The organism is Streptomyces sp. NBC_00846, assembly GCF_045207325.1.
Taxonomy (GTDB): domain Bacteria; phylum Actinomycetota; class Actinomycetes; order Streptomycetales; family Streptomycetaceae; genus Streptomyces.
The window spans coordinates 458,723-515,505 of sequence record NZ_CP108846.1; the positions used below are offsets into that span (position 1 = coordinate 458,723).

The following is a 56,783-nucleotide window of genomic DNA, read 5'->3' on the forward strand; positions in this document are numbered from 1 at the left end:
CAGAGGAGCCGCAGCCCCACCTCTTCCAGCAGACTTCAACACGGCCTAACGTAATCGCACGTCTTGGCGTGCACATGACGTCATCCGATCACGGACGAGTGTGGAGGAACGTAACGATGCGTTATCTTCCAACCCGTACAACCCGAACCGACCGACGCGGACTCATCGGAGCGCTGCTGGCCGGACTGCTCTGCGCCGCGGGCGCCACCGGGCCCGCCGTCGCGGACACACCCGCTCCGGCCCCCGCTCCGGCGCCACGGGCCGGTATCGGTCTTGCGCTCACCCCTCCGATGGGGTTCAACAATTGGAACTCGACCCACTGCCGCGCCGAGTTCAACGAGTCGATGGTCAAGGGAATCGCCGACATCTTCGTCGAGAAGGGCCTCAAGGACGCCGGCTACGAGTACGTCAATCTCGAAGATTGCTGGGCGAAGCCGCAGCGCAATGCGGACGGAAAGCTGGAGGCCGATCCGCAGCGCTTCCCGAACGGCATCAAGGCCGTCGCCGACTACGTCCACTCCAAGGGCCTGAAAATCGGCATCTACACCAGCGCCGGCACCAAGACCTGCGACAGTGTGGGCCTTCCGGGGGCGCTCGGCCATGAGTACAGCGATGCGCGGCAGTTCGCGGACTGGGGAGTCGACTACCTCAAGTACGACAACTGCAACAACCAGGGCGTCGACGCGAAACAGCGCTACACGACGATGCGGGACGCGCTCGCGGCGACCGGCCGCCCCATCGTCTACAGCATCTGCGAATGGGGCCAGAACAAGCCCTGGGAATGGGCCGGCGAGCTCGGCAACCTCTGGCGCACGACGTATGACATCAGCGACAGCTGGGGCAGCATGCTGTCGATCATGAAGCAGAACCTGCCGCTCGCCGCCGCCGCGGGACCGGGGCACTGGAACGACCCCGACATGCTCGAAGTCGGCAACGGCGGAATGACGGACACCGAGTACCGCACCCACTTCTCCATGTGGTCCGTGATGGCGGCGCCGCTGCTCATCGGCTCCGATCTGCGCAAGGCGACTCCGGAGACCTTGAAGATCCTCTCGAACCACGAGGTCATCGCGGTCGATCAGGACCCGCTGGGAAAGCAGGGCGTCGTGGTCTCCTCCAATGGCGGGCGCTGGGTCGTCGCCAAGGAGATGAAGGACGGCAGCCGGGTCGTGGCGCTCTTCAACGAGACCGGGTACGCGCAGCGCATCTCGACGACCGCGAAGGAGGCGGGTCTGCCGGAGGCCGACGCGTACACGATGCGCGACCTGTGGCAGCACACGACGTACAACACGGCGGGCGGCATCTCCGCGACCGTCCCGGCGCACGGCACGGTACTGCTGCGCACAGCCGCCGACAGCAAGTGGGCCACCAACCCGCCGGCCGTGGAACTCGGTCTGAACGGCAGCCCGTTCGTGGAGGCCGGCCGCGACACGCGTCGCTGACGACGACGGTCACCGATCTGGGCCGTACGCCTGCCAAGAACGTCTCCACGGCGCTCACCGGCCCGTCGGGCTGGCAGATCAAGGCCCTGTCGCCGACCGGCACCGACGTCGTGCCCACCGGCCGTGCGCTGACCGCACGCTGGCAGGTGACGCCTCCCGCGGGCACAGCCACCGGTACGTACGATCTGAAGCTCAGCGCCGAGTACCAGTCTCCGACCGGGACGCGCGTGCAGACCTCGGTGCCGTTCCAGGCGCGTGTGGTGTGGCGCCCCCGGCGGGCAGCAGCTATCTGAGCGATCTGCCGCAGCTTTCCGCGTCCAACGGCTGGGGCCCGGTCGAACAGGACACCAGCAACGGTGAGAGCCAGGCGGGGGACGGCAATCCGATCACCATCGGCGGCACGGTCTTCGCCAAGGGACTCGGTGTGCATGCCGACAGCGCCGTCGAGTTCTACACCGGCGGGGCGTGCGGCGCCGTGACGGCCCAGGTCGGGGTCGACGACGAGATGGGGGCCAAGGGCACGGTCGCCTTCGAGGTCTGGGCCGACGATACGAAGGTGGCGTCGACCGGCGTACTGACCAATGCGATGCCCGCACAGCCGCTTTCCGCGGATGTGAGCGGCGCGCAGGTGGTCCGTCTGGTGGTCACCGACGGCGGGGACGGCATCGACTCCGACCACGCGGACTGGGCGGACCTGCGGATCTCCTGCTGACGGAAGCGTCGGGCCGGACGGCCGACGCGGCGTCGCGGTCATGGCCCCATCGCGTCTTCGGACGCCGGACGGGCCCCGGAACTCACGGAGCCCGGGGCCCGTCCGGCGCTTCTCACCGCGCCGTCGGCGGTCAGGCCAGAACGGCCGCGCCGCCCGGACCCACCCGCGCCGCCGCGGCCGCCGCGCCCACCAGCCCCGCGTCGGTGCCCATCACCGCCGGGGCCACCGTGAGGTGCTGGACGAAGGAGAGCGTGGCGTACCGGCGCAGGGCACGGCGCAGCGGAGCGAACAGGATGTCGCCCGCGCCGGCGACTCCCCCGCCGATCACCGCGATGTCGATCTCGACGAGCGTGGCCGTGGCGGCGATCCCGGCAGCCAGCGCCTGCGCGGCACGCTCGAACGAGGCGATGGCGATACGGTCCCCGGCCCGCGCGGCGGCGGCCACGGCAGCGGCCGAGGCGTCGCTGTCCGGTCCGGGCCGCCAGCCGGTCTCCAGCGCCCGGCGGGCGATGTTCGGTCCGCTGGCGATGCGTTCGACGCAGCCGCGCGAACCGCACGGGCACGGGTCGCCGTCCAGATCCACGCTGATGTGGCCGATGTGCCCGGCGTTGCCCGTGGGGCCGGGGTGCAGCTTTCCGCCGAGGACGAGTCCGCCGCCCACACCGGTCGACACGACCATGCACAGCGCGTTGTCGTAGCCGCGGGCCGCGCCCAGCCAGTGCTCGGCCGCCGTCATCGCGACGCCGTCGCCGACGAGTTCGACGGGCAGTCCGCCGACCGCCTTGCCGACGCGCTCCACCAGCGGGAAGTCGCGCCAGGCGGGGACGTTGACGGGGCTGACCGTGCCGGACGCGGCGTCCACCGGGCCCGCGCTGCCGATGCCGACAGCCGTCGCCCGTCCCCACAGCGGTGAGCCGGACAGCTCGGCCAGGACCTCCGTCACGGCCCCCATCACCGTCTCGGCGCTCTCCCGGGCGGGCGTCGGCCGCTGCGCCCGTACGAGAAGCGCGCCGCCGCCGTCCACCAGCGCGGCGGCGATCTTGGTTCCGCCGATGTCCAGCGCGGCGACGAGGTCGGTATGCATCGGTGTGGCTCCGTGATGAGTCGGGTACGGGACCTGCGGCTTCAGTAATCAGTCTGCCCAGTCTCCAGTCAGCTGACAACGTTGTCCAGGGCCTATGCTCGACGCCACAGCCTCCGGCCTCTCCGCAGCACCGTTCGCGGGCCCGCCGGACCACCCGCAGCCGACGACAGGACAGCGCACCGTGGCCGAGACCGCCCGTCACTCCGAGACCCGTTACGGCAACCGGCCGACCATGAAGGATGTGGCCGCTCGCGCCGGAGTGGGCCTCAAGACGGTCTCCCGTGTGGTCAACAGCGAGCCGGGGGTCACGCCGGACACCGAACGCCGGGTCCAGGAGGCCATCGAGGCGCTCGGCTTCCGCCGCAACGACAGCGCGCGCGTCCTGCGCAAGGGCCGCACCGCCTCCATCGGGCTCGTCCTGGAGGATCTCGCCGACCCGTTCTACGGGCCCCTGAGCCGCGCGGTGGAGGAGGTCGCCCGGGCGCACGGCGCCCTGCTCATCAACGGGTCGAGCGCCGAGGACCCGGAGCGTGAGCAGGAGCTGGTCCTGGCCCTGTGCGCGCGCCGGGTGGACGGTCTCATCGTGATCCCGGCCGGCGACGACCACCGCTATCTGGAGCCGGAGATAGAGGCGGGCGTCGCCACCGTCTTCGTGGACCGCCCGGCGGGCCGGATCGACGCCGACATGGTTCTCTCCGACAGCTTCGGCGGCGCCCGCGAGGGCGTCGCGCATCTGATCGCGCACGGCCACCGCCGGATCGGTTTCATCGGCGACCAGCCGCGCATCCACACCGCCACCGAGCGGCTGCGCGGCTACCACGCGGCCATGGCGGACGCCGGGACGGCGGTGAAGGACTCCTGGGTCTCCCTCGGCTCGACGGCCCCGGACCGGGTCCGGGCCGCGGCCGAGGAGATGCTGTCCGGCCCCGAGCCCGTCACCGCGCTGTTCGCGGGCAACAACCGGGTGACGGTGACGGCGGTACGCGTCCTCGCGGAGCAGGAACGACGGATCGCCCTGGTCGGCTTCGACGACATCGAGCTGGCCGACCTGCTCGGCATCACCGTCATCTCCCAGGACGCCGCGGCCGTGGGCCGGACGGCGGCCGAGCATCTCTTCCGCCGGCTGGACGGCGCGGACGACGCGCCGACGCGGGTGGAACTGCCGACGTCACTCATCGCCCGCGGCTCCGGCGAACTGCCGCCGGCCTGAGCCGGGGGTCGACGGACCGGACCCGTGCCCGCCGCGCCCGCGCACGGTCACGTCCAGGGCATCGGCGGCGGTCAGGATCGGTCCGGGGCGGGTGCCGACGAAACCGTGCGGCAGCAGGGCGGACGCGACATGGAGGGCGTATGCGGCCTCCGGCCTGGTGCCCGCGGCATCGAGCACACCTTCGTCGACCATGACCCGGGCCCCGGTGTCGCCTTCCTCGCCGGGCCGAACCACGCGGCGCAGCGCGACCAGTTCGGGCAGGAGCGCGGCGGCGGATCCACGGAGGTCGGCGGGGAAGCGAGTTGCACCGGTCATGACGTTTCCTCGCGAGTCGGCCCCCTGTCCTCACCGTTTTCGGCTCCCGTGCCACCCAGTCCCCACAAAGGCGACCGGCCTGGCCGCGGAGCTCTGCATAAACCGCTTGCCATCTCTGTCGTACGGTCATAACGATTACGTCGTGTCTGCTTTCACCGCTCCCGACGGAACCGAACTCGCCTATCACCTCGTGGGTGAAGGCGAGCCGCTGCTCGTTCTGCCCGGTGGCCCCATGCGCGCCTCCGCCTACCTCGGCGATCTGGGTGGGTTGTCGAGCCGACGTCAGCTGGTCATGCTCGACCTGCGGGGCACCGGCGACTCAGGCATCCCCGCCGACCCGGCCACCTACCGCGTCGACCGACAGGTGGCCGATGTGGAGGCCTTCCGCGAACACCTCGCTCTGGACCGCGTGGACGTGCTGGCGCACTCCGCGGGCGGCGATCTCGCGATCCTCCACGCGGCCCGGCATCCCCGGCGCATCCGGACTCTTACGCTGATCACCACCCGTGCGCGTGCCCTCGGTGTCGACTTCACCGAGGAGCATCGTCGCGAAGCCGCCGCCCTGCGCACGGCCGAGCCGTGGTTCAAGACCGCGCGGGACGCGTACGAGGCGGTCCGGGCAGGCTCCGCCACCGACGCCGACCGGGATGCCGTCGCCCCGTTCTTCTACGGGCGTTGGGACACGGCCGCCCAGGCCCACGCAGCAGCCGACGTCGAGCAGAGCAACTACGAGGCTGCGGACATCTACGCGTCCGACGGCGCCTTCGCCCCTGCCGCGGCCCGCGACGCCATAGCCGCGCTGGAGGCCCGGGTGCTGGTCCTTGCGGGCGAGCTGGACAGTGGTCCGCTTCCTCGCGTCGCGGCCACCGTCGCGGGATTGTTCCCCGAGGCCGAATTCGCCGTCCAGTCGGGCGCCGGCCACTTCCCATGGCTCGACGATCCCTTCCGCTTCAGCGGGACCGTCGAGACCTTCCTGCGGGGCTGACGGTACGGGCCGGAGCCCATGCCCTCCTGATGGCGGGTTACGGCACGGGCCGGACCCACACGCGCTACGGCCCCGTCACCGTCAGCCCCCCGCGTCGCGGCGACGCGAAGGCGTCCAGGTCCGCGCGCGTCAGCCCGGTCAGCCGGGCGACCTCCGCGGCGTCCAGGGCGCCGCAGTCGATGCCGCGCAGGAGATATCCGCTGAGCGCCTTGGCGGTGGCGGGTTCGTCCATGACGTCGCCGCCCGCCTTCGCGACGTACGCGGCGAGCCGCCCGGCGGCCTGCTCCAGGCCCTCGCGGTAGAAGGTGTACACCGCCGCGTAACGGGTCGGCAGGTGGCCCGGGTGCATGTCCCAGCCCTGGTAGTAGGCGCGGGCCAGCGCGCGCCGCGTGAGGCCGTAGTGGAGCCGCCAGGCGTCGTGGACCTGGTGGGTGGGGCCGACCGGAAGGACGTTGGTGGAGCCGTCGGAGACCCGTACACCGGTGCCCGCGGCGGCGACCTGCATGACGGCCTTGGCGTGGTCGGCGGCCGGGTGGTCGCTGGCCTGGTAGGCGGGACTGACGCCGACGCAGGCGCTGTAGTCGAAGGTGCCGTAGTGCAGACCGGTGGCGCGGCCCTGCGCGGCGTCGATCATGCGGGCGACGGCCGCGGTGCCGTCGGCGGCGAGGATGGACTGGCTGGTCTCGATCTGGATCTCGAAGCCGATCCGGCCGGCCGGCAGGCCGTGCGCCTGCTCGAACGCTTCGAGGAGCCGGACGAAGGCGGTGACCTGCTCGGGGTACGTCACCTTGGGGAGGGTGAGGACCAGTCCGTCGGGGAGGCCGCCCGCCTGCATCAGGCCGGTGAGGAAGACGTCCGTGGTGCGGATGCCGCGGTCGCGTACGGCGGCCTCCATGCACTTCATCCGGATGCCCATGTACGGGGCGGCCGTGCCGTTCTCGTACGCCTGTGAGACGAGCCGGGCGGCGCGGGCCGCGGCCTCGTCCTCCTCGGCGTCGGGGCGGGGCCCGTAGCCGTCCTCGAAGTCGATGCGCAGGTCTTCGACGGGCTCGCGCTCCAGCTTGGCGCGTACTCGCTCATGGACGGGGGCGGCGAGCTCGTCCGGGATGCCGAGTGCGGTGGCGAACGAGGTCGCGTCGGGGGCGTGTTCGTCGAGGGCCTTCAGCGCCTGGTCGCCCCAGGACCGGATGGTGCCGGAGGTGAACGCGTCGCCGGGGACGTAGACCGTGTGGACCGGCTGGCGCGTGCCCGGGTCTCCCGGGTAGCGGCGGGCGAGCTCGGCGTCGACCGCGGTGAGGGAAGCGCTGATCTCCTCGCTGACCGCACCGGCGAGACTCGTTGCCACCTTCTCCTGCTGTCCCATTTCCACACCCTCCACAGTCACGTTGTTTCCGCTTCCCGGAATCAATAGTCCGTATAGTGAAGTTATAAGGCCGTTGGGCCTGCGTCAATGCTGATCCAAAACGGTCCGGGGCCGTGCGGTGGGTGGACACCACGCGGCCCCGGACCGTCGGGACGCTGTTTCGAGGGGGGTGGGTCAGCCCTTGCGGGTCTTGACCTCTTCGGTGAGCTGGGGCACGACCTGGAAGAGGTCGCCGACGACTCCGTAGTCGACGAGGTCGAAGATCGGGGCCTCGGCGTCCTTGTTGATCGCGACGATCGTCTTGGACGTCTGCATGCCCGCCCGGTGCTGGATCGCCCCGGAGATACCGGACGCGATGTACAGCTGCGGCGAGACGGACTTGCCGGTCTGGCCGACCTGGTTGGAGTGCGGGTACCAGCCCGCGTCCACCGCAGCCCGCGACGCACCGACCGCCGCACCGAGCGAGTCCGCCAGCGCCTCGATGACCGCGAAGTTCTCGGCGCCGTTGACACCCCGCCCACCCGAGACGACGATCGCGGCCTCGGTCAGCTCCGGACGCCCCGTCGACTCACGCGCGGCACGGGAAACGACCCGGGTGCCGGTGGCCTGCCCGGAGAACGACACCACCAGCTCCTGGACCGCACCCGCGGCCGGAGCCGCCTCCACGGCGGCGGAGTTCGGCTTGACCGTGATCACCGGAACACCCTTCGACACCCGGGACCTGGTCGTGAACGACGCGGCGAACGCGGACTGCGTGGCGACCGGACCCTGCTCACCGGCCTCCAGATCCACCGCGTCCGTGATGATCCCCGAACCGATCCGGACCGCGAGACGCGCCGCGATCTCCTTGCCCTCCGCGGACGAGGGAACCAGCACCGCGACCGGCGAAACCGCCTCGACCGCCGCCTGCAGCGCATCGACCTTCGGCACCACCAGATACTCACCGAACTCCGGCGCGTCAGCCGTCAGGACCCGCACCGCACCATGCTCGGCCAGCACCCCGGCCGTGCCCGCGGCACCCGCACCCAACGCGAGCGCGACCGGCTCACCGACACGACGCGCCAGCGTCAGCAGCTCCAGCGTGGGCTTGCGGACAGCACCATCCACGTGATCGACAAAAACGAGAACTTCAGCCATGAGACTTCAATCTCCTGCGAGTTGCGAAGAAAAACGAGAACAGGAACACAGGGACGACACCAGCACCAACACCAACACCGGCACCGGGCCGCAGTCGGGACCGGGCCGCAGTCAGGACCGGGCCGCAGCCGAGACCGCAGTCGGGACCGGGCCCGGGGTCAGATGAACTTCTGGCCCGCCAGGAACTCGGCCAGCTGCTTGCCGCCCTCGCCCTCGTCCTTGACGATCGTGCCCGCCGTACGGGCCGGACGCGCCGCCGCCGCATCGACCACGGTCCACGCACCCGCCAGACCGACCTCGTCCGCCTCGATCCCCAGATCCTCCAGATCCCAGGACTCCACCGGCTTCTTCTTCGCCGCCATGATCCCCTTGAACGACGGATACCGCGCCTCACCCGACTGGTCCGTCACCGACACCACCGCCGGAAGCGAAGCCTCCAACCGCTCCGACGCCGTGTCACCGTCACGCCGGCCCCGCACGACCCCGTCCGCCACCGACACCTCCGACAGCAACGTCACCTGCGGAACACCCAGACGCTCCGCCAGCAGCGCCGGAACCACACCCATCGTCCCGTCCGTCGACGCCATACCAGCGATCACCAGGTCGAAACCGGCCTTCTCGACCGCCTTCGCCAGCACCAGCGACGTACCCATGACATCCGTGCCGTGCAGACCGTCGTCCTCGACATGAACAGCCTTGTCCGCACCCATCGACAACGCCTTGCGCAACGCGTCCTTGGCATCCTCCGGACCCACCGTCAACACAGTGATCTCCGCACCGTCCGCCGCATCCGCGATCTGCAGCGCCTGCTCCACCGCGTACTCGTCGAGCTCCGACAGCAGACCGTCGACATCCTCACGATCCAGCGTCAGGTCATCGGCGAAATGCCGGTCCCCCGTGGCGTCGGGCACGTACTTCACACAGACAACGATCCTCAAGCTCACGCCGGCTCTCCTACTGCATCGTCATTTCTGGGCTGCCTTGTTGCTCGCAGCATAGGCGCCTGATGGGGCGGTTTCCGGTCGGGGCGACCGACGCTCCGACCGGAAATATTACTAGCCAGTACACCCAGTGCTTTACCCATGAGCAAGCGCTTGGAACTGTGATCTGGCCTACGTGCGCCGCCCAGGTGCCCCTTGGGAGTTCTCAGTCCCGCAGGCCGGTGAAGCGGCCCTGGTGATAGAGCAGCGGTCGACCGCCACCGGCCGGGTCGCCGACCACGGCCTGCGCGATCACGATCCGGTGGTCGCCTGCCGGAACCCGGGCCACCACGCGGCAGACCAGCCAGGCCAGCGCTCCGTCGAGGACCGGCACACCTTCGGGCCCACTGCGCCAACAGGTGGACGGGCCGAACCGGTCGGCGCCGCTGCGGGCAAAAGTGGCGGCCAGATCCCGCTGGTGCTCGCCGAGTACGTGGACGCCTATGTGCTCGGCCTCGGCCACGACCGGCCAGCTGGAGGACGAGGTCCCCACACCGAACGAGATCAGTGGCGGCTCGGCGGCCACCGAGTTGAGCGAGGTGGCGGTGAAGCCGACCGGCCGGTCACCTGCGGCGGTGATCACCGCCACACCGGCGGCGTGCTGCCGGAAGACCGAGCGGAGGAGTTCGGGGGATGCCGTGCGGGAGGTACCGAGCTCGGGCGATGCCGTCATGGGAGAGGTCCTTCTACGGAGAATGGCGTACAGGGCCGTGGCTGTTCAGACACCCGGACAGCGCGCACTCACGTAGCGGGCGAGATCCACGTGGACCCGGCCGTGGAGAAGGAGTTCTGGCGGCATAGCGTCAGACTGACGATACGTGGCCGGTACAGTCAAGAGTGTTCCGCAATGTGGGAGATGCATCACGGTACGTCACATCGCCCGTCCCAGTGCGGCGACCACGTCGACGGTGCGTGGCTGCCCGACGGCCCGGCGGACGATCCGGCCGGTGGCGTCGAGGACGAGTACGGTCGGCGTCCGGCTGATCTCCAGCTCGCGCACGAGAGTGAGATGCGCCTCGGCGTCGATCTCCACGTGCGCGACGCCATCCACCATGCGCGCCACCTCGACGAGGGTGCGCCGGGTGGCCCGGCAGGGCTGGCAGAACGCGCTGGAGAACTGCACCAGGGTTGCCCGCTCCCCCAATTCCGCGCCGAGTTGGGCCGCGCCCAGCGTTCCCCGGTGTGTCCGTCCGTCCACCTTCGGCCTCCTGCCAGAGCTCTTCGTAAGGGGTCAGCACCACCGGACGGAGAGACATTCCCGTCGGTTCCACGTGACGAGAATCTCGCGCCCCGCGCCCTCCGAGACTGGCCACCGCGTCGCGCATGGGGCACGATCGGCCCAATGCCGCAAACCTACGGCTGCGTAACTTCCGCCGGGAGAATCCTCCCCAGGCGCAGAAGAAGGGTCTTCCCGAGATGGCAGAACTCGTCTATCGACCGGTCGTCGGCGCCGCTCGTACGTTTTTCAAGGCGCTGGACCTGAAGATCGACACTCAGGGTTCCGAGCACATCCCGAAGACCGGTGGCGCGGTCCTGGTGAGCAACCACATCAGTTATCTGGACTTCATCTTCACCGGGCTCGCGGCGCTGCCGCAGAAGCGGCTCGTCCGGTTCATGGCGAAGGAATCGGTCTTCCGGCACAAGGTGTCCGGGCCGCTGATGCGCGGCATGAAGCACATTCCCGTCGACCGCAAGCAGGGCGAGGACGCGTACGCGCACGCGCTCGACTCGTTGCGCTCCGGCCAGATCGTGGGCGTCTTCCCCGAGGCCACCATCTCGGAATCGTTCACGCTGAAGAGCTTCAAGTCGGGCGCCGCCCGGCTGGCCCAGGAAGCCGGAGTGCCGCTGATCCCCATGGCGCTGTGGGGGACCCAGCGGCTCTGGACCAAGGGCCGGCCGCGTAACTTCAAGCGCAACCACATTCCGGTGACGATCCGGGTGGGCGAGCCGGTGGAGGCGCCCACCGACCAGTACGCGGGCGCGATCACCCGGCGGCTACGGGAGCGGGTCCAGGAGCTCCTGGAAGCGGCCCAGCGCGCCTACCCCGTGCGTCCGAAGGACGCGAGCGACACCTGGTGGGTGCCCGCGCACCTCGGCGGTACGGCTCCGACGTCGGCCGAGGTGCGCGAGAGGAGCTGACGCGGCGGGTCCACCACCCCGGCCGAAACGCGTCACTCCGGCGAGACCCCGCTCGGGCGAAACATCACTCCGGGGTACCGACGGTGATCCGCGCTCCGGGACTGAGCTTCGCCAGCCGCTCGGCGAGTTCGGCGCCCGCGGCTTCGAGCTCGCCGATCGTCATGGGCGCGAGGCGCTCCAGCAGGAATACGGCGTTCACGGACTCCTCGGCGAGCCGGGTGCGCACCCCCTGTCGCCAGTTCCAGCGCCTGCAGGTGACGCCCTCGCCGTCGCACCAGACGACTTCACCGGGCTCGGGGTGCTCCAAGGCCTCCTCGCCGCCCGCGACGGTGGAGAAGGGCTCCTGGCCGGTGGCACGTACGAGCCGCATGGCTCCCCTGATCCGGTCGGTGTCCTCGCCACCGACCGGTATCAGGTGGGCGACGCTGATGGCGTTGTAGAGGTCGACCAGGAGATTGATGCGCGGCAGCCCGGCGTCGGTGAGCGCGCGCCGGGCCAGGGCTTCGGCGGAGTTGCGGGTGCGGGAGGGCTTGGCACCGAAGGCGGTGTAGGCGTCACGCCAGGCCGCGAGGTGGGGGTCCTCGTGCGGGGCCCGGCCGTCGAGCCGCTCGGACAGCCGGCGGGTCGCTTCGTCCAGGAGAGCCGAACTCTCTTCGTCGCTGGGCCCGTTGACCAGCCCACGCGCTTCGACGGCGAGGCGGGTGAAGCCGGGGACGAGGGTGCGTACGTCGTCGGCGACGGTGAACGTCAGGGTCATCGGCTGCCTTGCCTCGGAACGGGATCTCAGAGCTCTGTGGGCAGAGTGCGCCACGATTGCGGGCGGTCCTCGGCGGACCTGAAGCCACGCAGCACCGCCGGATGCGGTACCGCATAGAGTACTGGATAGTCCACTCCACCGAACTCCGGCCGGACGGGCCACGCCAACCGCTCCTCGTCGAGCGAGAACTGGGCGTCGACGCCCGGCTTGTTGCCCCGGTGGTCCTGACGGTCCCAGCGATCGCGGCCGGGCAGCCGTCCGCGATCAGCCCGTGCACGGGGCCCGACTCCCCGTCGTCCTCGCCGAGCGCCTGATAGCAGAGCTCGGTCGGGATACCCGCCGCGCGTAGATATGCGGCCGACCGGATGTCAATGACTTTCCAATCGACCGCATATCTATGCGATTCTGTTCAGGTCTGGCTACTTCGCCATTTCTTCCTTCAGTGCCAGGACGAATGCGTCGACATCGTGCTCCATCGTGTCGAAGGAGCACATCCAGCGCACATCACCGGCGGCCTCGTCCCAGAAGTAGAAGCGGAAGCGCTTCTGCAGCCGCTCGCTCACGTCGTGCGGCAGCCGGGCGAAGACGGCGTTGGCCTGGACCGGGTGGAGGATCTCCACACCGTCCACCGCGCGCACACCCTCCGCGAGCCGCTGGGCCATGGCGTTGGCGTGCCGGGCGTTGCGCAGCCAGAGGTCTCCGGCGAGCAGCGCCTCCAACTGCACGGAGACGAAACGCATCTTGGAGGCGAGCTGCATCGACAGCTTGCGCAGGTGCTTCATGGCCCGGACGGCGTCCGGGTTCAGGACGACCACGGCCTCGCCGAAGATCGCCCCGTTCTTCGTGCCGCCGAAGGAGAGGACGTCGACGCCGACGGTGTTGGTGAACGTACGCATCGGTACGTCCAGCGACGCCGCGGCGTTGGCTATCCGGGCCCCGTCCAGGTGGACCTTCATGCCGTGCCCGTGGGCGTGGTCACAGATGGCGCGGATCTCGTCGGGCGTGTAGACCGTGCCCAGTTCGGTGTTCTGGGTGATCGAGACGACCTGCGGCATGGCCCGGTGCTCGTCGTCCCAGCCGTACGCCTGCCGGTCGATGAGCTCGGGAGTGAGCTTGCCGTCCGGGGTCGGCACGGTGAGCAGCTTGAGGCCGCCCACCCGCTCCGGGGCGCCGCCCTCGTCGACGTTGATGTGGGCGGACTCGGCGCAGATCACCGCGCCCCAGCGGTCGGTCATCGCCTGGAGGGAGACGACGTTGGCACCGGTTCCGTTGAAGACCGGAAAGGCTTCGGCGGTGGGGCCGAAGTGACTGTGCATGACCCGCTGAAGGTGCTCGGTGTAGTCGTCCTCGCCGTAGGCGATCTGGTGACCGCCGTTGGCCAGGGCGATGGCCGCGAGAATCTCCGGGTGCGTGCCCGCGTAGTTGTCACTGGCGAAGCCGCGTACCTGCGGGTCGTGGTGGCGTCGCGCGTCGGTCCTTACGGTTGTGGGGTCAGCCACAGGCGCTTTCCGTTCACTTCCGGGGCGGGCCGGTCCCAGACGCCGGCGATGGCCTCGGCCAGATCCTTGACGTCGGTGAAGCCCGCGAATTTCGCATTCGGGCGCTCGGCGCGCATGGCGTCGTGCACCAGTGCCTTGACGATCAGGATCGCAGCCGCGGTCCTCGGCCCTTCTTCGCCCCCCGCCTTGCGGAAGGCATCCGCGAGGGCGAGGGTCCAGGCCTCGGCGGCGGCCTTCGCCGCGGAGTAGGCCGCGTTTCCCGCGGTGGGCTTGCTCGCACCGGCCGCGCTGATCAGCACATAGCGACCCCGGTCGCTGCGCTGCAGCCCCTCCTGGAAGGCCAGCGAGGTGTGCTGGACCGTACGGATCAGCAGCTTCTCCAGCAGGTTCCAGTCGGCGAGGTCGGTCTCTGCGAAGCCGGCACTGCCGCGCCAGCCGCCGACGAGGTGGACCAAGCCGTCGATCCGGCCGAATTCCTTCTCGGTCTTGTCCGCCCATGCGCGGGTGGCAGCGAGATCCAGCAGGTCGACGGTGTCTCCGGTGACGGTCGCTCCGCCGTGGGCGTAACGCGCCGCGTCGACCGCCTCGGCCAGGCGGGTGGCGTCCGCGTCGGAGGCGACGACGGTCGCACCGGCCTCCGCGAGCCTCAGTAGCGTGGCCTGTCCGGCCGGGCCCGCGGCCCCGGCGACCGCGATCACGGCACCTTCGAGAGCACCGCTCCCGTTACCCTTGCCCGTTTCGTTCATGGCCACCGCCTCCTTAAGCTCGGCGCTCACGCGGCTGCCTGCTCGGCATCCGCGGCGGTGATCCCCTTGGTCGAGGCGATCACGTTCTTCAGCTTCTTGGAGAGCGCCTCATAGAACATGCTCAGGGGAAACTCGTCCGGAAGCACATCGTCGACGAGCTTACGCGGCGGCTGGGACAGATCCAGCGCGTCCGGGCCCTTGGCCCAGCGGGAGCCCGGGTGCGGGGCGAGATAGGCGGCGACCAGGTCGTACGCGGCGAACCAGTGGACGAGCTTGGGGCGGTCGATGCCGTCCCGGTAGAGCTTCTCGATCTCGGCGCAGAGCTGATTGGTGACCTGCGGGGCACGGTCCCAGTCGATCCTCAGCGTGTTGTCCGTCCAGCGGATCACATCGTGCTTGTGCAGGTACGCGAAGAGGAGCTGACCGCCGAGGCCGTCGTAGTTGCGAACGCGCTCGCCGGTGACGGGGAAGCGGAACATCCGGTCGAACAGCACGGCGTACTGCACGTCGCGGCCCTGCGGGAAGCCGTCGGCCTCCAGTTTCACGGCCTCCTTGAAGGCGGTGAGATCGCAGCGCAGCTCCTCGAGACCGTACATCCAGAACGGCTGGCGCTGCTTGATCATGAAGGGGTCGAACGGCAGGTCGCCGTGGCTGTGCGTGCGGTCGTGGACCATGTCCCAGAGCACGAAGGCCTGCTCGCAGCGCTGCTGGTCGCCGACCATTTCGCGGATGTCGTCGGGCACCTCGACGCCGAGCAGCTCGACCGCGGCCTCGGTGACCCGGCGGAACCGGGCGGCCTCGCGGTCGCAGAAGATTCCGCCCCAGCTGAAGCGGTCGGGGGCCTCGCGCATGGCGACGGTCTCCGGGAAGAGCACCGCGGAGTTGGTGTCGTAGCCCGAGGTGAAGTCCTCGAAGGTGATCCCGCAGAACAGCGGGTTGTCGTAGCGGGTGGCTTCGAGCTCGGCCAGCCAGTCCGGCCAGACCATCCGCAGCACGACCGCTTCGAGGTTACGGTCCGGATTGCCGTTCTGGGTGTACATCGCGAAGACGACCAGGTGCTGCAGCCCGTCGGCGCGGCCCTTGGCCGGCTGGAAGGCGAGCAGCGAGTCGAGGAAGTCCGGCACACCGAAACCGTCCGCGGCCCAGCGACGCAGGTCCACGACCAGAGCACGGTGGTAGGCCGCGTCGTGCGGGAGCAGCGGGGAGATCTCCTCGATCGCGGCGATCACACGGTCCAGCGTGGCCCCAGCGACCTCTGCGGACGGCGCGCCCTCGGCGTCGAAGTCGATGGAGCCGTCCTTCGACTGCCAGGGCCGGATCTCCTCCACGGCATTCTTGAGCGTGGGCCAGGCCGGGTGCTCGATCACCCTCCGGTCCGTATCTATGTCACCTGCGGCAACGTCGTGCACAAGAATTTCCGTCATAACTCTTCCTCCACGGGAGAACCTCGCGTCAAGCAACCGTATCCATGTGCGGTTCCTCCGGACAAGTGGGCTTCAGGAGATTATCCTGCCAACCCCCCGTGGTCACCGCTATTCTTCCTGTGCTGAATCTCTCCCACGAATACTTCCGTCGACAGGCCGTGGTTCGGTGACTGTTGGCGGGAGGTGGGCCACTAGGCTGCCGCAGTGCCGTGCCGCCTGGTGGGTAGGAGCCGCACGCGGGCAGGACACCGTCGACGGAAGCGAGTTGCCTTGTCTTTTCTCACCATCGGTCATCGCGGAGTGATGGGTGTGGAGCCGGAGAACACCCTGCGGTCGTTCGTCCATGCGGAACGGGCCGGAATGGACGCCATCGAGCTGGACCTTCATCTGAGCAAGGACGGCGCGCTGGCCGTCATGCACGACGCCGATGTCGACCGTACGACGGACGGCAGTGGTCCGATCGCCGAGAAGACCCTGTCCGAGCTGCGCGAGCTCGATGCCGGACAGGGTGAGCGGGTGCCGGTCTTCGAGGAGGTGCTCGACGCCGTACGGTCCCCCGTGCAGGCGGAGATCAAGGATCTGGCGGCGGCCCGAGCCCTGGCCGAAGTGATGCAGCGGCGCGGTCTCGTCGACCGGGTGGAGGTGTCGTCGTTCCACGACGAGGCGGTCGCCGAGATCGCCCAACTGGTGCCGGGGGTACGGACCGTACTCATCGCGAGCCGCTGGCGGGGCGATGTGGTGGAGCGGGCGAAGACGGTGGGTGCGGCGACGCTGGCGCTGAACATCCGCCGCCTCACCCTGGAGGTGGTCGAGCAGGCACACGCCGAAGGGCTGAAGGTCATCGGCTGGGTGGTGAACACCCAGGACCATCTGCGCCTGGTACGGGCCCTGCGGCTGGACGGCGCGACCACCGACTACCCGGACATCCGCCGCGCCGGCCGCTTCACGGCTTGATCACCGGCCTGGCCGGTCCGGTCGGCCCGACCGGTCTGATCACCAACCCGGTCCGGTCGGTGATCCGACCGGTCGGACCAGGTCCTTGATCAACAGCTCGAATGCGAGATCGCCGCGCTGCGGGATACCGACGCGCGGGTCGCCGTACGGGAACGGGCTGAGCTTTCCCGTACGGCGGTAGCCGCGCCGCTCGTACCAGGCGATCAGCTCCTCGCGCACCGATATCACGGTCATGTGCATCTCGCTCACTCCCCAGCTCTCCCGGACGATGCGCTCGGCCTCCGCGATGATCACCTTGCCGAGACCGGCTCCCTGCAGTTCGGGACGGACCGCGAACATCCCGAAGTAGGCGGCTTCACCGCGGTGTTCGAGCTGGCAGCAGGCGACGAGCGCGCCGTCGCGCTCCACCACGAGCAGTCGGCTGCCGGGCGCTTCGAGGACCTCGCGGACACCGTCCGGGTCGGTCCGCTGCCCCTGCAGGATGTCCGCCTCGGTGGTCCATCCGGTCCGGCTGGAGTCCCCCCGGTACGCCGACTCGATCAGCGTCACGAGTGCGGGCACATCGGCGTCGGCCGCGTCGCGGAAGGTCAGCTGTCCCGGGTCCTGGGCAGGGGCTGTGTCCATGGCGATGGCTCTCCGATTCTCTGTTGTGGCCGTGCCGGAGCAGCGTATCCCGCATGCTCAGGGCCTATGGTCGGGCGCATGGTTCATGTGCTGAGCAGCCGGATCCTGCTGCGTCCGGCCGATCCCGAGCGGTCACGGATCTTCTACGGGGAGTCGCTCGGGCTGCCCGTCTACCGGGAGTTCGGCACCGGACCCGAGCGGGGCACGGTCTACTTCCTCGGCGGCGGCTTCCTGGAGGTCTCCGGGCGCGCCACCACCCCGCCGGTGCCCGGGCTCGAACTGTGGATGCAGGTCAAGGACGTCCGGACGGCGCACGAGGAGGTATCGGCCCGCGGCGTCGAGGTGCTGAGGCCGCCGGTGCGTGAGCCTTGGGGGCTCGTCGAGATGTGGATCCGCGATCCGGACGGGCACCGGATCGTCATGGTGGAAGTACCGGCGGACCATCCGCTGCGCTACCGCCCCTAGCCAGGGCTTCACGCCGAAAGCGCGGAGCGCGGCTTCTCCCAGTGCGCGGCGCGGCTTCTTTCCACGCAGTCCACGAGCACGGGCAAAGCCTTTTCCAGGCCGCTGTCGTGGTCCGCGAACGGGAGGCGCAAGTGGTACCGGAAGCCGTCCACGGCGGAGAAGACGGGTCCGGGCACGTTCAGTAAGCCCGCGCGGCGGGCCGGCTGGGCGGTCGCCTCGGTGCCGGCGCCGGGGATCTCCACCCGGACTCGGCCGACCGGGCCGCGCTGGCACAGCGCGCGGTGGGGAACACCCCCTCCGCGCGCTCCCTTGTACCTCAGTGCGCCGCGTATGACGGTCCCGGCCCGGGCATCGACCAAGAGGGACCCAAGTCGTACGTCCAGGGGGAGGTGCGCTGTGCACGGACCGGCGGTGTCCGGCTGGCTGCTCATGGCGTTGTGCGGGGTGACGGGTGCGTACTGCCTGTTGCGCACGCGCGGCGAGACCGGGGAGGAACGCAGGGCGGCGCGAGCCGAGGCGCTGATGGGCTTCGGCATGGCCGCCATGGCGGTGCCGGCTGCTGTCGTGACGCCACCGGTGTGGGGGTGGGCGGTGTACGCCGTCCTGTTCGGCCTTTCCTCATTACGCGCGCTGTGGTTCGCCCGGCACAGCGCGCACCATCTGCACCATCTGGTCGGGTCGTCGGCGATGGTGTACATGGCGGTGGCGATGGCACCGGGCGGTGGAGGGGCCCATGGTGAGCACGGCGGGCACACGGGCCACGGCGTCGCGGCGACGGCCGGGGGCATACCCCTGCTGACCGGACTGCTGCTGGCCTACTACGCGGCCTATGTACTGAGGTCGGGGACCCGGTTGATACCAGTGGCCACCATGGCGGGCGGTAGCGGGCCGGTCGCGGGTGGGCCGGTCGGTGGCGGCTGGGCCGCTCGTCCCGAGCTGGCTCTCGCCTGTCGGCTGACCATGGGCATAGGCATGTTCGCGATGCTGCTCACTCTCTGAGAGATCCGCCGGATCCGCGAGACAGCGGGTGGGCCAAACCGTGGCGTACATCACTTGCCGTGCCGAGCCATACCCGTGGGTACCACGCCACTCATAGGCTGGCGTCATGTTGGTCTCCCTAGCGCTGCTGCTGCTCGGTGCACTGGCCGCCGTCGTGACCCCGCGTCTGATGGCGCGGGCGCAGTGGCCGGAGCGTGAGCCCGTTGTCGCGCTGTGGGTGTGGCAGTGCGTGGTGGCCGGGGTGCTGCTCTGTTTCGCGCTCTCCATGACGTTCAGCGCGGCCGCGGCCTGGCAAGCGGTGCGCGGGCATGTGTTCGCGCCGGCGCCGCGTGCCGTGGTGGAGGCGTATGCGCTGGGCGGACACGGGCGGTGGTCCGCCACCATGGCCGTGCTGCTGGCGCTCGGCGGGGTATGGACGGTGGCGATGCTGACCCGGGAGATCCGTCGCGCCCGAGTGCGTCGCAGGCGGCGCCGGACCGAATTGCTGGTGCGTTCCCCGCTGATGCCCGGGGAGGAGCCCGGCAGCGGCCGACTCGTCGTACTGGAGGGAGAGCGCCCGGATGCCTGGTGGCTGCCGGGTGCGGCGCCGCAACTGGTCATCACCACCGCGGCGCTGGGACGCCTGAAGGGTCGTCAGCTGGATGCGGTGCTCGCTCACGAGCAGGGTCACGCGAAGGCCCGGCACGACTGGCTGCTGCACTGTTCCGGCGCGCTCGCGAGCGGGTTTCCCCAGGTGCCGGTGTTCGCGGCCTTCCGCGACGAGATGCACCGGCTGGTCGAACTGGCCGCGGACGATGTGGCGTCGAGGCGTTTCGGGCGGCTGACGATCGCCCTGGCCCTGGTGGAACTCAACGAGGACCGCGGCGTGTTCGGCCCCTGCCCGACGCCGGATGCCGAGCTCCCGCTGCGGGTGAACCGGCTGCTGACCCCGGTGGAGCGGCTCACGGCCGGCCGTCGGCTCCGGCTGACCGCGGCGGCCGCCCTGGTGCCGGTGGTTCCTCTTCTGGTGGCCTTCCTCCCGGGACTCACAGCGCTGGGATAGCCGGGGACGCGGAACTTCCGCGAAGATCGCCCCATGTCATCCCCGTTGCCGGTCCCACCGGCCCGCACCCGTTCCCGCGTGAGCCCCTTCGGCACGGCCGTGGTCTGCACCGCTCTCGCCCTGGTCCTGCTGATCCTGGTCGCCGTGCGCTGGTCGCCGTTGATGACGCTGGACCGTACGGTCGCGGATGCCCTGCACCGAAGGGCGGTCACCGAACCCGGCTTCGTCCACGTCAACCGGGTCCTGACCGACTGGGTATGGGATCCGTGGACGATGCGCGCCCTGATCACGGTGGCCGTGGTGGTGCTGTGGTGGCGCGGGGCGCGGGCGCTCGCGGTGTGGATCGCCCTGACGAGCGTGCTGTCGGCTCTCCTGCAGCAGGGGCTGAAGTCCGCGGTCGGCCGGGAGCGGCCGCGGTGGCCGGACCCGGTGGATTCCGCTCACTACGCCGCGTTCCCGTCGGGTCACGCCATGACGGCGATGGTGAGCTGTGGTCTGCTGCTCTGGCTGATGCGCAGGCACGGCACGGGGCCCCGGGTGTGGCGGGCGGCGCTGGTGGTGGCCTGGGTCTCGGTGATCGGAGTGGGCGTCACCCGGCTCTACCTGGGGGTGCACTGGCCGAGCGACGTACTGGGCGGCTGGCTGCTGGGGGCGGCTCTGGCCGGGTTCTCCATCGCCGGTTTCGCCCGGTACGAGAAGCGCGGCGGACCGGCCTTGCCGCGGCGCTCCTGAACCGGGGAGGATCGCGTCCATGCAGATCAAGGGTGTGCTCTTCGACTTCTCCGGGACTCTCTTCCGTATCGAATCGGTCCAATCCTGGTTGCGCGCGGCCCTCGCCGAGCGGGAGGTGGCGGTGAGCGAGGCCGACTTCGAGCGGTACGCGCGAGGGCTGGAGGCTGCCGGTGCGTTGCCGGGCGGTCCGCTTCCCCGGCACGTTCCCGATCGGCTCGCCGAAGTATGGGCCACCCGTGACGAGAGCATGGACCTCCACCGGGAGGCGTACACCGGGCTGGCCCGGCAGGTTTCCCTCCCGGATCCCGGGCTGTACGACGCGCTGTACGAGCGGCACAGGTCACCCGCCGCCTGGCTGCCGTACCCGGACGCGGCGGAGGTGCTCGGCGCACTGCGCGACAGCGGCATCCGCATCGGTGTCGTCAGCAACATCGGCTGGGACCTGCGGCCGGTCTTCCGGGCGCACGGTCTGGACACCCTGATTGACGCCTACGTCCTGTCGTACCAGCACGGCGTCCAGAAGCCGGATACACGTCTCTTCCACACAGCCTGCACACTTCTCGGACAGGATCCGGCGGGTGTGGTGATGGTCGGAGACGACCGGCACGCGGACGGCGGAGCGGCGGCGCTGGGCTGCGACGTGCGCTTTGTCCACCATCTGCCGGTGGAGCAGCGGCCCGACGGGCTGCGGACGCTCGGACTGGTGCCGGGCGTTGCCCGAGAGACATGTGAGAGATGTCCCTGACGCGCAATGGGTCGGATTATCACAACGTGGCCTTAGCCTGTATGCATGCCCCGTCGACCCGGCTCCTCCGATTCCGCGCGTACCGCCGCCGTGGTGAACAAAGAGATCCGTGACCTGTGGGAGCGCTCAGGCGGCTGCCTGTCCCCGGAGAACGAGGAGCAGTACCAGCGGTTGCTCGTGGAGTGGGCGGCAGTGACCGGCGGGAGCGCCAGGTCCGCCGCCTGACCCGGGTGCCGGGTGCCGTACTCCTGTGCCGGGCGTCGTCCCCCGCGGTCAAACGCCTCGCCGAACGCATCACCGCGAGCCAGAAGCCGGAGATCGGCGCGATGGAGGGATGGCTCACGCACAACGACGGGGTGAAGCGCGGCACCGGCCACGATCACTCGGCGATGCCGGCATGGCGACCCCGGCGCAGCTGGAGCAGTTACGGACGGCGGACGGCGCGGCCTTCGACAAACTCTTCCTGAAGTTGGTGATCACCCACCACCGGGGGCGATCACGATGGCGACCGACGTGCTCTCGCAGGGCAACGACGTGCTGGTCGAGGAGATGGCCGGGGATGTCGTCGCCGAGCCGACGGTGGAGATCGACCGAATGCGCGCGATTGTCGTCCTGATCGCGCCCCGGGCGCGCCTCTCCCCCGCACCGGCCGCCGGTGCCATGCTGGACAGAGCCTGTGGGAAGAGGTGCGCCGTGCTCCGTGTCGCCGTCGTCGGTTCCGGTCCCAGTGGGGTCTACACCGCCCAGGCCCTGGTCGGGCAGGACCGGGTGCCTGGTGTCCGGGTCCATGTCCTGGACCGGCTCCCCTGCCCGTACGGCCTGGTGCGCTACGGCGTCGCCCCCGACCACGAGAAGATCAAGTCGCTGCAGAACGGCCTGCGGGCCGTCCTGGAGCACGAGCGGATCACCTTTCTCGGCAATGTCGAGGTGGGCGGCGACGGGATCCCGCCCGAACGGCTCGGCGAGCTCTACCAGGCGGTGGTCTACTGCGTCGGGGCCGCGGCCGACCGCGGCCTCGCGATCCCCGGCGAGGATCTGCCCGGCAGCTACTCCGCGACCGAGTTCGTCTCCTGGTACAGCGCGCACCCCGACGCCGCCGCCGACAGCTTTGCGCTGCGGGCCCGTTCGGCCGTGGTGATCGGGGCCGGCAACGTGGCAGTGGACGTGACACGGATCCTGGCCCGGAGCGCGCGGGAGCTGCACCCCACCGACGTACCGCACGCCGCTCTCGGGGTGTTGGCCGGGAGCCGGGTGCGCGAGGTCCACATGGCGGGCCGACGCGGCCCCTCGCAGGCCAGGTTCACCACCAAGGAGCTGCGGGAGCTGGGCGCGCTGCCGCGGGCGCGGGTGGTCGTGGACGAGGCGGAGCTGGCGCTCGACCCTGCGTACGTCGATCCGTCTCCCCCCTCGGCCCGTTCCGCACCGCCGAACGCGCCGCCCTTGACCGCGGCGGCGCGGCGCAACGTCGAGGTCCTGCGCGGTTGGGCCGCGGCGGGCGCCGCGGGTGTGGGCGCGGAGGGAAGCCCCGTGCGCACGATCCGGCTGCGGTTCTTTCTGCGTCCCGTCGAGCTGCTGGAGCGGGACGGCCGGGTGGCCGGGGTGCGGTTCGCCCGTATGGTGCCGGACGGCAGCGGGGGCGTACGCGACTCCGGTGCGTATGAGGACATCGGCGCCCAGCTCGTGCTGCGGGCCGTCGGCTACCGCGGGCTGCCGCTGCCCGGCCTGCCGTTCGACGCGGTGCGCGGGACGGTGCCGCAGCTGGCGGGGCGGATACTGCGGGACGGGGTGCCGTCAGCCGGGGAGTACGTCGCCGGGTGGATCAAGCGAGGGCCCACCGGGGTGATCGGCTCGAACCGGTCGTGCGCGAAGGAGACGGTGGGGTCATTGCTCGACGACGCCCCCCTGCTCGCCGCGCGCCCGTCGGCGCCCGACCCCGTGGCCGCGCTGCGGGCGTGGGGGCTGCGCCCGGTGGAATGGGACGGCTGGCTGTCCATCGAGCGGGCGGAGGCGGCGCTGGGCAGGTCGCTGGGCCGGGGACCGGTGAAGATCCCGGACTGGGCGGGGCTGCTGAGCGCCGCGCAGGGGGGCGACCCGGGCGGATCGTGAGGCCAATGGCCCCAGGGCCTGTCCGGCGGATCACGGCCGGGGTCGCGACGCCTGCCACCCCGCATCTCGGGGGAACCTCAGGTTCCACCGATGGCGCGCGCCGCGAGGTGGGCGACGTGCCAGTCGGCCGGGACGCCCGTGTTCGGCCCGACCGGTTCGGCACTGTACTGGCGCATGGGCGCCGTCCATACCCGGTTGGGAATGACGAGCGACCGCCAGGTGCAGGGCTCGTACGAGGGCGCCGCCGTACCGGGCTACCCGCGCCGCCCGAGCGTGATCGCGGCGTCCGCGTCGTACTCCTGGGTCCAGCTGCGTCCGGCGCCCGACTTCCAGGTGACCCGGGCGGTGGTGCCGTCGATCCGGACGTTCTCCACCGTCATGGCCCGGTCGCCGTCCCGTACGTCCCCGCGGCGCAGCTCGCCCGCCTTCACGGTGACGGGCTGCGCCGACTGCGCGCTCTCGGCCTCGTCCGCCGCGCGGGCGAGTGCCGCCGCCAGCTCCCGGGCGCGGGCCGGGGTGCAGATCACAGCGATCTCACCCGACGGCGCCACGCCCCGGATCCGGACCCCCGCCCCGACGGAGGTCACCTCCAGGGACGCGGCGTGTCCGTCGTGGTCCTCGATCCCATGCGTCATCGTTCTGTTCTCCCCTTGCCCGTACGCCCTTCGGCTCAGTTCGGCCGGAGGCTCCCCGGCGGGCCCAGGTAGCTGGGCTTGAGGCCGCCGGTGTCGACCACCGGGTTCCGCAGCACCACCGTCGGGTCGACCATCCAGCATTTGAGCACATCGACGCCGGGACGGCCGATCCGGTGCACCGCACTGGTGACGCCGATGCCTGGCCGACCCTTGCCGGGGTCGGTGTGCGGGAACAGGAAGGTGCGACGGGGAGATTTCGAAAGTTTCGAGGGGCTCCCCGCACAGCCGGTGGGAAGGCCGAACTTCCGTGTGGGGAGGCTCCCGGAGCGAGGAAGAGGGCGGTGGGTCAGTTTCCGGCCGCGACCGGGAACTGCGCCGCCTCCTCGATGGTGGTTTCACAGACCAGCCGGCGCCGGTGGTCGACCGTGCGTTCGGGGCCGGTGAGCCGCAGCCGTACCGTCTGCCGGATGTCGCGGACGGCACTCGATGTCGCGAGCCGCAGTTCCAGGTCGCCGGGTTCGACGATCCGCCGGCCGCCGATGCCGGTGAAGGAGACCAGATCGGCGTGGAACCGGAAGGTGATCTTCCGGGCTTGTCCGGCCGCGAGTTCCACCCGGGCGTAGCCGATCAGCCGGGCCTGCGGGCGGGTGGTCTGGGCGACCGGGTCGTGGACGTAGAGCTGCACGACCTCGGCCCCTTCGCGGTCTCCGGTGTTGCGTACGGTGACCTCGATGTCGGCGGATCCGTCGGTGCGGATCTCGCCCGGCGCGCTCCCGCCGGGCTCCCAGTCGAACGTGGTGTACGAGAGCCCGTGCCCGAAGGGGTGCAGCGGTGTCGGGTCCAGGTTGCTGACCTCGTTCGCCAGGCCCAGCGGCGGCTGGAGGTACGTCCACGGCTGACCGCCCCGGCCGTACGGGATGCCGACGGGCAGCCGCCCGGAGGGGTTGACCCGGCCGGACAGCACACCGGCCAGCGCCGGACCGCCCTCCTCGCCGGGGAAGAACGCCTGGACGGTCGCGGCCGTTCGGCCCGCCCAGCGGCCCAGCGCGTACGGACGCCCCGTCAGCAGGACCAGGACCACCGGGGTTCCGGTGGCCAGCAGCGCGTCCAGCAGTTCGCCCTGGACGCCGGGCAGGGACAGGTCGGCGGCGTCGCACCCCTCGCCGGAGGTGCCGCGGCCGAAGAGCCCGGCCCGGTCGCCGAGCACGGCGACGCAGACGTCCGCGCCCCGGGCGAGCTCCGCGGCGGTGGCGATGTCGGAGGTGTCCGTACCGTCCACGTCGCAGCCCCGTGCCGAGGACAGCTTCGCCGCGGGGAACTCCGCGCGCAGCGACTCCGAGCACGGTCGGGATGCCGATCCCCATCGGCACCTCGGGGTGCGAGACGCCGACGTGGCTGGGGAAGGAGTAGCAGCCGAGCATGGCCAGCGCGTCGTCGGCGCGCGGGCCGACGACCGCGATCCGGCCGTCGCCGCGCAGCGGCAGCGCCCCGGTGGGATTGGCGAGCAGCACGCACGCCTCTTCCGCCAGCTTCCGGGCCAGGGCCCGGTTCTCCGGCGGGTCGAGGTCCACCGTCGAACGGGCCTGTTCGGGGTCGGTGCCGAGGAGCGCGGTGGGCAGCGGGGTCCGGTCCGGGTCGAGCAGTCCGAGCTGGCACTTCTGGAGCAGCACCCGGTGCAGTGCCCGGTCGACCAGTTCCTCGGCCACGGCGCCGTCCCGTACAGCGGTCACGAGCACCGCCCCGTAGCTATGGACGGTGGGCAGCTCCACGTCGACCCCGGCGCACAGTGCGAGGCGGGCCGCGTCGGCGCGGTCGGCGGCGACCTTGTGCAGGGTCTCCAGGAAGCCGATGCCGAAGTAGTCGGCGACGACGGTGCCGGTGAAGCCCCAGGTGTCCCGGAGGAGTCCGGTGAGCAGGGCCGGGTCGGCGGCCGCGGGCAGTCCGTCGATCTCCGCGTAGGAGTGCATCACCGAGCGGGCGCCGCCTTCGCGCAGTGCCATCTCGAAGGGCGGGAGGACGATGTCGGCCATCTCGCGTGCCCCGGCCCGGATCGGCGCGTGGTTGCGGGCGCCCGACGACGCGGCGTATCCGGCGAAGTGTTTGAGGGTGGCGACGATGCCGGCGGACTCCAGGCCGCGGACATAGGCGGTGCCGATGGTGGCGACGAGGTACGGGTCCTCGCCGATGGTCTCCTCGACGCGTCCCCAGCGCAGATCGCGCACCACGTCGAGGACGGGGGCGAGGCCCTGGTGGATTCCGACGGACCGCATGTCGCGGCCGATCCGGCCGGCCATCTCGGTCACCAGCTCCGGGTCCCAGGAGGCGCCCCACGACAGTGGCACGGGGTAGGCGGTGGCGCCCCACGCGGTGAAGCCCGCCAGGCACTCCTCGTGGGCGAGGGCGGGGTTGGCGAACCGGCCGGACTCGGTGATCCGGTGCTGGGCGCGGGCCAGTGCGACCGCGCCGACGCCCGGGTCGACCGGTGCGGTGCCGAACGGCCGGGTCAGCTGGCCGAGTCCGTGGGCGGTGACGTCCTCCCAGTCAACGGGGTCCATGTCGTTCTGGTGCGGCGCGACTCCGTCGCGGTCGGCGTCGGCGCCCACCCAGACTCCGTACAGCTGGGCGGCCTTCTCCTCCAGGGTCATCCGGGGCACGAGGTCGGCCACTCGTTCCTCGGGGGTGAGTGAAGGGTCGCGCCAGGGGCCGTCGACCGCGGGATCGGGGTCGGCCCTGCGGGCGTGCGGGACGGGTTGGGTTGCCATGGCGGCAGCGGTTCCTCTCGTCAATGCGGTGGTACGGGGCGGCGTGGGAGAGCTACTTGCCGCCCACCCCCATCAGGCCGTTGATCAGCGCCCGCCGTGCCACGAGGTAGACGGCGAAGATGGGCACCACGGAGAGGACGATCGCTGCCAAGGTGGCGGGGATGTTCACTCCGAACTGGGTCATGAAGTTGAACAGGCCGAGGGTCAGGACCCGGTTCTCCTCCGACTGGGTCAGGATCAGCGGGAAGAGGAATCCGTTCCATGCCTGGATCGCCGTATAGATCGCCACCGTGCTGATGCCCGCCCGGGACATCGGGACGGCCAGTTGCAGCAGCATCCGCACGGGTGTGGCGCCGTCGAGCGCCATCGCCTCGTACATCTCCTCGGACACATCGCGCATGGTGCCGCTGAGCACCAGCACCGCGACGGGCATCGAGAAGGCCGCGGTCGGCAGGATGATCGCGGGCAGGGTGTCGTAGAGCCCCATTCTGCCGATCAGCAGATAGAGCGGCACGATCACCGCCTGCGCCGGGATCGCCACGCCGAGCAGGAAGGTCCGGAACGCGAGTGACGAGAGGCGGCCACGGGTGCGTACCGCCACGTAGGCCACCGGCACGGAGAGCACCAGCACGATGGCCACGGTGGCCACCGCGACGATCGCGGTGTTGGCCAGCATCGAGAGGAAGCCGCTGTGCAGCACGGTGTTGTAGTTGTCGAGCGTCGGGTGCGTCGGGAAGGCCAGCGGATCGCCGTTGAGTGCCTCGTCCTGATGCATCAGCGACGAGGAGATCAGCGTGTAGACCGGCACGATCACGATGACCAGCCAGACCAGCGAGCCCAGTCCGGCCAGCGGGTTGCCGCGCGGCCTCCAGCGGCGGGCGCCTCCTGCGGGTCGGTGTGGGGTGCGGCCTACGGGGCGCGTCGTCGTCGGCGCCGCGGAGCGGGTGTCGTATGACATGGCGTCACATACCTTCCCGGGTGGAGCGCATGGTCCCGAAGCCGCTGAAGCGGACGAGAATCAGCGACAGGCCGGTGGCCACGACGACCAGGGCGGTGGCGATGGCCGCGGCGTAGCCCAGGTCGTAGGTCTGGAAACCGGTCCGGTACATCAGATAGGGCAGGACCGTGGTGTCCGTGCCGGGACCGCCCTTGGTCATGATCAGTACGGTGTCGAAGTAGGTCAGCGAGCCGACGATCATCAGGACCGACGAGGTCGTCACGGTGTTGCGCAGCTGCGGCAGCGTGATGTGGAAGAACTGCCGCACCATGCCCGCGCCGTCGATGGCCGCCGCCTGGTAGAGGACCTCCGGGATCTGGCGGGTTCCGCCCTGGTAGATCAGGGTGTGGAAGGGCATGAACTGCCAGCCGCCGACGAACGCCACGGTGAGCAGCGCCCCGGTGGACGAGCCCATGATGTTCGGGTCGATCCCGAACCAGGGCCCGATCTCCTTGATCACCCCGAAGTTGGGGTCCAGCAGCGCGTGGAAGAGCATCGCGATCGCGGTGGTGGAGAGCAGCAGCGGGATGAAGAAGACCGCGGAGAGGACGGTCCGGCTGCGCTGCCGGCCCGCCGCCCAGACGCCGAGCAGCAGGGCCACGGGGGTCTGGAAGGCTCAGCTGATCGTGGTGAGCAGCAGGCTCAGCCAGGCGGCCTGGCGGAACTCGGGGTCCTTGAACAGCCGCGTCCAGTTGCCCACGCCGGTCAGGCTCGGGGAGTTGAGCCCGTCCCACTGGCAGAAGGAGAGGTACACGGCGATCGCCAGCGGGACGATCGCGAAGACGGCGAAGAAGAGGATGCCCGGGGCGGCCCAGCCGACCGGCGGCCGGCCGGCGTTGCCGGCGGCCGCCCCGTTCCCCCGTCCGCGCGTCTTCGGGTGCGGAGTGTGGTGCGACATTTCTACTTGACGGCCTTCATCGCTGCGACGAACTGCTCGGGCGTGGACTGGCCGGCGAACAGCTTGCTGATCTCGGTGAGGAGGGGGGTCGCGTACCGGGACTCCAGCGCCTGGTCCCAGGAGAGCGTGAAGCTGGGGGCCTTCTGGACCATCTGGTACTGGTCGGCGGCGAACTGCGGGTTGGGCGAGGAGCTCAGCATCGACGAGGCGTTGGACGTGGTGGGGATGTGCCACCCGCCACCTGACCGGGCTCGGACACCGCCGGATCGGCGTCATCAGCGGCCCGTCCCGCATGATGTGCAGCCGCGCCCGCGTCGACGGCTACCGGGCGGCGCTGGAGACGGCGGGACTGCCCATCGATCCGGAACTGATCCGGGAAGGCGAGTTCCGCCACGAGGCAGGCTACGCGGCGGGCCTCGAACTACTGCGACTGCCCGATCCGCCCACCGCCCTGTTCGCGGGCGACGATCTCCAGGCCCTCGGCGTCTACGAGGCCGCCCGCGAACTGGGGCTGCGCATCCCGGAGGACCTGAGCGTCGTCGGCTTCGACGATCTGCCCCTCACCCGGTGGATCGGGCCGCCGCTCACCACCGTGCGCCAGCCGCTCATCGAGATGGCCGAGACCGCCACCCGTCTGGTCCTCGGCCTCGCCCGGGGCGAGCGGCCCGCGACCACCCGGGTCGACCTGGCCACCACGCTGGTGGTCCGCAACAGCACCGCCGCCCCCGGCCGCTGACCCCGCCCACCCGGCCCGGCCTGCAGGTATTTCCGTTGTGGGCCGGGCCGCGGCCCGCGTACCGTCCCCGGCCATGACGACCACTCCCACCCTGCACACCGGGCGGCTGCTTCTGGAGCCGTACACACCCGCGGACGAGGAAGACTTCGTGGCGCTCTTCCAGGACACCCGGGTGTCCCGGTGGATCGGTGACGGGCCGCAGACCGAGGCCGAGGACCGTGCCCTGTTCAGGCGGATCTTCAGCAAGGTGTACGCCCAGGAACTCTTCGACGTATGGGCCGTGCGCCACGGCGGCCGTCTGGTCGGCCACGCGGAGATCAAGCCCTCCCCGTCCCCGGATGTGGACGGTCACGAGATCGTCTACGCCCTGGCGCCGGCCGCCTGGGGGCAGGGGTTCGGCACCGAGGTCGCGAAAGCGCTGACCTCGTACGGGTTCGGCGCCCTCGGGCTCACCGGAGTACACGCGACGGTAGCCGCCGAGAACGCCGCCTCGCTGGCGCTGCTGGGCCGGATCGGCTTCCGGCATGTCCGGGACGCGGTGGAGGACGACGGCAGCACGACCCGGGTCCTGAGCCGCTCCGCCGGTGGTGACGGCGCCGGAGCCGGTCAGCCGCGGTAGACGTCCAGGCGCCCGCACATGCCGAACCTCCCGTGTGCGGAGGGCTGTTCGGCATGTACGCGGGCATCGGCGAGGTATCCGCCGTCACCACGGGCCAGGGCGTCGAGCTGACCACCGGTCACCTCGGACGCGGCAGCGGCCCCCTTCCACCAGCGCTCCCGCCAGTCCCCGGCCCTCGGGCGTACGAGTGCCGCGGCGGCCCGGTGGAAGGCGGCGAGCGGTCCGGGGTCGCCCGCCTCGGTGGCCCGGCGCAGCGCGAGGAAACCTTCGACGGCGAGGTCCCGGCGGGCGCGGGCGGCCCGTTCCTGTTCCGCTTCGCAACCGTCGGCGGGAAGGACGACCGCCGCCCGGTAGGCCACGGGGTCCGCCAGGTGGCGGGGCGGCAGAGTGAGTACGGCGTCACCGGCCTCGGGCAGTCCGCCGTTCTCCATGAGGACGACGATGCGCAGCCCGTCCTCGTTGACGAGACGGTGGATCGTGCCCGGCGTGAACCAGACCAGCGCCCCGGGGGTCAGTGGCGTCTGCCGGAACCCGGACGTGGTGAGGGTCTGCACCGAGCCCGAGCCCCCGACCACCACATACCCCTCGGAGCAGGTGAGGTGGAGATGGGGTGTCCCGCCGCGCAGGCCGTCCTCGGCGGGCCAGTCGTAGACCCGCAGGTGGGACACGGCGATGGCGCCGGGCAGCCCTTCGAAGGTCGGCACAGCTGCTCCCGGGTCGCTCCGCGAAAGCGCTCGGCAAGCGCTTTCCACATGTGCTGCACCGTACCGTCGCCGACCGTGGAAGCAACAGGGTCCGGGTGTCCGGGGCCGTCCTGCGGGCCTCTGTCAGTGGTGGGGTGCAGACTGGCGCGTATCCGGCACACAGGCGTTTCGGGAGGTTCGGCCATGACCGACGTACTGCTCACCGTGGGCACCCGCAAGGGACTCTTCATCGGCCGCAAGCGCGGCGGCACGTGGGAGTTCGACGACCCGCATTTCAATGCCCAGGCGATCTATTCGATCGCCATCGACACCCGCAGGAAGGTTCCCCGCCTGCTGGTCGGCGGGGACAGCGCGCACTGGGGCCCGTCGGTCTTCCACTCCGACGATCTCGGCGCAACCTGGGTCGAACCGAGGCAACCGGCCGTGAAGTTCCCGGAGTTCACCGGGACATCGCTGGAGCGGGTCTGGCAGCTGCACCCGGCGGGTCCCGAGGCGCCCGATGTCGTGTACGCGGGGACGGAGCCGGCGGCGCTGTTCCGTTCCGAGGACGGCGGGGAGTCCTTCGAGCTGGTCCGCCCGCTGTGGGAGCATCCGACGCGTTCGAAGTGGGTACCGGGCGGCGGCGGTGAGGGTCTGCACACCATCCTCACGGACCCGAGGGATGCCCGGGAGGTGACGGTCGCGGTCTCCACGGCCGGGGTGTTCCGCACCAAGGACGGCGGTGCCAGCTGGGCCCCGGCGAACAAGGGCGTGTCGGCGGTGTTCCTCCCCGACCCGAACCCGGAGTTCGGCCAGTGCGTCCACAAGGTGGCCAGGGACGCGGTCGATCTCGACCGGCTCTACCTCCAGAACCACTGGGGAGTCTTCCGGAGCGACGACTCCGGGGACAACTGGACGGACATCGGCCAAGACCTCCCCTCCGATTTCGGTTTCGCCGTAGCCGCGCACCCGCACCGCGCGGACACGGCGTACATCTTCCCGATCAACGCCGACGCCGACCGCGTCCCGGCCGGACACCGCTGCCGGGTGTTCCGCACCGAGGACGCGGGCCGTACCTGGGCGCCGCTCTCAGCAGGCCTGCCCGAAAAAACGCATTACGGCACGGTGCTGCGCGACGCGCTCCGTACGGACGACGCCGACCCGGCGGGCATCTACTTCGGCAATCGCAACGGCGAGGTGTACGCGAGCGCGGACGACGGCGACAGCTGGCAGCAGCTCGCCGCGCATCTGCCGGACGTCCTCTGTGTCCGCGCGGCGGTCATCGGTTCGTGACCACCGGCGGTTGATCCGCGTGGCAGGCCCGGCCGGGCAGTCGGCGGCGGGCCGGCCGCCGCCGTTGCAGCAGCAAGGGTGTGGCTGCTACGGCAACTGCCAGTCCACCGGCTGGGCGCCCTGGCGGAGCAGGAGTTCATTGGTACGGCTGAAGGGGCGCGAACCGAAGAAACCGCGGTCCGCCGACATGGGCGAGGGGTGCGCGGACTCGATCGCCGGGAAGTCGTCGAGGAACGGACGCAGATTACGGGCGTCGCGTCCCCACAGCACGGACACCAGGGGCTTGCCGCGCGCGGCCAGCGCCCGGATGGCCTGCTCGGTCACTTCCTCCCAGCCCTTGCCGCGGTGCGCGCCCGGTTTGCGGGGTTCCGTCGTGAGCGCCTTGTTCAGCAGCAGCACACCCTGGCGCGTCCACGGTGTCAGATCGCCGTTGGACGGCCGCGAAAGCCCCAGGTCCGTGTGCAGTTCGCGGAAGATGTTCTCCAGGCTGCCGGGCAGCTGACGCACATCGGGGGCCACCGAGAAGCTCAGGCCCACCGCCATCCCGGGTGTCGGGTACGGGTCCTGACCGACGATCAGGACGCGTACGTCGTCGAAGGGTTGCTGGAACGCGCGCAGGACGTTCGCCCCGGCGGGAAGGTAGGTGCGGCCGGCCGCGACCTCCGCACGCAGGAAATCGCCCATCGCGGCGATGCGTCCGGCCACCGGGGCAAGCGCCTCGGCCCAGCCGGACTCGACTACTTCGTTCAACGGTCGTGGTGCCACAAAGCATCACTCTACCGGCGTACACGCCCCGCCTCCGACGGGCGGTCCCGCAGGTCATCCATACCCTCGGTCCGGGCCTGCGGGGCTAGTGCCCCTCCCGGCAAGCTTTGCCCCGTCGCGCCGCCCAGCACACACTCCCCCAAGGCCTTGAGGGCCAGGGGGACCCCCTTCTGCGTTGGCCAAAAGCCCTGGTAGCTCCTTCCCCAAGCTCTCAACTTCGTTCGAGCAGGGGAGGCCCCGTTCAAGGACTTCCGGCCGCCTTGCGATCGCACGCACTGGACGACGCTCCTTCCGGGCAAACATTGCCGGTCGCGGCACTAGGGATAGGCTGCCGCCGTCATTCCTCTTCTCCCTGGAGCCGGTTCATGAGCTCACGCAGGCATTCGCCGGAAAGCAGCGATGCCGGTGTGCGTCCGGGTGCGGAGGCGGGTGCGTCGGGGCCGTTCGTGCTCGCCGTGGACTCGGGCGGTTCCGGTCTGCGGGTGGCGCTGGGCGCCCTCGACAGGTCCGCTGCGGTGGGTACGACCGTCTGCGCCGAGCCGGTACGCACCGGACCCGCGGGCATCGACGCGGGCCATCTGCTGGAACAACTGCTGCCCGCCGCCCGCCTGCTGCTGGAACGGCACGGCAGCGGCAGCGGCAGCGGCAGCGGCAGCGGCAGCGGTGAAGGCTCCACGATCACCGCCGTGGCGATCGGCGCCGCCGGTATGGCGACGCTCGGCGGGCAGTTGCGCGCCGAGCTGCCCTCGGCCCTGGAGCAGGCGCTCGGCGTGCGCCGGCTGGCTCTCGCCGCCGATGCCGTGACCGCGTACGCGGGTGCGGTCGGGCAGCGTCCGGGGGCGGTCGTCGCGGGCGGCACGGGCATGATCGCACTGGGTACGGATCTGACGAGCTGGCGCCGGGCCGATGGCTGGGGGCATCTGCTGGGTGACAGTGGTGGCGGCGCCTGGATCGGGCGGGCCGGTCTCGACGCGGCCATGCGCGCCCATGACGGGCGGCGCGGTGGGTCCGCCCCGCTGCTGGCCCGGCTGGAGGCCGTGTTCGGGCCGGCGCCGGAGCTGCCGGGACTGCTCTATCCGCGTACCGACCGGGCTGCCGTGCTGGCCTCGTTCGCGCCCGAAGTGGCCGCGTGTGCCGGGCACGATCCGGTCGCCGCAGGCATTCTGCGCGAAGCCGCAGGACATATCGCGGCGGCGGCCGCGGCGGTGTGCCCCAAGACCGGGGCAGACGACGAACCATGCGAAGTGGCCCTGACGGGCGGCCTGTTCCGGATGGGCGATCCGCTGCTCGTACCGCTGCGCGAGGAACTGTCCCGGCAGGTCCCGCGGGCACGGCCGGTCCCCGGTTCGGGTGATCCGCTGGCCGGGGCGCTGTCCATCGCCCAGGCGTTGGCCACCGGCGATCTGCGGCTGCCCCGCCATCCGACGCTGCTTCACGTACCCGGTGAAGGGCCCGGGAAGGAGCCGGGACAGGCGCCCGGATAGGTACCGAAAGAGCAGGAAAGTCGGCCAGTAAGCCCCTCATCGGATAAAAGCGGACAGATGACGCCCGACCGCCCCCTCCCCGAACGGAGGGGTACCCAAAACCAGTAGCATGCGGCGCCATGAGCACCCCCACTGGGCCCGCTTCCGGCCTGCCTGTACGAATGCCGCGACCTCGCCAGTCCGGACGGCACCGCCGCCCGGAGCCCGTGGTCGCACCCGAGGGCGCTGCCGCGCTCGTTCTCGCCGTTCCCGGTACCCCCTCTTCGGCCACGCGGAGCCTGGCCGAAGAGGTGATCAGCATCGCCCGTTCCGAGCTGCCCGGCCTCAATGCCCGGGTCGGCTACCTCGACGGCGACGATGCCGAGTACCCGACGCTGTCGTCCGTACTCACCCACAGCGCCGCCGAGCGCGTCACGCGCTACGAGCAGGCGCTGGCCGTCGGCCGTGAGGTCACCGAGCCCGAGGGACCGTCCGCCGTCGTGGTGCCGCTGCTCGCGGGGCCGGACAGCGCTCTGATCCGGCGCATACGGCAGGCCGTGATGGACAGCGGTACGCAGGTCGAGCTGACCGATGTGCTCGGCCCGCACCCGCTGCTCGCCGAGGCACTGCACGTACGGCTCTCCGAGGCCGGTCTGGCCCGCGCCGACCGTGCCAGGCTCTTCACCGTGGCGACGGCCGCGGATGGCATCGTGCTGGCCGCCGTGGGTGGCGAGGAGGCCGTGCAGGCCGCCGGGATCACCGGCATGCTGCTCGCCGCCCGGCTCGCCGTACCGGTGATGGCCGCCGCACTCGACGTGGAGGGTTCCGTCGCGTCGGTCGCCGAGCAGTTGACAGGTTCCGGCTCGGCGCAGCTCGCGCTCGCTCCGTACCTCGTCGGCCCCGAGGTGCCCGAGGGCCTGCTGGACGCCGCCGCGACGGAGGCGGGCTGCGCGACGGCCGAGCCGCTCGGCGCGTATCCGGCGATCGGCAAGCTCGTGCTGTCGATGTACACGACGGCGCTCGGCATCGCGCCGGCCACGCCGCAGGGTGCGCAGGCGCACTGACCCGGTGCCGATATGCCCGGGGCCCTTCGTCCCGATCGTGCCGGGCTCGCGGGCCCTGGCGGCGCGTGTGCCCTCGATCGCCGGACGGGCTTGAATCTCCTGACCCGTCCGGCGATCGCGCGGTGCGTGCCGCGGTGGTCTCGTGACCTCAGGCGAAGATCACGCAGGACGCGGCCGGGGCCTCCAGCGCCCCCGCGTGGTGCGGAACGCCGGTCGCCAGGTCTACGGCGAACCAACTGACGTCCCCGGACCGCTCGTTGGCCGCGTACAGCCATCGGCCGGTGGTGTCGAGCGCGAGGTCGCGCGGCCAGTGCCCGCCGCAGGCCACGGTCGTGATCAGGGTCGCCTGCTCGCCCGTCGCGTCGAGCGCGAGGACGGAGATGCTGTCGTGCCCCCGGTTGGCGGTCCAGAGGAACCGTCCGTCGTGCGAGACGACCACCTCCGACGGGTACGTCACCGGGGCCGTACCGCCGGTCGGCTCCTCGGGCAGCACGGAGGTCTCACCGACCGGTTCGAGGATTCCTGTGCCGGCGTCCCACCTGCACGTGGTGACGGTCGGTTCGAGTTCGTTCAGGACGTAGGCATGGCCGCCCGCGGGGTGGAACGCCAGATGGCGTGGGCCGGTGCCCGGCCGCAGGGCCGTCTCGCCGTGCGTCCGGAGCACCCCGTTGGCCGGGTCGAGTGCGCAGATCCGTACGGAGTCGGTGCCGAGGTCCACGCTGAGCACCCAGTTCCCGGAGGGGTCCGGCAGCACCTGGTGGGCGTGCGGGGCCTGCTGGCGGCCGGGGTTCGGACCACTGCCCTCGTGCCGGAGCACGCTGGTGGCATCGCCCAGGGAGCCGTCGGCCCGCACGGACAGGGCGCTGACGCTGCCGGAGCCGTAGTTGGCGGTGAGCAGATGCCCGCCCGCGAGCGCGAGGTGGGTCGGACCGCTGCCTTCGACCGGTCGGATCTCGCCGATCGGCTGCGGCACATCGCCGGTGATGTCGAGTGCGGCGGCCGCGCCGTGTTCGGTCTCACTGACCGTGTAGAGCACCCTGCCGCCCGGCCCCGGTCCGTGCCCCAGGACGAGATACGAGGGATCGGGGACGGTGTCCGTCGCGCCGAGGACCGTCAGCGCCCCGGTCTGCCGGTCCACCGCGGCGACGGTGATTCCCCGCCCGCCCGCCGAGGTGAACGACCCGATGAATGCCCGCCCCGCGCCGGTGCCGCTGCCCACCGCACTGCTTGTCATCGCACTGCCCCTCTTCGCCGAGTGACCACGGCCGTTCTCGCCGTCGTGATCTTCCGGGGGCGACGGTAGCAGTCGGCCCTTCGAGGTCTAGACCATGGTCTCGACTGCCGGCGGGGTTCTCGGGGCGGCCTCACGCACTGATCAGCGGGGCGCGCGGATCGCTGCGCAGCGGGGTGGCGAGTTCGGCGAGGGCCCGCTCGAGACCGTGCAGATGGGCGAGCGCGGGTTCCGCGACGGCCCGGTGTTCCGGGACGCCCGGCGAGCTCGCCCGGTGCGGCAGGTCCGGGGCCGTCAGTGCCTCCACGGCGGCCTCGACGCGCCAGCAGGCGGCGGCGAGGCGGGCGTCGTGGGACGCTTCCGGGTCCGCGGCGACGGAGGCCAGTCCGCGCACCTCCCGGGCGCAGGTGTCCAGCAGAGCGAGTACCTGCCGGGCGCGGGCCTTGCGGGCGCGCAGCGGACTCAGCGGGTGCACCAGCGGGGCCAGGGACAGCCGTACCCGTCCGAGGAGCGCCTCCAACTCGGCGATCCGGGGCGCGGGATCGGCGGTCGGCGAGCCCGAGAGCCGCGCCGCGGCCTCGGCTGTACAGGTGTGTACGCAGCGCAGGGCCCGCCGGATCCACGCGTCGGTCGTGGCGTGCGTGGTGACCGGCAGCACGAGGAGCACAGCGAGCATCGCGCCGAGCGCTCCGGCCGCGGTCTCGGTGAGCCGCAGCACGAGCAGGGCCGGGTCCAGCACGCCGAGGAGTCCGTAGAGCGCCCCGGCCATCACCGTCACCGAGAACACCATCCAGGTGTAGGAGACCGCGGCGGTGTAGAAGATCCCGAAGACGCCGATCGCGACGAGGACCGCACTGGGCACAGCCGCACCGTGCAGCGGAACGACGACGGCCAGGCCGATGGGGATGCTGATCAGTGTTCCCAGGATCCTGCGGAAGCCGCGTACCAGCGTCTCGCCGCGCGAGGCGGTGTTCACGAAGACCCACCAGGTGGCGCCGACGGCCCAGTACCAGCGCTGCTCGGACAGGAGCAGTCCCGCCACGAGTGCCAGGGCTCCCCCGGTGGTCGCCTGAATCGCCTGGCGTGTGGTCGCGCGCGCCAGCCCCTTACCGGTCACCGGGGCGGGTACGGGGGCGGGGGCGGGCAGCTGTCGCTCGTAGCACCACAGCCCGAAACGGACGGTCGACGAGGCGAGCAGGGAGAGGGCGACCGCGGAGTACAGCTCGGGCAGCTGCCCGGGCAGCGTGTGGAGGAACTGCGTGGTGAAGAAGGCCATGAACGCGAAGACGCCCAGCGAGTGGCCGCGCGGCCCCCACCGCCTGGCGTACACGCCCAGGCCCATGACCGCGAGGAACGCCGTGTCCCGCCCCAAGGGGTGGTCGTGCAGCGCGGCGGCGAGAGCGAGCACGGGGAAACCGGCGGCCGGCAGCAGGGCGGTGGTGATCGCCTGGGCGCGCACCGTGGTGTCCAGCACCGTGAACAGGGCCAGCAGCGCGGCGAGACCGCCGGTGATCGCCGCGACGAGCGAGTGACCGGCCAGGCCGCACAGCGCGACGGCCGAGCCGATGCCGAGGACGGCCCGGACACCGCTGCGCAGCCGCAGCCGGCCCGGGTCCGGGAAAACGAACATCCTCTTCAGCACCGCATGCTCCCGCTTCTGCACACCGGTCCTGCGCACCGGCATGAAAAAGGCGCCGCGGGGATCCGCAGCGCCATCGACGGGTCCATCACAACATCTCTGCGACCTGTGGCTCAACCGGACAGGACAACACTGGACCATTGGCACAAATTTCAGGCGATTGCCTGCGCCACGGATAGGCCAACGGACCGGAGCGGCCTCGAACCCCGCCCGTAACACCCCGGCCTGTATGCATGTGGCCGTCGCGTGTCCGCACGACTCGATGCCTCCTCGGCCGGGCGGGTGGCCATCAGTACGGGAAAGGGGGCTGCGCGGGCAGTATCGCGGTCACTTCGTAGCCGCCGTCGGGGGTGGCTCCCGCGGCGAGTTCGCCGCCCAGCATCGCGGTGCGCTCGCGCATGCCGAGCAGGCCGTGGCCCGCGCCCGCCGAGGGCGGGGCGGCCCGGTCCGGCGGGGTGTTGGTGACCCGGACCGTGACGCCCGACGCGTGGTGGTCGATCCCCACCCGCGCCTGCGCGCCCGGGGCATGACGCAGGGCGTTGCTGAGGGCCTCCTGCACGATGCGGAACGCCGAGAGCTCGACGCCCGGCGACAGGGGGCGAGGCTCTCCGGTGGTCTCGGTGGTGACGGTGAGCCCGGCGCCGCGCGCATTGGCGATCAGTTCGTCCAGCCGGTCGAGGGTGGGCTGGGGGGCGTGCCGGGCGGCCTGTGGTGCGGGGTCCTCGGAGCGCAGCACGCCGAGCACCCGACGCAGTTCGGTGAGCGCGTCGACCGCGTTCCTGCGAATGCCCTCGACGTTCTCCTTCAGCTCGTCGGACGGGTTCTCGACCAGGTGCGGGACGACCTGGGCCTGGATGGAGATGACCGACATGTGGTGGGCGACCACATCGTGCAGTTCGCGGGCGATCCGGCTGCGTTCCTCCAGAAGGGTGCGCCGCGCGCGCTCGTCCGCGGTGAGTTCCTCCTGTACGACCAACTGCGTACGGGCCACTCCGAGACCGCGCAGCGCGGCCCCGACCACCACCGAGGCGACGAGGGCCCCGACGGCGAGACGGACGTCGCCGTGGTCGGGCCGGTGTCTGCTCGCTCCGCAGGCGAGTCCGACCAGCAGGGTGATCGTCAGGGTCTCGACCGCGATCCGGGGCCGGACCCGTAGGGCGAGCAGGAACAGCACCACGGTCTGCAGCGCGATCCCGGCCGCGTCCCACGGGTACGTCACACCGCCGGGCACGGGGACCGCGGCGAACGGACCGGGGCCGGAATCCGCGACGAACGGGACCACCACGACCATGACCAGCAAGGAAGCCCACCAGGCCTGGACCGGGCGGAACAGCGCGGCGACGACCGCCGCCGACTGGATCCCGGCGAACAGGATGCTGAGCTGCATGCCCATCCCGTAGCGGAAGGCGAACTGGTTGGTCCGGACGATGAGCATGCCCACCGCGACCATCCCCAGCGGCACCGCGATCGCCGGCCGCCAGTCCAGCCAACGCGGCTGCCCCGGCTGCCCGTTCGGGTCGGCCGACCACGTCAGGAGATCCGTGCGCAGGGTACGGGACACCGCCCGCAGCACCTGCGCCGACCGCTTGACCATGTCTCCCCGTTTCATGAGCCGCACCTTAGACCGGCCCTCGGTTGCCTGTCGGTCTCAGACATGCCGCGCCGCCTTTGCCCGTGCAGGACGCCGCTCACGGACGACCAGACTGTTCCTCCGCGGCCGGCCCCGCTCGTGGCCGCGGAACGCCGCGCAGCAGATCAACAGCGCCCCGGCGAACGCGGCCAGCCAGGCAAGCCGGGCGAGTACCCAGCCGGGATCGTCGGGGACGGTGTGCAGACCTTGCAGGGGCCCGCCCATCAGGAGGCCGGTGGCGGTGACCGCGATCATCGCGGTCTGGTGCCACAGGAAGATCGTCATCGCGGAGAGGTTCACCGCCGCCACCGCCGCCCAGAGGGCCGGGCGTCGCAGCGCCCGGCGCAGCGGGCCGAGCAGTAGCAGCGCCGCTCCGCACTGGGCGAGGCCGAAGGTGACCACGGCGAGCGTCGGCGGGTCGAGGTTGGAGATCTTCACGCCGGGGACTCCGACCATCGCCGCGGGGTAGCCGGCCAGGAGGACGAGTCCGGCGGTGGCGGCGGCTCCGCCGATCAGCAGCACCCAGCCGGTCCTGCGGCCGCACAGGTCGCCCCGGGCCCAGGCCGCGCCCAGGCAGTACGGAACCAGCCAGCCGGCCGCCACGTTGACGGAGGCGAACCCGCCAGGGGCGTCCAGGCCGAACCGGTAGAGGTCGGTGATCAGCACGACGGCGAACGGCCACAGCGGATGCAGTCTCGCCACGAGCGGGGTCGCCGCGGTCAGCACCGCGAAGACCGCCAGGAACCAGAGCGGGGACCACACGAGCTTGCACAGCGCGCGCACGGTGTCCTGGTCCGCTCCCGAGGCGAGCATCGTGCCCGCCGCCACGGTCCATACGAGCAGCACGACGACCACCGGCCGCAACAGCCGGGCCATCCGCGTGCGGAGCCACCGGCCGTAGCTCTCCCCCCGGGCGCGGGCGCAGGCGTAGCTCTTCGCGCCGACCTGTCCACCGACCAGGAAAAAGACGGCGAGGGTCTGGAACACCCAGGAAACCGGGGTGAATCGGGGCATGTAGTGCAACGGGCTCGAACCGTGCATGGTGCCGCTGTCGACGACCAGCGCGGTAACCATCCAGTGGCCGAGAACGACACCGAGGATGGCGAGGGCGCGCAGGGCGTCGACGGCACGGTCGCGGTCGGCGGGAGTGGCGGATTCGATCCGCCGGACGAAGTCACGCATGACGCTCTCCCAAGGGCTCTGCGGGCACGGCCGTTCCGGCCACGATCCGGACCATGGCGAGGGTTCCTTCCGTACCGGACGGCTTACGGTGATTCGGGTACAGAAGCTATGGACGGGGCCTCGTAGTCCGCGTCACGCCGGAGTGTGAACCTTTTTCGTAGGTCTGGAGGACTACGGGTATGAGACGGGTACGGGACGGGAGCCGGGCTGCGCCGGATCGGTGCGAACGGGCGACCGACGGGCCGTTGGTACAGTCGCAGCCCGGATCGGCCTACCAGGAAGTGACCAACGGACCATGGCGGTGGACGCCCTCGATACCCGCATCCTGCGGTTGCTCATCGAGCAACCGCGTACCAGCGTCCGTGAGTACGCGCGCATCCTCTCCGTCGCCCGGGGCACCCTCCAGGCCCGGATCGACCGGCTGGAGCGGGACGGTGTGATCACCGGCACGGGACCGGTCCTGTCCCCCGCCGCACTGGGTCACCCGGTGCTGGCCTTCGTTCATCTGGAGGTCACCCAGGGGCATCTGGACGAGGTCGGTGAGGCGCTCGCCGCGGTGCCGGAAATCGTCGAGGCCTTCTCGACCACGGGCGGCGGCGACCTGCTGGCCCGGGTGGTGGCCCGCGACAACGGACATCTGGAGGATGTGATCCAGCGGCTGATCCGGCTGCCCGGCGTGGTCAGGACGCGTACCGAGGTGGCGCTGCGCGAGCGGGTGCCGCACCGGCTGCTGCCGCTGGTCGAATCGGTGGGCCGCTCGGCCCCCGGGGGCCCGAAGTGATCACCGCGTCGGTTTGCCGGATACCCTGAACTCGCCATACGTTCCGCACTCTTCGGCTCTTACCGCAACGGCACGCTGGTTCCCAGCGAAAGTCCCTCGCTGTCAAGGATCTTGTACGGGGTGGAAGGGCCCTGTGGAGCACCTGAGAGCAGCGGGATGGCCACGCGGCGTGCCATCGAGGTCCGGCGGCCCGATATCCTGATCACGCCGCGCGCCCCTACCCGCCCCGACCCCCGTCGGGGCGCAGCCGTGGCAGTCGAACGGCCCACAATTCGAGATTGGTGCACAGGTGCTGGTAGCTGGTCGGTACCGCTTGACGTCCCCCATCGGCCGCGGCGGCATGGGTGAGGTGTGGCGAGCCTCCGACGAAGTGCTCGGCCGGGCGGTGGCCGTGAAGCTGCTGCTGGGCGACCACGCGGACGAGTCGTCGACGGCCCGGTTCCGCCTGGAGGCGCAGACGGCGGCCCGCCTGAGCCACCCTCATCTGGTGGCCGTGTTCGACTTCGGTTCCTGGGAGAACCGTTTCTTCCTCGTGATGGAGCTCGTCGAAGGCAGAAGCCTGGGCGATCTGCTCGCGGCCGAGGAGCGGCTCGGCGCCGACCAGGTCGCCCGGATCGCCGGTCAGGCCGCCGCGGGGCTCGCCGCCGCCCATCGGCAGGGCGTCGTGCACCGCGACATCAAGCCCGGGAACCTGATGCTGGACGCCGAAGGTTCCGTCAAGATCGGCGACTTCGGCATCGCGCAGTTCGTCGACGACCCCTCCGCCGCGCTGACCACCACGGGACAGATCGTCGGCACCAGTCTCTATCTCGCCCCGGAACGCGCCCTGGGCCGTACGGCCGGTGCGGCGTCCGACATGTACTCCCTCGGCTGTGTCATCTACCAACTCCTGCTGGGCGAGCCGCCGTTCCGCTCCGATACGGCCACGGCCACGCTCTATCAGCATGTCGATACCGCGCCCGTGCCGCTCGGGCAGCGCGGTGTCGACCTGTCCCCGGCCTTCGACTCCTACCTGCTGGGGCTGCTGGCGAAGCAGCCCGAGGACCGGCCCACCGCCCAGCAGGTCGCCGACTGGTTCCAGAGCGACGCGTGGCGGGGGCAGCCGGAACCCCTGCCGATGTACGCCCCCGCCCCTCCTCCGATGGCACCCGGTGTTCCCCGTCCCCCGGCGTCCGCCGCCGCGTTCGGCGCGGCCCCGACGCCCGCCGCCGCGCAGCAGGCCGAGGGCTCGACGACGTACCGCATGCCGCAGGCCGGTGGGCACAGACGGCGCGCGGCGGAGCGGGCCGCGCCCACGCCCCGGCGCACCAGTGCCCGCGAGGCCATCAGACGTCGGCCCAGAGTGGCGAGCGCCATCGCCGGTACGGTCGCCTTCCTCGCGGCCGTGTACCTGGGGATGAACCTGTTCTCGCCGGATTCCGGCTCGGTCGGCACGCCGGACGGCGGCTCCACCGCGACCACCGGCCCCGAGGCACCGGCGCCCGGCCAGCCGGCGCAGGACAACGGGAACGACGAGGGCAACGGGGGCAGTCGGGACGACGGGGGCGACGAACAGGACTGAGTTCCGCTCCGCCGCCGCCCGGTCCGGGCGGTCTCCGACCTGAAGCGGCCCCTCCGCGATCCGGGATCGTGGTGCGATCCCACCACCGCGGCTTGACCAGACTTGCCAAGTCCCCCGGCAGCCTGCGCAGTTCGTTGACGAGGCCATGAAGACATGTGAGTGTTCGGTCGCTCGATCACGCTCCCGCGCCCTGCCGCGGTTCGCCACATGCTGCGGGCCGGTTCATGCAACCCCCTGGGCCGGTCGGCCGGTTGGACGCGCCGAAACCGCATGAAGGGGCGGCCCACCGGGCATATGACGGGTAACCGTCAGGGGGTGGTGGCAATGGGCCGCATCAGGATCGTCCGACGCCCGCAGCGGCCGTCGCAGCCGCCGCCCCTCGATCTGCGGACCCCGTCCGGCCGCCCGCTGCCTTACTGAGCACGCCCCGCGCCCCAGCGGCACCGCGCACTCCCCACCCGCGGCCCGGGAAGCCACCGCACGCCTGGTTGATGTTGCATCAGTGCGGTGCCGGGACGTCCGGACCCGATGCCGGACATCCGGGCCGGGTTCCGCACCAGCCCTCCTTGATCGATGATGATGGACAGGGCTGCCGTTCTCGGTACGGCACCGCCCGTCCCAGGAACAGGAAGGGGTTCCCATGCGGGAAACGACGCCGGACCGGTCTCCGTCGGACGACCGGTCTCCGTCGGACGATCCGACCGCCCCCGGTTCGGACGAGGATGCCCAGGTGATCGTGGTGGGGGCGGGGCCGGCGGGTTCGGCCGCGGCCTTCCACCTCGCCAGGGCGGGCATCGACGTCCTGCTCCTGGAGAAGTCCCGCTTTCCCCGCGAGAAGGTGTGCGGGGACGGCCTGACTCCACGGGCCGTGCATCAGCTCATCCGGATGGGCGTCGACATCAAGGCTCCGGGATGGACACGTTCGCGCGGGATGCGCTGGGTGGCCGGGAACCATCAGGTGCACATCGACTGGCCCGCGCTCGGGCGATACCCGGACTTCGGCCTCTCACGCAGCCGGCACGACTTCGACGACATCCTGGCCCGGCACGCCGTCGCCGCCGGAGCCCGGCTGCGCAGCGGCGTGAAGGTGACCCATCCGCTGACCGACCGCGCCGGTCGCATCACCGGCGTCGGTGCCACGACCGAAGCGAAGGAGCCGCTCACCTTCCGCGCACCGATCGTCATCGCCGCCGACGGTGCCTCCGCCCGCCTCGCACTCGCCATGGGCCTGCAGCGGGACCGGAAGAGGCAGATCGCGACGGCCGCCCGCCGCTACTACCGCAGCCCGGAACGCTCCCGGGAGGAGTACCTGGAGCTGTGGGCCGACCTCCGCTTCCCGGGCAGCGATCACTTCCTGCCCGGATACGGGTGGATCTTCCCCATGGGCGACGGCCGCGTCAACGTCGGTCTCGGTGCGCTGCCGCACCGGCGGCACGGAAAGGCGGACCTGCGCGCCACGTTGGACGAGTGGCTGGCCCGTACCCCGCACGCATGGGGACTGCGCGAGGAGAACGCCGAGGGCCCCGTCCGGAGTGCGGCCCTTCCGCTGGGCTTCAACCGTCACCCCCTCTACACCCGGGGGCTCCTCCTCGTCGGCGACTCCGGGGGCATGATCAGCCCCTGGAACGGCGAGGGCATCGGCCAGGCCATGGAGGCCGGTGAAGTCGCGGCCGAGACCGCCACGCTCGCCCTCGCGCTCCCCCGCGGCCCCGGGCGGGAGCGGACGCTGCACGGCTACCCCGTCGAGATGAACCGCCGCTGGGGGCGGTACTACCGGCTGGGGAACACGGCCGCGGACCTCGTCTTCAGCCGGTCCGGCTTCCAGCCGGTCCTCAACCGTTACGTCATGGGATCGCCGTTCCTGCTCGACACCCTGGCCCGGCTGCTCACCAACCTCACGGACAAGCCCTCGCACGACCTGATCGACCATCTGCTCAACGGGGTCGTGCGCCTCGTCCCGGAACCGAAGGTGCGACACAGGCGCCGGCGGGCCTGACGGGCCCACGCGGGTTGCCGGGTGACTACGACCGGCGGCGGGGCTTCCCACGCTTGCCGCCACCCTTGGCGGCACCGCCGGAACCGCTCCGCGGGCTCTTCCCGGACGCTTTGCCGACTGCCTTCCCGGCTGTCTTCCCGACCGCCTTCCCGGTGCCGGGCTTGCGCCGTGCGGTGCCCGTACCGGAACGTGCGGCCTTCGATTCCTTCGGTTGTGCCGGGGACTTGGGGCGACCCCGTGAACTGTTGACGGTCCGGCCCCGGACGATCCCGATGAAGTCCTCGACCAGGTCGGTGGTCTCGTCCTCCAGCCACGACAGCGCGACGCGCGACTCGGGGGCGTCCGACACGGGCCGGTACGTGAGGTCCTTGCGGTGGTGCAGGCGGGCGAGCGACTGCGGGACGACGAGAAGGCCCACTCCCGCCGCCACCAGCTCGATGGCGTCCGCCGTCGTGGCGGGCCGCTCGATCGCGGGCCGTCCCGGCCGGTGCTCCCAGTCGAGGGTGTCGTCGAGCGAGTGCAGCACGATGTCATCGGCGAGATCCTCGGCACGGACCTCGTCGACCGCCGCGACGGCATGGTCCTTCGGGACCACCACGACCGTCGTCTCGGTGTAGAGGGGGATCGCGCTGAGTCCCGTCCGGTCGATCGGCAGCCGTACGAGACCCGCGTCGGCGCCACCGCCACGCAGCACGTCGGACGCCTCGGCGGCCGACACCCCGATGAGGGTCAGGGGGACGCCGGGCAGCCGCTCGTTCCAGATCCGCACCCACTTGGTGGGCGTCACCCCCGGGACGTACGCGAGCCGGAACGAAGGGGTTTCATCCGAGCTTGTCACTCCGCCAGGTTACCGGCCCTGGTCAGAGGTAGCGCACATGCTCGATACCCTTGGCATCATGACGTCGCACAAGACCGCCCAGACAATGAAGCCCGCGACCGCGGCAAAGAAGCTGGGTGTGTACCTAGAGGCCACCCCCGCCGAGTTCCAGGAGGGTGTCGTCTCGCGCACCGAGCTGAGCGCACTGCAGTCCGATCCGCCCGAGTGGCTGCGGGAACTGCGACGCAACGGCCCGCACCCCCGGCCGGTGGTCGCGGCGAAGCTGGGCGTCTCCATCTCGGGTCTCGCCCGTGGCGGAATCACGGAGGCCCTCACCACGGAGCAGATCGAAGCGCTGAAGACGGACAACCCCGACTGGCTGCAGCAGGAGCGCACTACCCAGGCCGAGGTCCGGAAGGAAGCGGTGCGCATCAAGGAAAAGAAGGAGAAGGAGAAGGAGAAGGAGGAGAAGTAGGAGGAGGACGCACCCGCGGCGATCAAGCCCGCGGATCGCGCTCCTGACTTCCGGCTTCCTGCCCCCGGCACCTCCGTCCCCGGCGCGCACGGGCCCGCGCTCGGGCGCCGGTGGGCCCCATGTCCAGGGAACGGCACGATCCCGGCGCCGGACCCCGCAGGCCGAGGACCGTACTGCTCACTCGGCAGCGGCTCGACGCCCCACCCCTGCCGGCCCGACCCCTGCCCCGGCATCCGGCCGTCCGGCTCGCCGGCGTCGTCGTCGAGACGCAGCCCGGGCTCCCTCGAAGAGCGTTGCAGTACGCGGGGCCGGCGCCGTTCGCCGGGCCTACTCCCGCCCCGGCGTGACCGCCGGGATGCTCTCGGGGTTCAGCAGTTGCGTCAGATGGCGGGCCGAGGCGTCCCAGGACCAGGATTCCCGCGCCCAGTCGCGGCCCGCGGCTCCCATCTCGGCGGCCAGGCCGGCGTCGAGGAGTATCCGGGTCAGCGCACCGGCGACCGCCGTGGTGTCGGTGCCGTCGACGACGCGGCCGGTCCGGCCGTCGAGCACCGTGTCCGGAGCACCGCCCGAGTCGCCGACGACCACCGGCAGACCGCTCGCCGCCGCCTCCAGGAACACGATCCCCAGCCCCTCCGCCTCCAGTCCCGCCTTCCGGGTGCGGCACGGCATCGCGAAGACGTCCGCCGCCGCGTAGTACGCAGGCGTCTCGGTGTGCGACTTCCCGCCCACGAAGCGGACCGCCCCCTCGCCGTGGCGCAGCGCCAGCTTGCGCAGCCGTGCCTCGTCCGAGCCGCGTCCGACCACGACGAGCACCGCGTCGGGCACCTCCCGGCGGATCAGCGGCAGAGCCCGGATCAGCATGTCCTGGCCCTTGCGCGGGACCAGCCGGGCCACACACAGGATGACCCGCTTGCCCTGCAGGCCGAGCTCGGCCCGCAGCGCGGACCCGGCGTCCGCGTCGGGCCGGTACACCTCCGCGTCGACCCCCGGCACCAGGCGGCTCATCCGCGCGCGCGGACCGAGGGACGGCTCGATCCGGGCCCGCGTGTACTGGCCGAGATACGTGACGACATCCACGCCCTCACCGATGCGGCGCATCATCCGGCGTGCACCGGGTGTCCTGGCCCACCAGATCTCATGGCCGTGGGTGGTCGCCACCATGCGCCGTACGCCGCTGCGGCGCAGCGTCGGCGCCATCAGGGCGAGCGGCGCGGCGGCCCCGAACCAGACCCGGTCGCAGTCATGGGCCCTGGCTATCTCGATCGCCCTGCGCGTGACCCGCCCGGTCGGCAGCAGCATGCCGCTGGTGTCACGTACGACAGGAAACGGGAGCGCCGCGTCGTAGGCGGCGTCACCCGGCTCGCGCGACGTGTAGACCACCACGTCGTCGTCCGGTATTCGCGTCGCCATCGCGTGCACGAAGGTCTCGATGCCTCCCTGACGCGGCGGGAAGTCGTTGGTGATGACAAGGGTGGAGCCCATGAATGTATTGGATCCTTCAGCTGGATGGGGTCGAGCGAGCCCTGAAGAGGTAGTTGCGGCAGTCGTCGGTCACGTCGGCCACACGTACCCAACTCCGTTTTTGCCAGCGGTACATGACGTAGTCGAGCGCGGCGAGCCGGCCGACGAGGTGGGCCGCCTTCATGTCGTACTTCTCGAGGTGCCGGTCCTCGATCTCCAGCAGGAGTGCGGGCCGGTGGCGCAGCAGCGTGCGCCGGGCACCGGACAGCACGGCTGCCTCCGCCCCTTCGACATCGGCTTTGATGAAGTCGACCCGGTCCAGGCCCATGTGGTGGCAGAGTCCGTCCACCGTCCGCGCCGGTGTGGTCACGGGGCGGGAGGTGGCGAATTCGACGATGGGGCCGGGCCCCGAGGCGCCGACGGTGAGGTAGGCGCGTCCGTGGACGGGCAGCAGGCGGCGTCGGGGCAGACTCATCGTTCCTTCGTGCGCACGCTCGCAGAGCGCCATGTGGTGCACGGTGACGTTGTCGCAGCCGAGGGTGGCGGCCACGGTCCTGAGCCATTGCGCCGGGCCGCGCAGCGGTTCGACGCTGCGCACCTTCCCCGACGGTCCGGCCTGCGCGGACAGGTTCCAGGTGCAGAGGCCGTACTCGGCCCCGATGCCGAGGCAGACAGCGCCCGGCCCTAACAACGGCCGCAGTCCTGCCACTTCGGCTTCCACGAAGTCCCAGCGCCCAGATGCCCGGCGCAACGCGTGCGCGACCGACAGCACGCGCAGTCCCGGCTGTGGGCGACCGGACCCGAGGGATCCGGCCGACGGGTCAACCTGCCGCTCATCAAACGCCTTTCAGCCTGCACGGGCGCACGGGTTCTGTTGCCGGAACGACGCCACACGCGGTCGGCCTTCCATCGCATCATCGGATGCGGGGTGATCCCATCCTTCTTCAGAAGCAGATTGGCCCGGGCATCAGACCTGAGATGTAGATCTCAGGTCTGGATCCACAGGTCCGAAACCGTCATGAAGGAACACGGACCAGGGCTTCACGCCCCGGCCTGGCGAGCAGGCACCCCCTTCGGCTTCGGCGGGCCCAACGGCCGTCGTCCCGGAGCGGCCTCAGCTTCCGCCGGGGCGCACCAGGCCCGTCTCGTACGCGTGGATGGCTGCCTGGGTGCGGTCGCGCAGGCTCAACTTCACCAGGATCCTGCTCACATGGGTCTTGACGGTCTGTTCCGCCACCACGAGCCGCTCGGCGATCTCCGCGTTCGACAGGCCCTGCGCGATCAGCGACAGCACCTCGGTCTCGCGCTCCGTGAGATTGCCGCTGCGGCCCTTGACCGGGCTGCGGGGGACGTCGGCCATCCGGGAGAACTCGGCGATGAGACGCTTCGTGATGTTCGGGGCGAGCAAAGCCTCACCGGCCGCCACCACCCTTACCGCATGGGCGAGTTCGGCGGCGGACGCGTCCTTCAGCAGAAACCCGGACGCCCCGGCGCGCAGCGCCTCGTAGACGTACTCGTCGAGGTCGAACGTGGTCAGGACGAGGACCTTGGTGGTGTCGGCGGGTGACGCCATGATGCGGCGCGTCGCCTCGATGCCACCGACCCCGGGCATCCTGATGTCCATCAGTACGACATCGGGGGCCAGTTCGGCGACCTTGGCGACGGCGTCGATGCCGTCCACGGCCTGACCGACGACCTCGATGCCGGGTTCGGCGTCGAGCAGCACCGTGAAGCCCTGGCGGACCATCATCTGGTCGTCGGCGATCAGCACGCGGGTGGTCGTCACTGGTTGTCCTCGGCAAGGTCGGCGGGTTCGGCGGGCAGCTGCGCGGACAGCGTCGCGATCACTTCGTATCCTCCGTCGGGGTGGCGCCGAAAGCCGGCGTGCCACGCACCTGGGCGCCACCGTACGTGACCCCGCCGTCGGTAGCCCCCTCCAGAAGGTCCTCACGCGGCCAACGGATCAGGCACGAGGGGCATCGGGGATCTGTCCGTCCACGATCCGGGCGATGTTCTTGAGGGGTACGGAACCGGGCGCGAGATAGTCGCTGTGGCCACCGGAGCCCGCGTCGAAGATCCGGGCGCCGAAGCCTTCGGACACCGGGTCCGTACCGAAACCGACGTCCGCGTAAGGGAGTTGCAGGCGTATGTGTGGCACGTCGGCGATCCAGTCGTCGTCGCCCCGGCCCGCCCAGACGACGGCCGGGGTGCGCAGGCCGGCCACGTCGTCGACTCCGACGCCGGGGCTGCCGTACAGGACGAGATCCGCGATCCGCAGTCCGGCCGCGGCCCGTGCGCAGACGACGGAACCGTAGGAGTGGCAGAGCAGGGAGGTCCGGGCAGCGGGTTTGACTCTCATCAACTCCCCTAGGAATTCTCCTAGTTCCAGGGCGGCGCCCTGGGCGCGGCGTGAGGTCGCGGCGACCAGGCTCACCGTGGCCGGCGTCTCGTAACCGAGCCAGGCGACGACGGCGGCCCGGTCGCCCAGCTGCGTCCGGAGCGCCTGGGCTCCGCTCTTCAAGCGCCAGTAGCTGTCGACGCTCACGCCCGCGCCCGGGACCAGTACGGCGATCCGGTCGGCCCGGGACAGATCGCCGACCACTTCGACGGCACGGCCTCCGTGGCGTCCGTCGAAGGTGAGGAGGTGGCGCGCGGGACCGGCCAGCGCGCGCAGCGCCTCGGCGCGCTTGTCGTCGCCGTGGTCGTGGGCCGTCCGCGCGGCCGCTGCGATGTCCGCGCGGGTCGCGGCGTACCGCACGGCGAGGGCGCTCGGGGTGACGGTGGGCAGCGGGCCCCGGACGGTGGGTGCGGGCGATGGTACGTCGGCGGGTCTGACCGCACCCGATACCGGTACGGCCACCGACGCGACGACCAGGGCGGTGAGCAGGGCGCGGCACAGGCGTCTTCTGCGTGGGCGGGACACCACAGGTGGTTCCTTCCGTACCGGATGTCGTTCTCGATTCCGGTACGAAGCTATGGATCACACCTTGTAGTCGGCGTCCCGCCCGGGAGTGAACCTTGCGCGTAGTTCTGAAGTACGGGGGCAGGAGGCGGGTGCGGTCGATCGCCGACTCGCGCGCATCCGCTCGGAGCCCCGCTCGCGGGCTTCGTGCGGGCCCCGGATCAGCAGGGCTCAGCGGCCGACGAGGTCGTGGGCGGTCCGGATGATGCGGGTGCGTGAGATGCCCGCGGCGTCGAGGAGTTCCGAGGTGGTTCCGGAGCCCGGCAGATTGCGTACGGCAAGGTGGGTGAAGGCGGGAGCGAGTCGCTGTGCGGCGAGCGCGGACAGCACGGCCTCCCCGATGCCGCCTTCGGGGTGGTGGTCCTCGACGACGACCAGCGCGCCCGTCTCCTGGGCGGCGCGGGCGAGCACGTCGAGGTCCAGCGGCTTGACGGAGTACAGGTCGACCACCCGGGCGGGGATGCCGTCGGCAGCCAGCTGGTCGGCGGCTGCGAGGCATTCGTGGACGGTTACGCCGGCGCCGATGAGAGTGACCCGGTCGCGGTCGCTCGCGCGCAGTGTCTTGGACCCGCCGACGGGGAACGTCTCGTCGGGGCCGTAGAGGACGGGGTAGGCGCCCCGGGTCGTGCGGAGGTAGGAAATGCCGTCCAGGTAGGCCATGGCGGCGGTCAGGGCGGCGGTGGATGTGGCGTCGCTGGGGTAGAGCACGGTGGAACCGTGGACGGCCCGCATCATGGCAAGGTCCTCCAGGCCCATCTGGGACGGGCCGTCCGCACCGATCTCGACACCGCAATGGGTCCCGCACAGGCTCATGGAGATCTGGGAGACGGCCGCCATGCGGATGAAGTCATGGGCCCGGGTGAAGAAGGCCGCGAAGGTGGTGGCGTACGGGCGGTAGCCGCGTACGGCCATACCGACGGCACTGGCGATCATCTGCTGCTCGGCGATGTAGGTCTGGAAGTACCGCTCGGGGTGCGCCTTGCCGAAGTCCTCCGCGTGGGTGGAATTGCCCACCTCCGCGTCCAGGGCCACGATGTCGGGCCGGGCGCCGATCGCGGCGAGCGCCTTGCCGAAGGCGACGCGGGTGGCGACGGATTCGCCGATCCGGAATTGCGGCAGCGTCACCTGCACGGGGGCGGCCGGGGCGGCGGAGGGGGCGGCGGCCGGCCGGTGGCCGCGGACGGTGAGGTGGCGTACGCCGCCCAGTTCGGTGACGGCACGCGCGGCGAGGTCCTCTGGCAGCGCCTTGCCGTGCCAGCCCTCGGCGTCCGCGACCTCCAGGACTCCCTGGCCCTTGACGGTCCTGGCGACGACGACCGTGGGAGCCTGCCCGTCTCCCGCGACGGCCAGGGCCTGCTCGACGTCCGCGAGATCGTGGCCGTCGACGACGAGGGCGCGACAGCCGAAGGCTTCGGCCCGGCGGGCGTAGGCACCGGTGTCCCAGCCCAGCTCCGTGGGTCCCCGCTGGCCGAGACGGTTCACGTCGATGATCGCGACGAAGTTGGCCAAGCGGTGTCGGCCCGCCTTGTCCAGGGCCTCCCAGACCGACCCTTCGGTCATTTCGCTGTCGCCGCACAGCACCCACACCCGGTACGGCAGGTGTTCCAGGTCGCGTCCGGCGAGCGCGATGCCGACGCCGTACGCGATGCCCTGGCCCAGCGAACCGGTGGCCGCGTCCACCCAGGGCAGGACCGGAGTCGGGTGACCCTGCAGACGAGCGCCGTTGCGGCGGTAGGTGGTCATCAGCTCCTCTTCGCCGATCGCACCGGCGGCGAGGAACATCGCGTACAGCAAGGGGGAGGCGTGACCCTTGGAGAAGATCAGGTGATCGTTGGCCGGATTCTTCGGGTTCTGCCAGTCGTAGCGCAGTTGGCGCGTCATGAGGACGGCCATCAGATCCGCGGCGGACAGGCTGGAGGTGGGGTGGCCCGAACCGGCGGCGGTGCTGGCGCGGACGGAGTCCACTCGCAGCTGCTGTGCCAGCTGGAAGACCTGGTCGAGGCCGCTGTCCGGCCCGAGGGAGACAGTGTGGGCGTTCTGGGCCGTCATCGCGGCTTCCTCTCTCGTCCTGCCTTCTGATCCGGGCGTTCTGACTACGGGCGTTCTGTTCCGGGTGTTGCGATCCGGACGTTCGACGGCCGCCGGCTCGCGGGCCGGGCGCCGAACCACGTGCGCCGTCTGCGGCCCCCTGCCGACGGTATGTCCATGGCACGGGGGCCGCGATTCAGCGGGGGCCGGGATTCAGCGGCAGCGCGGGAGTCGGCGAGGGCCGGGAGTCAGGCCCGGAGCCGGCAGGGGCCGCGGTTCACACGCGTGCCGGCCCGATGGTGCGGTCCAGGAGTGCGGTCAGTGCCGTCCAGTGGTGGTCGTCCGCTGTGCTGTCGTACCTGACGGTGTCCGCCTGGGTGAAACCGTGGTGCGCCCCGGTGTAGACCTCACTGTGGTGGCGCACGCCCGATGCGGTGAGCGCCTCGTCGAGGCGGTCGATCTGCTCGGGGGGCATCGAAGGATCCTGGTCCGCGTGGCCGAAGTACAGCTCCGCGGTGATCCGGTCGGCAAGCAGGTGCGGGCTGTCGGCAGAGTCGGTGGCCAGGTGCGCGCCGTGGAAGCCGGCCGCGGCCGCGATCCGTTCCGGGTACGTGCCTGCGGTGTGCAGAGCGAGGCCGGCGCCCATGCAGTAGCCCGTCACAGCGACCGGCCCGTCGGCTGCCAGGGGGCAGTCCGCGAGCCAGTCCAGATAGGCGTTGGCATCGCGCATCGCCAGATCGGGTGTCAGTGACCGCAGGATCGGGCCGAGACGCTCGAAGATGTCCGGTCGTCGGACCGGATCGATGAATTCGGGCAGCTCGACCACCGGCGCTCGCCCATGGCGGTAGAAGACGTTGGGGACCAGGACGGTGTAACCGTCTCCGGCAAGGCGGTCGGCCATCTTCTTCAGCTGGGGACGGAGTCCGAAGGCATCCATGTAGAGCAGGACCGCGGGGTGCGGACTGCTGTCATCGGGATGGGTCAGGTAGGCGTCGGCAGCGCCGTCCTGTGTGGGAATGTCCACGGATGTTCCGCGCACGGAGGACATGGGCGGTTCTCTTCTCTCGTCGGACGCTCCTCCGTGCCCGGTGGCAGGAGGTGTGCGGTTGCGGTCAGCGATCGTAGACGGTCGCTGATCGTTCGGCCGGTCCCCGGCCGCGGCCGGGGCACGTCGTCAGGGACGTTGTGCCGGTCTTCCGACTCGGTATCGTCGTCCGGCAGCCCCGGAGAACGAGGCGTACGAGACGAACGAACAGCACTCGCGCGGACAGTAGGTGCAGTTCCCGGCAGGGCCAAGACGGTGAAGGACTCGCGATCCCGATGACAGAAAACTCCGACATGATCGACTTTGTTCGGGCGCGCCTCGCCGAGGAGGAACAGATCGCGCGAGCGGCGGGCGGAGAGAACTGGCGGTGTCCGGCCGACGTGCCCGGCGAGGTCCACGACCGGTCCGGCGCCATCGCGTTCATCGTGCGCAATCGCGGGTTCGACCAGCACATCGCTCACCAGGACCCTGCCCGTACCTGTCGCCGCATCGAGACGAGCAGGGTTCTGCTCAATGAGTACGCGGAGGTCGCCGACAGGGACACCGACCGCCCCGAGCACGACTTCTCATCCGGCCGTGCCGTCGGACTCGGCTTCGCCGTCCGGCAGATGGCCGCAGAGCATGCCGGCCACCCCGACTACCGGGCCAAGTGGCTGCCGCGGTTCATCCAGTAGCGTCCGACGCCTGCCGCCGGCGTCGGACGTCTGCCGCCGCGTCCGGGAAGGAGCCGCGGCAGCGACTGCCGCGGCGTTCCCGGGGCGCCGTCGCCCGGCGTACGGAGCCCTGACCGGCGGGGCCCCGTACGACCACTCCGTCCCCGCTCGGCCGCACCGCGGCCCTTCCGCGCTGCCGGATGCACAGGGCAGGCGCACACTGGAACCGCGCGCCGGGCGTGCCGGTGATCATGTCCGCATGCGCTGCGCCCCACGCCGCACCCGCGGGCTCATGTGCCCGCGAGCCATCTGCCTGCACCACACCCTCGGCTCTGCTGCGCAAGAAGGGCCGGCGCACCCGTCACGAGGCCGAGGGCGCCGGGAGCAGCGCGAACCGGCGCGCAGCACCTCCAACACCCCATCGCCAGGAGGCAGCTATGGAGTTCGACGTGACGGTGGAGATCCCTCGGGGGTCCCGCAACAAATACGAGATGGACCACACACTGCACCGCATCCGCCTGGACCGGCTGCTGTTCACGTCCACCAAGTACCCGGCGGACTACGGCTACATCGAGGGAACGCTGGGCCGCGACGGCGATCCGCTGGACGCTCTCGTACTGGTCGGAGAACCGACGTTTCCCGGCTGCGCCATCGAGTGCCGGGCTGTCGGCATGTTCGTCATGAAGGACGAGAAGGGGCCCGACGAGAAGGTCCTCTGCGTGCCCGCCCATGATCCGCGCTACGCCGCCATGCAGGACATCGGCGATATTCCCGCCTTCGACACATTGGAGATCACCCATTTCTTCGAGGTCTACAAGGACCTCGAACCCGGCAAGTCCGTCGAGGGATCCCACTGGGAAGGACGGGACTCCGCGTACGCGGAGATCGAGGCATCCCGCGAACGCGCCGTCGGCGGGAGCACCAAAGGGCCCACGTGACCACCTCGCGCCTTGCGAGCTGATCCTGACGTCGCACGGCGAGCAGCAGGCGGCCCGCCGCCATTGAATTGAGCTGATCTGCGCGGGAGCCAGCCTCCCTCGGCATCGTTGTCCTGGGCGTCGTTCGAACTAGGCGTCGTTCGAACGCCTGACGTGGACGCCGCGCGGTACGGCGAAATCGGTGAGCGTCGCCGTCCCCGGAGCGAGCCGGGCCCACGTGCCGGGCAGCATCAGCACCGCGACCGCGGCGGTCGGATACTTCACGCGGGCCCGCGTGAGTGCCTCGTCGTCGCCGTCCCCCGCCAGGGACAGGACCATGTCCTGCACTCCCGGCTGGTGGCCGATCAACAGCACCGTCCGCCGCCGCTCCGGGACGTCGCGCACGACGGAGACCAAGGCGGACGCGCTCGCCTCGTACACCCGCGGCTCGAACACCACCTCCGGCGCGGCGCCCAGTTCCGCCGCGACCAGATCCCAGGTCTGCCGGGTGCGCCGGGCGGTCGAGCAGATGACCAGGTCGGGCACGCACTGCGCCTCGTACAGCCACCGTCCGGCCGCCGGGGCATCCCGTCGGCCCCTGCCCGCGAGCGGGCGCTCGTGATCGGGTACACCCTCCGGCCAGGCCGACTTGGCGTGCCGCAGCACGATCAGCCTCGCCGACGCCTGCGTCACAGGCCGGGATGCGGTCCGGACAGCCAAAGCCGTACGCACCCCCTGCCTGCGGGCCGGCCTCCGGGTCGAGGCGGCGTGTCGGATACGGCTGGATCACGCAAAGCCATAATGGGCGCCATGCGGCGCGGTCACGGCGAGCCTCATCGCCGGATGTCCAGTGTCCCGCGCGGGGGCGGGCGCCACAACCGCCGTACCTCTCCCCCACCCCTCCCGCCCGGACAGGAGAACGTCCCCGGCACCCGCTAGGCTTGCCGGAGGCGGTGTTCTCGTACGCACCGCACGGCGGTGGGGCCCGCCGTACCCGAACCGCGGCAACGACGCCGCCAACGGTCCCTAC

The 56,783-nt window shown here is 71.1% G+C and carries 50 protein-coding genes and 8 pseudogenes; 24 read left to right on the top strand and 34 right to left on the bottom strand.

What is annotated here, in order from left to right; translation table 11 throughout:
• Positions 1-116 precede the first annotated feature (116 nt).
• Positions 117-2,154, top strand: a pseudogene (locus OG936_RS02140) (NPCBM/NEW2 domain-containing protein).
• Between the two features lie 130 nt (positions 2,155-2,284).
• Here OG936_RS02140 and OG936_RS02145 read toward each other — a convergent pair.
• Positions 2,285-3,238 carry an ROK family protein gene (locus OG936_RS02145; RefSeq protein ID WP_406492131.1) on the bottom strand — a complete coding sequence of 318 codons (954 nt, stop codon included), beginning with the start codon at positions 3,236-3,238 and terminating at the stop codon, positions 2,285-2,287.
• Positions 3,239-3,419: 181 nt separating this feature from the next.
• Between OG936_RS02145 and OG936_RS02150 the strand changes: the two genes are divergently transcribed.
• Positions 3,420-4,448, top strand: a complete 1,029-nt coding sequence (locus OG936_RS02150) for a LacI family DNA-binding transcriptional regulator (RefSeq protein ID WP_406500298.1) — start codon at positions 3,420-3,422, stop codon at positions 4,446-4,448.
• Between the two features lie 12 nt (positions 4,449-4,460).
• On the opposite strand, the pseudogene OG936_RS02155 reads toward OG936_RS02150, so the two are convergent.
• Positions 4,461-4,676 (bottom strand): annotated as a pseudogene (locus OG936_RS02155) (amidohydrolase); the annotation flags it as partial.
• 229 nt (positions 4,677-4,905) lie between these two features.
• Between OG936_RS02155 and OG936_RS02160 the strand changes: the two are divergent.
• Positions 4,906-5,748, top strand: a complete 843-nt coding sequence (locus tag OG936_RS02160; protein WP_406492132.1) for an alpha/beta fold hydrolase — start codon at positions 4,906-4,908, stop codon at positions 5,746-5,748.
• Positions 5,749-5,812: 64 nt separating this feature from the next.
• On the opposite strand, the gene OG936_RS02165 is transcribed toward OG936_RS02160, so the two are convergent.
• The 5 genes from OG936_RS02165 to OG936_RS02185 all read right to left on the bottom strand — a co-directional run bounded on the left by OG936_RS02165 (position 5,813) and on the right by OG936_RS02185 (position 10,426).
• Positions 5,813-7,111, bottom strand: coding sequence for a DUF6986 family protein (locus tag OG936_RS02165; RefSeq protein WP_406492133.1), 1,299 nt, complete (start codon positions 7,109-7,111; stop codon positions 5,813-5,815).
• Positions 7,112-7,285: 174 nt separating this feature from the next.
• A complete protein-coding gene (locus OG936_RS02170) occupies positions 7,286-8,248 on the bottom strand; it encodes an electron transfer flavoprotein subunit alpha/FixB family protein (RefSeq protein ID WP_266744697.1) in 963 nt (320 codons plus the stop codon).
• Between the two features lie 158 nt (positions 8,249-8,406).
• The gene (locus OG936_RS02175) at positions 8,407-9,192 is read right to left on the bottom strand and encodes an electron transfer flavoprotein subunit beta/FixA family protein (RefSeq protein WP_266744698.1); all 786 of its coding nucleotides are present in this window, start codon (positions 9,190-9,192) and stop codon (positions 8,407-8,409) included.
• Positions 9,193-9,394: 202 nt separating this feature from the next.
• Positions 9,395-9,901, bottom strand: a complete 507-nt coding sequence (locus tag OG936_RS02180) for a flavin reductase family protein (protein ID WP_406492135.1) — start codon at positions 9,899-9,901, stop codon at positions 9,395-9,397.
• Positions 9,902-10,099: 198 nt separating this feature from the next.
• On the bottom strand, positions 10,100-10,426 hold the full coding sequence (locus OG936_RS02185; protein WP_406492137.1) for a TlpA family protein disulfide reductase: 327 nt from the start codon (positions 10,424-10,426) through the stop codon (positions 10,100-10,102).
• Between the two features lie 218 nt (positions 10,427-10,644).
• Here OG936_RS02185 and OG936_RS02190 point away from each other — a divergent pair, with 218 nt between their 5' ends.
• A complete protein-coding gene (locus tag OG936_RS02190) occupies positions 10,645-11,367 on the top strand; it encodes a lysophospholipid acyltransferase family protein (RefSeq protein WP_406492138.1) in 723 nt (240 codons plus the stop codon).
• A gap of 64 nt (positions 11,368-11,431) precedes the next feature.
• Here the strand turns inward: OG936_RS02190 and OG936_RS02195 are convergent, their stop codons facing one another.
• From OG936_RS02195 to OG936_RS02215, 5 genes and pseudogenes are all read right to left on the bottom strand, one after another.
• Positions 11,432-12,124, bottom strand: a complete 693-nt coding sequence (locus OG936_RS02195; protein WP_406492140.1) for a B3/4 domain-containing protein — start codon at positions 12,122-12,124, stop codon at positions 11,432-11,434.
• Between the two features lie 26 nt (positions 12,125-12,150).
• Positions 12,151-12,482 (bottom strand): annotated as a pseudogene (locus tag OG936_RS02200) (transglutaminase); the annotation flags it as partial.
• A gap of 61 nt (positions 12,483-12,543) precedes the next feature.
• Positions 12,544-13,623: a low specificity L-threonine aldolase gene (locus OG936_RS02205; protein ID WP_266744702.1), complete on the bottom strand. Its 1,080-nt coding sequence runs from the start codon at positions 13,621-13,623 to the stop codon at positions 12,544-12,546.
• Entirely contained in the window at positions 13,602-14,369 is a 768-nt protein-coding gene (locus OG936_RS02210) for an SDR family NAD(P)-dependent oxidoreductase (protein WP_406500299.1), read from the bottom strand. The genes OG936_RS02205 and OG936_RS02210 overlap by 22 nt, the downstream gene beginning before the upstream one ends.
• Before the next feature lie 26 nt (positions 14,370-14,395).
• Entirely contained in the window at positions 14,396-15,793 is a 1,398-nt protein-coding gene (locus OG936_RS02215; protein ID WP_406492142.1) for a DUF6421 family protein, read from the bottom strand.
• 270 nt (positions 15,794-16,063) lie between these two features.
• On the opposite strand from OG936_RS02215, the gene OG936_RS02220 reads away from it, so the two are divergent.
• Positions 16,064-16,747, top strand: coding sequence for a glycerophosphodiester phosphodiesterase (locus tag OG936_RS02220; protein WP_383760548.1), 684 nt, complete (start codon positions 16,064-16,066; stop codon positions 16,745-16,747).
• Positions 16,748-16,786: 39 nt separating this feature from the next.
• On the opposite strand, the gene OG936_RS02225 is transcribed toward OG936_RS02220, so the two are convergent.
• Positions 16,787-17,371, bottom strand: coding sequence for a GNAT family N-acetyltransferase (locus OG936_RS02225; RefSeq protein WP_406492144.1), 585 nt, complete (start codon positions 17,369-17,371; stop codon positions 16,787-16,789).
• A 78-nt stretch (positions 17,372-17,449) separates the two neighbouring features.
• On the opposite strand from OG936_RS02225, the gene OG936_RS02230 reads away from it, so the two are divergent.
• Complete coding sequence (locus tag OG936_RS02230; protein WP_383760545.1) at positions 17,450-17,836, top strand: VOC family protein; 387 nt, start codon at positions 17,450-17,452, stop codon at positions 17,834-17,836.
• 8 nt (positions 17,837-17,844) lie between these two features.
• Here the strand turns inward: OG936_RS02230 and OG936_RS02235 are convergent, their stop codons facing one another.
• Positions 17,845-18,078, bottom strand: a complete 234-nt coding sequence (locus tag OG936_RS02235; RefSeq protein WP_406492146.1) for a hypothetical protein — start codon at positions 18,076-18,078, stop codon at positions 17,845-17,847.
• 154 nt (positions 18,079-18,232) lie between these two features.
• On the opposite strand from OG936_RS02235, the gene OG936_RS02240 reads away from it, so the two are divergent.
• From OG936_RS02240 to OG936_RS02270, 7 genes and pseudogenes are all read left to right on the top strand, one after another.
• The gene (locus OG936_RS02240) at positions 18,233-18,835 is read left to right on the top strand and encodes a DUF5134 domain-containing protein (RefSeq protein WP_406492147.1); all 603 of its coding nucleotides are present in this window, start codon (positions 18,233-18,235) and stop codon (positions 18,833-18,835) included.
• Positions 18,836-18,941: 106 nt separating this feature from the next.
• The gene (locus OG936_RS02245; RefSeq protein WP_406492148.1) at positions 18,942-19,877 is read left to right on the top strand and encodes a M56 family metallopeptidase; all 936 of its coding nucleotides are present in this window, start codon (positions 18,942-18,944) and stop codon (positions 19,875-19,877) included.
• 33 nt (positions 19,878-19,910) lie between these two features.
• A complete protein-coding gene (locus OG936_RS02250) occupies positions 19,911-20,609 on the top strand; it encodes a phosphatase PAP2 family protein (RefSeq protein ID WP_406492150.1) in 699 nt (232 codons plus the stop codon).
• Between the two features lie 19 nt (positions 20,610-20,628).
• Positions 20,629-21,354 (top strand): HAD family hydrolase, encoded by a 726-nt coding sequence (locus tag OG936_RS02255; protein ID WP_406492152.1) that lies wholly within the window; start codon positions 20,629-20,631, stop codon positions 21,352-21,354.
• A 45-nt stretch (positions 21,355-21,399) separates the two neighbouring features.
• Positions 21,400-21,579: a hypothetical protein gene (locus tag OG936_RS02260; protein WP_406492154.1), complete on the top strand. Its 180-nt coding sequence runs from the start codon at positions 21,400-21,402 to the stop codon at positions 21,577-21,579.
• Between the two features lie 5 nt (positions 21,580-21,584).
• Positions 21,585-21,970, top strand: a pseudogene (locus OG936_RS02265) (DUF305 domain-containing protein).
• Between the two features lie 77 nt (positions 21,971-22,047).
• Complete coding sequence (locus OG936_RS02270; protein WP_406500300.1) at positions 22,048-23,460, top strand: FAD-dependent oxidoreductase; 1,413 nt, start codon at positions 22,048-22,050, stop codon at positions 23,458-23,460.
• A gap of 254 nt (positions 23,461-23,714) precedes the next feature.
• Here OG936_RS02270 and OG936_RS02275 read toward each other — a convergent pair whose 3' ends face one another.
• The 6 genes and pseudogenes from OG936_RS02275 to OG936_RS02300 form a co-directional block, all read right to left on the bottom strand.
• Positions 23,715-24,095 carry a hypothetical protein gene (locus OG936_RS02275; protein ID WP_406492156.1) on the bottom strand — a complete coding sequence of 127 codons (381 nt, stop codon included), beginning with the start codon at positions 24,093-24,095 and terminating at the stop codon, positions 23,715-23,717.
• A gap of 35 nt (positions 24,096-24,130) precedes the next feature.
• Complete coding sequence (locus tag OG936_RS02280) at positions 24,131-24,274, bottom strand: hypothetical protein (protein ID WP_406492157.1); 144 nt, start codon at positions 24,272-24,274, stop codon at positions 24,131-24,133.
• A gap of 167 nt (positions 24,275-24,441) precedes the next feature.
• Positions 24,442-26,857 (bottom strand): annotated as a pseudogene (locus OG936_RS02285) (glycoside hydrolase family 3 N-terminal domain-containing protein).
• A gap of 52 nt (positions 26,858-26,909) precedes the next feature.
• Entirely contained in the window at positions 26,910-27,815 is a 906-nt protein-coding gene (locus tag OG936_RS02290) for a carbohydrate ABC transporter permease (RefSeq protein ID WP_406492158.1), read from the bottom strand.
• Between the two features lie 4 nt (positions 27,816-27,819).
• A pseudogene (locus OG936_RS02295) lies at positions 27,820-28,752 on the bottom strand (carbohydrate ABC transporter permease).
• Between the two features lie 2 nt (positions 28,753-28,754).
• Positions 28,755-28,979, bottom strand: a pseudogene (locus OG936_RS02300) (sugar-binding protein); the annotation flags it as partial.
• On the opposite strand from OG936_RS02300, the pseudogene OG936_RS02305 reads away from it, so the two are divergent.
• Together OG936_RS02305 and OG936_RS02310 are read left to right on the top strand one after the other, a co-directional pair.
• Positions 28,979-29,488, top strand: a pseudogene (locus tag OG936_RS02305) (substrate-binding domain-containing protein); the annotation flags it as partial. The pseudogenes OG936_RS02300 and OG936_RS02305 sit on opposite strands and share 1 nt — an antisense overlap.
• Positions 29,489-29,561: 73 nt before the next feature.
• Positions 29,562-30,107 (top strand): GNAT family N-acetyltransferase, encoded by a 546-nt coding sequence (locus OG936_RS02310; protein WP_406492159.1) that lies wholly within the window; start codon positions 29,562-29,564, stop codon positions 30,105-30,107.
• Here the strand turns inward: OG936_RS02310 and OG936_RS02315 are convergent.
• Positions 30,095-30,811: a cupin domain-containing protein gene (locus OG936_RS02315; RefSeq protein ID WP_406492161.1), complete on the bottom strand. Its 717-nt coding sequence runs from the start codon at positions 30,809-30,811 to the stop codon at positions 30,095-30,097. The two genes, OG936_RS02310 and OG936_RS02315, sit on opposite strands and share 13 nt — an antisense overlap.
• 183 nt (positions 30,812-30,994) lie before the next feature.
• On the opposite strand from OG936_RS02315, the gene OG936_RS02320 reads away from it, so the two are divergent.
• Positions 30,995-32,083, top strand: a complete 1,089-nt coding sequence (locus OG936_RS02320; protein ID WP_406492163.1) for a WD40/YVTN/BNR-like repeat-containing protein — start codon at positions 30,995-30,997, stop codon at positions 32,081-32,083.
• An 87-nt stretch (positions 32,084-32,170) separates the two neighbouring features.
• Here OG936_RS02320 and OG936_RS02325 read toward each other — a convergent pair whose 3' ends face one another.
• Positions 32,171-32,848: a uracil-DNA glycosylase gene (locus OG936_RS02325; protein WP_406492165.1), complete on the bottom strand. Its 678-nt coding sequence runs from the start codon at positions 32,846-32,848 to the stop codon at positions 32,171-32,173.
• A 365-nt stretch (positions 32,849-33,213) separates the two neighbouring features.
• Between OG936_RS02325 and OG936_RS02330 the strand changes: the two genes are divergently transcribed.
• Positions 33,214-34,332 carry an N-acetylglucosamine kinase gene (locus OG936_RS02330; RefSeq protein ID WP_406492167.1) on the top strand — a complete coding sequence of 373 codons (1,119 nt, stop codon included), beginning with the start codon at positions 33,214-33,216 and terminating at the stop codon, positions 34,330-34,332.
• Positions 34,333-34,451: 119 nt separating this feature from the next.
• Positions 34,452-35,375, top strand: coding sequence for a sirohydrochlorin chelatase (locus OG936_RS02335; protein WP_406492168.1), 924 nt, complete (start codon positions 34,452-34,454; stop codon positions 35,373-35,375).
• A 148-nt stretch (positions 35,376-35,523) separates the two neighbouring features.
• Here the strand turns inward: OG936_RS02335 and OG936_RS02340 are convergent, their stop codons facing one another.
• The 4 genes from OG936_RS02340 to OG936_RS02355 form a co-directional block, all read right to left on the bottom strand.
• The gene (locus tag OG936_RS02340) at positions 35,524-36,609 is read right to left on the bottom strand and encodes a lactonase family protein (RefSeq protein WP_406492169.1); all 1,086 of its coding nucleotides are present in this window, start codon (positions 36,607-36,609) and stop codon (positions 35,524-35,526) included.
• A 130-nt stretch (positions 36,610-36,739) separates the two neighbouring features.
• Entirely contained in the window at positions 36,740-38,248 is a 1,509-nt protein-coding gene (locus OG936_RS02345; protein ID WP_406492171.1) for an FUSC family protein, read from the bottom strand.
• A gap of 286 nt (positions 38,249-38,534) precedes the next feature.
• Positions 38,535-39,854 (bottom strand): sensor histidine kinase, encoded by a 1,320-nt coding sequence (locus OG936_RS02350; RefSeq protein WP_406492173.1) that lies wholly within the window; start codon positions 39,852-39,854, stop codon positions 38,535-38,537.
• A 39-nt stretch (positions 39,855-39,893) separates the two neighbouring features.
• Positions 39,894-41,057, bottom strand: coding sequence for an acyltransferase (locus OG936_RS02355; protein WP_406492174.1), 1,164 nt, complete (start codon positions 41,055-41,057; stop codon positions 39,894-39,896).
• A gap of 295 nt (positions 41,058-41,352) precedes the next feature.
• Here OG936_RS02355 and OG936_RS02360 point away from each other — a divergent pair, with 295 nt between their 5' ends.
• The 3 genes from OG936_RS02360 to OG936_RS02370 all read left to right on the top strand — a co-directional run bounded on the left by OG936_RS02360 (position 41,353) and on the right by OG936_RS02370 (position 45,395).
• Positions 41,353-41,838, top strand: a complete 486-nt coding sequence (locus OG936_RS02360; RefSeq protein ID WP_406492176.1) for an Lrp/AsnC family transcriptional regulator — start codon at positions 41,353-41,355, stop codon at positions 41,836-41,838.
• A 340-nt stretch (positions 41,839-42,178) separates the two neighbouring features.
• Positions 42,179-43,399 (top strand): serine/threonine-protein kinase, encoded by a 1,221-nt coding sequence (locus tag OG936_RS02365; protein WP_406500301.1) that lies wholly within the window; start codon positions 42,179-42,181, stop codon positions 43,397-43,399.
• Between the two features lie 640 nt (positions 43,400-44,039).
• Positions 44,040-45,395, top strand: coding sequence for a geranylgeranyl reductase family protein (locus OG936_RS02370; protein ID WP_406492178.1), 1,356 nt, complete (start codon positions 44,040-44,042; stop codon positions 45,393-45,395).
• 25 nt (positions 45,396-45,420) lie between these two features.
• Here OG936_RS02370 and OG936_RS02375 read toward each other — a convergent pair whose 3' ends face one another.
• Positions 45,421-46,233, bottom strand: a complete 813-nt coding sequence (locus tag OG936_RS02375) for a LysR family substrate-binding domain-containing protein (RefSeq protein ID WP_406492180.1) — start codon at positions 46,231-46,233, stop codon at positions 45,421-45,423.
• 58 nt (positions 46,234-46,291) lie between these two features.
• On the opposite strand from OG936_RS02375, the gene OG936_RS02380 reads away from it, so the two are divergent.
• The gene (locus OG936_RS02380) at positions 46,292-46,687 is read left to right on the top strand and encodes a DUF5997 family protein (RefSeq protein ID WP_406492182.1); all 396 of its coding nucleotides are present in this window, start codon (positions 46,292-46,294) and stop codon (positions 46,685-46,687) included.
• A 327-nt stretch (positions 46,688-47,014) separates the two neighbouring features.
• Here OG936_RS02380 and OG936_RS02385 read toward each other — a convergent pair whose 3' ends face one another.
• The 6 genes from OG936_RS02385 to OG936_RS02410 all read right to left on the bottom strand — a co-directional run bounded on the left by OG936_RS02385 (position 47,015) and on the right by OG936_RS02410 (position 54,186).
• Positions 47,015-48,169 carry a glycosyltransferase family 4 protein gene (locus OG936_RS02385; RefSeq protein WP_406492184.1) on the bottom strand — a complete coding sequence of 385 codons (1,155 nt, stop codon included), beginning with the start codon at positions 48,167-48,169 and terminating at the stop codon, positions 47,015-47,017.
• A gap of 16 nt (positions 48,170-48,185) precedes the next feature.
• A complete protein-coding gene (locus OG936_RS02390) occupies positions 48,186-48,920 on the bottom strand; it encodes an FkbM family methyltransferase (protein WP_406492186.1) in 735 nt (244 codons plus the stop codon).
• Between the two features lie 342 nt (positions 48,921-49,262).
• A complete protein-coding gene (locus OG936_RS02395) occupies positions 49,263-49,934 on the bottom strand; it encodes a response regulator (protein WP_383760501.1) in 672 nt (223 codons plus the stop codon).
• 177 nt (positions 49,935-50,111) lie between these two features.
• Positions 50,112-51,074, bottom strand: coding sequence for an alpha/beta hydrolase (locus tag OG936_RS02400; RefSeq protein ID WP_406492188.1), 963 nt, complete (start codon positions 51,072-51,074; stop codon positions 50,112-50,114).
• Between the two features lie 207 nt (positions 51,075-51,281).
• The gene (locus OG936_RS02405) at positions 51,282-53,159 is read right to left on the bottom strand and encodes a transketolase (protein ID WP_406492189.1); all 1,878 of its coding nucleotides are present in this window, start codon (positions 53,157-53,159) and stop codon (positions 51,282-51,284) included.
• A 256-nt stretch (positions 53,160-53,415) separates the two neighbouring features.
• The gene (locus OG936_RS02410; RefSeq protein WP_406492190.1) at positions 53,416-54,186 is read right to left on the bottom strand and encodes a dienelactone hydrolase family protein; all 771 of its coding nucleotides are present in this window, start codon (positions 54,184-54,186) and stop codon (positions 53,416-53,418) included.
• A gap of 272 nt (positions 54,187-54,458) precedes the next feature.
• Here OG936_RS02410 and OG936_RS02415 point away from each other — a divergent pair, with 272 nt between their 5' ends.
• Both OG936_RS02415 and OG936_RS02420 read left to right on the top strand, forming a co-directional pair.
• Positions 54,459-54,857 (top strand): DUF6221 family protein, encoded by a 399-nt coding sequence (locus OG936_RS02415; protein WP_406492191.1) that lies wholly within the window; start codon positions 54,459-54,461, stop codon positions 54,855-54,857.
• Between the two features lie 416 nt (positions 54,858-55,273).
• Positions 55,274-55,774, top strand: a complete 501-nt coding sequence (locus OG936_RS02420) for an inorganic diphosphatase (protein ID WP_406492193.1) — start codon at positions 55,274-55,276, stop codon at positions 55,772-55,774.
• A gap of 129 nt (positions 55,775-55,903) precedes the next feature.
• On the opposite strand, the gene OG936_RS02425 is transcribed toward OG936_RS02420, so the two are convergent.
• Positions 55,904-56,446 carry a histidine phosphatase family protein gene (locus tag OG936_RS02425; RefSeq protein WP_266744750.1) on the bottom strand — a complete coding sequence of 181 codons (543 nt, stop codon included), beginning with the start codon at positions 56,444-56,446 and terminating at the stop codon, positions 55,904-55,906.
• Positions 56,447-56,783 lie beyond the last annotated feature (337 nt).

Coding starts and splice junctions, on each gene's coding strand:
- OG936_RS02210 (WP_406500299.1), bottom strand. CDS start 14,369: ATGAACGAAACGGGCAAGGGTAACGGGAGCGGTGCTCTCGAAGGTGCC.
- OG936_RS02330 (WP_406492167.1), top strand. CDS start 33,214: ATGAGCTCACGCAGGCATTCGCCGGAAAGCAGCGATGCCGGTGTGCGT.
- OG936_RS02385 (WP_406492184.1), bottom strand. CDS start 48,169: ATGGGCTCCACCCTTGTCATCACCAACGACTTCCCGCCGCGTCAGGGA.
- OG936_RS02245 (WP_406492148.1), top strand. CDS start 18,942: ATGTTGGTCTCCCTAGCGCTGCTGCTGCTCGGTGCACTGGCCGCCGTC.
- OG936_RS02350 (WP_406492173.1), bottom strand. CDS start 39,854: ATGAAACGGGGAGACATGGTCAAGCGGTCGGCGCAGGTGCTGCGGGCG.
- OG936_RS02405 (WP_406492189.1), bottom strand. CDS start 53,159: ATGACGGCCCAGAACGCCCACACTGTCTCCCTCGGGCCGGACAGCGGC.
- OG936_RS02165 (WP_406492133.1), bottom strand. CDS start 7,111: ATGGGACAGCAGGAGAAGGTGGCAACGAGTCTCGCCGGTGCGGTCAGC.
- OG936_RS02225 (WP_406492144.1), bottom strand. CDS start 17,371: ATGGACACAGCCCCTGCCCAGGACCCGGGACAGCTGACCTTCCGCGAC.
- OG936_RS02190 (WP_406492138.1), top strand. CDS start 10,645: ATGGCAGAACTCGTCTATCGACCGGTCGTCGGCGCCGCTCGTACGTTT.
- OG936_RS02360 (WP_406492176.1), top strand. CDS start 41,353: ATGGCGGTGGACGCCCTCGATACCCGCATCCTGCGGTTGCTCATCGAG.
- OG936_RS02290 (WP_406492158.1), bottom strand. CDS start 27,815: ATGTCATACGACACCCGCTCCGCGGCGCCGACGACGACGCGCCCCGTA.
- OG936_RS02420 (WP_406492193.1), top strand. CDS start 55,274: ATGGAGTTCGACGTGACGGTGGAGATCCCTCGGGGGTCCCGCAACAAA.
- OG936_RS02250 (WP_406492150.1), top strand. CDS start 19,911: ATGTCATCCCCGTTGCCGGTCCCACCGGCCCGCACCCGTTCCCGCGTG.
- OG936_RS02340 (WP_406492169.1), bottom strand. CDS start 36,609: ATGACAAGCAGTGCGGTGGGCAGCGGCACCGGCGCGGGGCGGGCATTC.
- OG936_RS02255 (WP_406492152.1), top strand. CDS start 20,629: ATGCAGATCAAGGGTGTGCTCTTCGACTTCTCCGGGACTCTCTTCCGT.
- OG936_RS02275 (WP_406492156.1), bottom strand. CDS start 24,095: ATGACGCATGGGATCGAGGACCACGACGGACACGCCGCGTCCCTGGAG.
- OG936_RS02320 (WP_406492163.1), top strand. CDS start 30,995: ATGACCGACGTACTGCTCACCGTGGGCACCCGCAAGGGACTCTTCATC.
- OG936_RS02310 (WP_406492159.1), top strand. CDS start 29,562: ATGACGACCACTCCCACCCTGCACACCGGGCGGCTGCTTCTGGAGCCG.
- OG936_RS02145 (WP_406492131.1), bottom strand. CDS start 3,238: ATGCATACCGACCTCGTCGCCGCGCTGGACATCGGCGGAACCAAGATC.
- OG936_RS02365 (WP_406500301.1), top strand. CDS start 42,179: ATGGGTGAGGTGTGGCGAGCCTCCGACGAAGTGCTCGGCCGGGCGGTG.
- OG936_RS02335 (WP_406492168.1), top strand. CDS start 34,452: ATGAGCACCCCCACTGGGCCCGCTTCCGGCCTGCCTGTACGAATGCCG.
- OG936_RS02355 (WP_406492174.1), bottom strand. CDS start 41,057: ATGCGTGACTTCGTCCGGCGGATCGAATCCGCCACTCCCGCCGACCGC.
- OG936_RS02180 (WP_406492135.1), bottom strand. CDS start 9,901: ATGACGGCATCGCCCGAGCTCGGTACCTCCCGCACGGCATCCCCCGAA.
- OG936_RS02230 (WP_383760545.1), top strand. CDS start 17,450: ATGGTTCATGTGCTGAGCAGCCGGATCCTGCTGCGTCCGGCCGATCCC.
- OG936_RS02215 (WP_406492142.1), bottom strand. CDS start 15,793: ATGACGGAAATTCTTGTGCACGACGTTGCCGCAGGTGACATAGATACG.
- OG936_RS02410 (WP_406492190.1), bottom strand. CDS start 54,186: ATGTCCTCCGTGCGCGGAACATCCGTGGACATTCCCACACAGGACGGC.
- OG936_RS02370 (WP_406492178.1), top strand. CDS start 44,040: ATGCGGGAAACGACGCCGGACCGGTCTCCGTCGGACGACCGGTCTCCG.
- OG936_RS02170 (WP_266744697.1), bottom strand. CDS start 8,248: ATGGCTGAAGTTCTCGTTTTTGTCGATCACGTGGATGGTGCTGTCCGC.
- OG936_RS02380 (WP_406492182.1), top strand. CDS start 46,292: ATGACGTCGCACAAGACCGCCCAGACAATGAAGCCCGCGACCGCGGCA.
- OG936_RS02260 (WP_406492154.1), top strand. CDS start 21,400: ATGCCCCGTCGACCCGGCTCCTCCGATTCCGCGCGTACCGCCGCCGTG.
- OG936_RS02195 (WP_406492140.1), bottom strand. CDS start 12,124: ATGACCCTGACGTTCACCGTCGCCGACGACGTACGCACCCTCGTCCCC.
- OG936_RS02415 (WP_406492191.1), top strand. CDS start 54,459: ATGACAGAAAACTCCGACATGATCGACTTTGTTCGGGCGCGCCTCGCC.